Genomic DNA, 57,319 nt, shown 5'->3' with positions numbered 1-57,319 from the left:
GATTCTGTCGTATTGCTTGCCCTTGCACGTAAAGCCTTTCAACTTGGTGATCGTCCGGTGAAACTTCCGTTTCCATTGGTGCATATCGACACAGGGCATAATTATCCTGAAGTGATTGCATTCCGCGATGAGTTTGGTCAATGGGATCCTAAAGCACAACGCCCTGAATTGTGGTCGCTTTACAATGCGAAATTACACAAAGGCGAAAATATGCGCGTATTCCCGATTTCAAACTGGACGGAACTGGATATTTGGCAATACATCGCCCGCGAAAACCTTGAGCTTCCATCCATTTATTACAGCCATAAACGTGAGGTGGTGAATCGCAAAGGCTTGCTTGTTCCCGTCACTCCATTGACACCAAAATTACCAAATGAAGTGAGCGAAGTGCGAGATGTTCGCTTCCGCACCGTGGGTGATATCAGCTGCACTTGCCCTGTGGCAAGCACCGCCTCAACACCATTAGAAATTATCGAAGAAACCGTCATCGCCGACATCTCCGAACGCAGCGCCACCCGCTTAGACGACCAAGCCAGCGAAGCCGCGATGGAGAAACGGAAAAAAGAGGGGTATTTCTAAAATCAAAAGAAAAATTAACCGCACTTTTCCCCTCGCCCGCTTGCGGGAGAAGGTGGAGAAAATCCGTAGGATTTTCGGAGGGAGAGGGGGAATTTATATCGCCCCCTCTCTCTGCCTCCAAGTGCTAAACGCACTTTACGGCTGTCTCTCCCCCGCAAGCGGGCGAGAGGAAGATAACGAATTAAAAGGAAATAAGATATGACTGCACAACAACACAGCACCCCTCTCCGCTTCATCACCGCCGGTAGCGTAGATGACGGCAAAAGCACCTTAATCGGTCGTTTACTTTACGACAGCAAAGCCTTGCTGACAGACCAAATCAAAACCCTAGAAGCAGGCAAAAACAAAGGCACAAAAGAAGCGATTGATTTCTCCATTTTAACCGATGGCTTGGAGGCAGAACGAGAGCAAGGCATTACCATTGATGTGGCGTATCGTTATTTTTCCACGGCAAAACGTAAATTCATTATTGCGGACACACCGGGACACGAGCAATACACTCGAAACATGGTGACCGGTGCGAGTACTGCCTCGGCGGCGATTGTATTGATTGATGCTTCTCAGCTGAATTTTGATGAGCAACCGCTGCAATTATTGCCACAAACCAAACGCCATTCTGCGATTTTACGTCAGCTTAACTGCCCGCATATTTTGGTGGCAGTGAATAAAATGGATTTGTTGGATTACAGCGAAGAAAAATTCAACGCTATTGTGGCGGCTTATCAACAATTAGCTGCAAGATTAGGTTTAAAAGATGTGCATTTTATTCCGGTTTCAGCCTTGCTTGGCGATAACTTGGTTTACCCCAGCGACAGCACGCCTTGGTATAAAGGTGAGCCGCTTTTAACCATTTTAGAAAATTTACCAAGTGTGGACGAAGTGAGTCGCGAAACAGCCGACTTTTATTTCCCAGTGCAATTAGTGATTCGCCAAGATGCCGATAAAGCGGACGATTTCCGTGGTTATCAAGGGCGCATCGATCGCGGTTCGGTGAAAGTTGGGCAAACTTTGCGCATTGAACCCAATGGTTTGAATGCGGTTGTGACGGAAATCATTACGCCAAAAGGCGAGGTGGAACAAGCCTTTGCTGGCGAAGTGATTACATTACGTTTGGATCGCGATATTGATATTTCGCGAGGTAATTTATTTGTGGATGAACATTCTCCACTTACACCACAGAAACCGCTCGTTTCAACAATTTGCTGGTTTGATGAACGCCCATTGAATACTGCCCGTAAATATTTACTCAAACACGGTACGCAAACGGTGTTCACAAAAGTAAGTGAGATTGAAAGCGTATTAAACGTGCATAACCTAGAACAGGAAAATGGTGCAACCGCATTAAATATGAACGACATCGCGAAAGTACGCTTAAGTTTACAAAAGCCGATTGTGGCAACCCGCTATGAAGAAAACATTGCCGGCGGTTCCTTTATTTTGATTGATGAAGCGACGTATAACACGGTCGCAGCTGGAATGATTTTGTAATCACTTCCCCTCACCCATTTCGGGACAAATGCTTGCATTTGAACGTTGGCTTTGCCAACGGCCCCGAAGGGGTGAGCGGAGCGAATATTGGGTGGAGAAATCCGAAGGATTTCGGAGGGAGAGGGGAATTGTAAAATCTTTACGAAAAATGACCGCTCTTTCCCCCCTCTCTCTGCTTTTCGCGACTCAACGTCGCTTCAGGCTGTCTCTCTCCCGCAAGCGGGCGAGAGAAAGATTTTTAGAATTTAGATTTATTGTGGGGAAGATATATGCAAAACATCAATCCTTTACCGCCCGAACTGGCTCAGTTATTGCCGAGTTTAACGGTAAGCCAGTTGGCGTGGTTATCGGGCTATGCTTGGGCGAAGGCAGAAAACGCGAATATCATTGCGGGTGAAAATTTACCGCAAAATTTGACCGTGCTTTCAACCGTTCAAGCTGAGCCATTTAGTGTCACCGTACTTTCCGGTTCGCAAACGGGCAATGCGAAATCTGTTGCGGATAAAATGGCGGAACAACTAAAAGCCGCAGGTGTGGAAGTAAAACGCGCGGCATTAAAAGATTACAAAGCAAAAAATATTGCTGATGAGTCTTATTTGTTGCTGGTCACTTCTACCCAAGGCGACGGCGAACCACCGGAAGAAGCCGTGGTGTTACATAAGCTGTTGAATGGTAAAAAAGCACCAAAATTAGACCGCTTGCAGTTTGCTGTGCTGGGCTTGGGCGACAGTTCTTACCCGAATTTCTGCCAAGCGGGCAAAGATTTTGATCAACGTTTTGCTGAACTTGGGGCAAACCGTCTGTTTGATCGTGTGGATGCGGATTTAGATTTTGCCGCTACTGCGGATAAATGGGTAAAGGATATTGTTAATCTTCTCAAAGAAAAAGCGGCATCGCATACCTCAGTGGCAACGCCACAAGTGGCAGGTAATGCGCCTGTTCAAGCTACAAAAGAGAGCCAATACAACAAGAATAATCCTTTCGCTGCGACATTGCTGACCAATCAAAAAATCACTGCGCGTCAATCCGATAAAGATGTGCGTCATATTGAAATCGATTTGAGCGGTTCGGATCTGCACTACCAAGCCGGTGATGCGTTGGGCGTGTGGTTTGATAACGATCCTGCATTAGTGGATGAAATTTTAGGAGTGCTTGGTATCGATCCACAAACGGCAGTACAAGCGGGTGAAAAAGCACAGCCGATTGCAGCCGCACTTTTATCGCATTTTGAACTCACGCAAAACACACCGGCGTTCATGAAAGGCTATGCGGCGTTGGCGAATAATGAAGAATTGAATGCTATCGTAGCAGATAACGAAAGTTTGCAGAAATTTATCCAAAACACACCGCTTGTGGATGTGTTGCACCGCTTCCCTGCAACTTTAACCGCCAAGCAGTTTATCGGTTTGCTCCGTCCGCTTACGCCTCGCTTGTATTCGATTTCTTCTTCACCGGCTGAAGTAGGCGAGGAAGTGCATTTAACCGTGGGCGTGGTGCGTTTTGAACACGAAGGGCGAAACCGAGCCGGTGGTGCATCCAGTTTCTTGGCGGATCGTGTGGAAGAAGATGGCGAAGTTCGCGTGTTTGTCGAACACAACGATGGCTTCCGTCTGCCGACGGATAACAGCAAGCCGATTATTATGGTGGGTTCCGGCACCGGCGTTGCGCCATTCCGCGCTTTTATGCAACAACGTGCGGCAGATGAAGCGGAAGGTAAAAACTGGCTGATTTTCGGCAATCCGCATTTTGCAACCGATTTCTTATACCAAACGGAATGGCAACAGTTTGCCAAGGATGGCTTCTTGCATAAATATGATTTTGCATGGTCACGGGATCAGGCAGAGAAAATCTATGTGCAAGATAAAATCCGCGAAAATGCGACCGCACTTTGGCAATGGTTACAAGAAGGGGCTTATTTCTACGTGTGCGGTGATGCCGCAAGAATGGCAAAAGATGTAGAAGCCGCGTTGCTTGATGTGATTGCGCAAGAAGGCAAATTAAGTACGGAAGACACCGAAGAGTATTTGAATACGTTGCGTGAAGAAAAACGCTATCAACGCGATGTTTACTAAAGTGGGGTGAAGAAATGACAGAACAGAAAAAACAGAAAGGCTTAGAGTGGCAAGAAAAACCACTTTCCGACAACGAACGCTTAAAAACACAGAGTAACTTTTTACGTGGCACGATTTTAGATGACTTAAAAGATTCGCTGACAGGCGGTTTCCGTGGTGATAACTTCCAACTGATTCGTTTCCACGGTATGTATGAACAAGATGACCGCGATATTCGTGTGGAGCGCGCGGAAGAAAAATTGGAACCGCTCAAATTTATGTTGCTCCGCTGCCGTTTACCGGGCGGGATCATCAAGCCATCCCAATGGATTGAATTGGATAAATCCGCCCGTGAAAACAGCTATTACCGTTCAATTCGTTTGACGAATCGCCAAACTTTCCAATTCCACGGTGTACCTAAAACGCAACTGCAAACTATGCACCGTTTATTACATAGCCTAGGATTAGACTCTATTGCAACCGCAGCAGATATGAACCGTAATGTGCTTTGTACATCCAACCCGATTGAATCGGAATTGCACCAGCAAGCCTACGAATATGCGAAGAAAATTTCCGAGCATTTATTACCGCGTACCCGTGGTTATTTAGATGTGTGGGTGGACGGGAAAAAAGTGCAAAGCTCCGACGATTTCTTGCAAGAAGATGAGCCGATTTTAGGTAAAACCTATTTGCCACGTAAATTCAAAACCGCGGTGGTGATTCCGCCATTAAATGATGTGGATTGCTACGGTAACGATTTGGATTTTGTCGCCATTGCCGATGGCAACGGGCATTTAGCCGGTTTTAATGTATTAGCCGGTGGCGGGCTTTCGATGGAGCACGGCAATACCAAAACTTACCCGAATATTTCCCTTGAGCTGGGTTATGTGCCACTGGAACATACCTTAAAAGCGGCGGAAGCGGTGGTGACTACGCAACGTGATTTTGGTAACCGCAGCGATCGTAAAAATGCGCGCACCCGTTACACCATTCAAAATATGGGTTTAGACGGTTTCCGTGCGGAAGTAGAACGCCGTATGGGAATGCCATTCGAGCCGATTCGTCCATTTAAATTTACCGAGCGTGGCGACCGTATCGGTTGGGTAAAAGGCATTGATAAAAACTGGCATTTAACTCTCTTTATTGAAAGTGGACGCTTGGTGGATAATGATGAAACGCAACTTCTCACCGGTGTGTTAGAAATTGCTAAAATTCACAAAGGCGATTTCCGCATTACCGCAAACCAAAATCTGATCGTGGCGAATGTGGCAGAAAAAGATAAGGCTAAAATTGAGAAGATCGCACGAAAATATGGCTTGATTCGCGATAATGTGACGAAATTACGTGAAAACTCCATGTCTTGTGTGTCGTTCCCAACTTGCCCGTTGGCAATGGCGGAGGCAGAGCGTGTATTACCCGGTTTTATTGATGAACTGGATCAAGTGATGGCAAAACACAAGGTAGCAGATGATTATATTGTGACGCGAATTACCGGTTGCCCGAACGGTTGTGGACGTGCGATGCTAGCGGAAATTGGTTTGGTCGGTAAAGCAGTAGGGCGTTACAATCTTCACATCGGCGGAGATCGTGAGGGCGTACGTATTCCACGTCTTTATAAAGAAAACATCACCTTACCTGAAATCGTGGCTGAGTTAGACAGCTTAATCGGCAAATGGGCAACAGAACGCAATGCGAATGAAAGCTTTGGCGATTTTGTGATTCGTGTCGGTATTATTAAACCGGTTGTGAATGCGCCTGTGGATTTTTGGGATGATTCGAAGGTGATTTGGAAAGAGGCTGCGTAGGTTTTAGCACTTCTTTTCGAACCTTTCTTCAAGCGGTTGAATTTGTAAAATATTCTACAAATTTAACCGCTTTTTATTTCACTGGCGACAAAAACCGCTATAATGGCACGAATTTTTAACATTCATTTGATACTCAAAAAGGAACATAATCAATGTTATATCCAAGCGAAGAATTTTTATACGCACCTGTTGAATGGGTTGATCACAGCGAAGGTTACACAGACATTCGTTACCACAAATCAACAGATGGGATTGCGAAAATTACCATCAATCGCCCAGAAGTGCGTAATGCGTTCCGTCCGCAAACGGTAAAAGAGATGATTCACGCATTCGCCGATGCGCGTTTTGATGAAAAAATCGGCGTAATCGTGCTAACAGGTGAAGGCGAATATGCATTCTGTGCAGGTGGCGACCAAAAAATTCGTGGCGACTACGGCGGCTATAAAGATGACAGCGGTGTGCACCACTTAAACGTTTTACAATTCCAACGCGATATCCGCACTTGCCCAAAACCAGTTGTAGCAATGGTAGCGGGTTACGCAGTGGGCGGTGGTCACGTGTTACATATGATGTGCGACTTAACTATCGCAGCGGATAACGCAAAATTTGGTCAAACAGGCCCGAAAGTAGGTTCATTTGATGGCGGTTGGGGTGCAAGCTATATGGCTCGCATCGTAGGTCAGAAAAAAGCTCGCGAAATCTGGTTCTTATGCCGTATGTACGATGCGAAACAAGCACTAGATATGGGCTTAGTAAACACCGTTGTACCTTACGCAGATTTAGAAAAAGAAACTGTGCGTTGGTGTCGTGAAATGTTACAAAACAGCCCAATCGCATTACGTTGCTTGAAAGCGGCGTTAAATGCAGATTGCGATGGTCAAGCAGGTCTTCAAGAATTAGCGGGCAACGCGACAATGTTGTTTTATATGACAGAAGAAGGTCAAGAAGGTCGCAACGCGTTCAACGAAAAACGTGAACCTGATTTCAGCAAATTTAAACGTAATCCGTAATTAAATTTCCTTTCTACAAGCGGTGATATTGAGCCAAAATTTACGATATATTTGTAGGGGAGGGGTTTATCCCCTCCCAATAAACATTACTGATTCAGGGCGGGGATAAACCCCGCCCCTACGATATATATTGAGTAAACCTTTTGCAAAATATCACCGCTTTTTCCTTTTGGTTTGAACTATGTCCACGCGTGAAAAAAAGCAAAAAAATAAACGCTCTCTCTGTTCTCGGCTGCTTACAACGAGCCTCAAATTAGGTGTGGTTGGGGCGAGCTTTATGGCGGTTTATGCCGTGTATTTAGACGGTAAAATTCGCACTAAAATGAACGGGCAAGTTTGGCAATTGCCAGCTGAAGTTTATGCTCGCATTGAAAGCATCAAAATTGAGGAAAATCTTACGCTGGAGCAAACCAAAACCGCTTTGTTAGATAATGGTTATCGTCAAGTATCGCAAATCGTTGCTCCTGGCGATTTCAAACTCGAAGGCAATAATATTGTGGTGTTGCGCCGTGCCTTTCCATTTCCTGAAAGTCCTGAAGCACAACGTGTTTTGCGTTTACGTTTTCAAAACAACAAACTGACTTATATTGAAGATTTGGGGGCTCAGCGTTTAGTGGAAGAGTTTAGGCTGGATCCCAAATTGATTGCAATGTTACATTCAGAAAGCGATGAAGAACGCCAAGCGTTAAAATTGCAACAATATCCGTATTTCCTCATCCAAGCCCTACTTTTAACCGAAGATAAACGCTTTTACCAGCACGATGGTATCAGCCCAATGGGGATTGCCCGTGCGTTGGTCGCGAACTATCAAGCAGGTAGAACAGTGCAGGGGGCGAGTACGCTCACGCAACAGTTGGTTAAAAACCTCTTTTTGAGCAGCGAAAAATCACTAAGCCGTAAGATTAACGAAGCACTGATGTCGCTGATTTTAGATGCTCGTTACGATAAAAACCGTATTCTTGAAACGTATCTAAACGAAATTTATTTAGGTCAGAACGGTAGTTATCAAGTGCATGGTTTTGCGTTGGCAAGTCAATTTTATTTTGGTCGCCCAATCCAAGAAATCACTCCGTCACAAATGGCACTGTTAGTTGGAATGGTGAAAGGTCCATCACTTTACAATCCGTGGCGACACCCAGAGGCAGCACTTGAACGCCGAAATGTGGTGCTCAAATTGCTCCAAGAAAACCACGCAATTAGCCAAAGTGACTACGAATTTCTAGTCAAACAACCGCTAGGCGTGAAAGAGAAAGGTGCGATTTATCGCCAACAACCTGCCTTTATGCAAGCGTTGAATATGGACTTGAAAAATGAGTTTGGTGAAAACCGCTCAGCCTTGCTTTCTGGGGCAAAAATTTTTACCACGCTTGATCGTAAACAACAGCGTTCTGCGGAACAAGCGGTAATTAATGGCTTGGAAGATTTGGAAAATTCGGATAAGAAAATCAAAGACTTACAATCTGCGATTGTGGTGTCGGAATATCGTACAGGTAAAGTGCGGGCGATTGTAGGTGACCGTTTAACTCAATATGCAGGTTTTAACCGTGCGATTCAAACTAAGCGTCAGATCGGTTCGTTAGTGAAGCCTTCGATTTATGCAATTGCGTTGTCAGATCCGAAAAATTTCCGCCTCAATACACCCATTGACAACAAACCGATCACTATTCACGTGAAAGGTTCTGCCCCATGGTCGCCAAAAAACTATGACAGACGTTTTAGTGGCTCGGTAATGTTGATGGATGCACTGGTTCGCTCGCTGAATATTCCAACAGTGAATATCGGGATGAAATTTGGCTTGCGAAAAGTAATCGCTAAACAAAAAGAGATGGGTTGGGATAAAGCGGATATTCCAGTTTACCCGTCAATGTTACTCGGTTCTTACTCCATTTCACCTTATGATGTGACGAAATCCTACCAAGTGTTGGCGAATAATGGCTTGAAAGTGCCGCTCACGACCATTGAGTCTATCACAGGCTTTGATGGCAAGCCGCTTTATCAACGCAATATTGAGGAAGTAAGCAAGCAAGTACTACCTGAAGAAGCAACGACGCAAACGCTTTATGCGATGCAACAGGTGGTTGAACGGGGTACGGCACGTAGCCTGCAAAGTGAATTTGCGGATTTACGCTTGGCAGGTAAAACGGGGACAACCAACAACGCACGTGATACGTGGTTCGTCGGGATTGATGGCGAAAACGTGGCGACCGTGTGGCTTGGGAAAGATAACAATGCTGATACCCATTTAACGGGTTCAAGTGGGGCGTTGTATGTTTATAAAGAGTACATCCGCCGTGCCTTACCGCCGAAATTTAGCTTGCCGAAAGTGAAAGATATTCAATGGGTGGGCATTAATAGCTACGGCAGTATTACTTGTGAAAGCGGACGCCAAATTCCAATGTGGCGTGACCGTGGACAAACTTATTGTTCTTCTGGTGGCTTAGTTGTAGAAACCCAGAAACCAACGGTGTTAGAAGCTCTTTCACTTGGAAAATCGAAAACAGAGAATACCAAAGCAGAGGTTTCAGAAGAGCAGCAAACTATCCCTACAGAAGAAATTGCCCCAACGAGTGAATAGTTTAATATAAAGAAAGCGGTTGATTTTAGTAAGGAATTTGTTAATTTTCTTATAAAATTAACCGACTTTGTTTGTTTAGTAAGCAACTAAATACGAAAAGGTTGCAAGCTTGCTCAAAATCTTTATAATTTGTCGTCGTTGTTTTGGCAACATTCTTTTAAACATTTCTATGCCGACTTAGCTCAGTAGGTAGAGCAACTGACTTGTAATCAGTAGGTCACCAGTTCGATTCCGGTAGTCGGCACCATTTATTCTCCAATTTTTAATAAGCCTTTCAAACTTGCCTTCATTTTCTCAACTTGCTCTAAATACAGCTCTTTATTTTCTAATTCATCAATGAGCTGCAATACAGCTTGTGAAAGCGTTACTCCTTGAGCATTCGCATACTTAGAAAGCTGCAACCAGCTGGCGTATTCTAAATCAATTGATTTCTTTTTGGTTGTGATTTTTTCGGCATTGAAAAAACGTTTACGGCGAGCACGAATAGACTGGCGCATTTTTTTGCGTTGCTCAGCGGTCATTTCCGTTTTTACCCATTTTTCGATTTCATCGGGCGAGTTTTGTAGTGTAGTTAGCAGCTGGATTTTTAGCTCAATCATACTGCTTTCGGTATATTTAGTAATATTTTCGCCCTCGCGGTGTTTCTTGAGTAAGTATTTCCACTTCCAATTCGCTTCTTGGGATTCTAGCTTTTGATATCTCATTGTTTCTCTTGATTTATTCGCAAATTTTAGGCAAGTATAACGGAATTTTGTATAATAAACCAAATTTCTATTATGAGGCATTTTTGTGAATTTATCTCCTTTATCGTGGCAGTCGCTTTCTTTATCTCACACCTTCCAATTAACGGGCGAACAAGTCAATTTCTTCGATTTTCAGCCGAAGGCACAGCAAGCCCTAAGCCTATTTAAATCGCAAGAAATGGGCTCATTATTGGTGGTGAAAAGCGAAGTATTGCCTGAGTTTTTAGACGAACTCTGCATCCAATTATCTATAGAGAATTCACAGTCTGTGATTGTGAGAACCGAATTTAAAGCCTCGCATTTGTTCGGCTACACACTCTTTTTAGAAAAAGAGAATCGTATCAAGACCATCGAAGGGGCAATTCAGCAAGCACAAAATGGCATTTTAGTGTTGCGTTTAAATACACTATTACACGATTTAAAACAGTGGGATAAACTCAAACAAGCTTTGTTGTTCGGCTTTTATGAACAGAATGCGGTAAACCACGTGTCCGAAGAACTGCCCGTGATTCACAGCCCATTTAAATTGCTGTTAGTTGGCAGCCGTGAAGATATCTCAATGCTTGCTGCCTATGATGGTGATTTGTACCAATTCGCACAATATACCGAAATCGATTCATTCCTGAATGTGAACGAAGAGAGTCTGAATCAATGGGGCGATTATGTGCAAGCCTACGCCCAAAAATTTACGCAACGCAAATTAAGCGAACCCGCACTTCAGCAGCTTTTACAACATTATATCCGTGAAAGCGAAAGCCAAACGATGATTTCTATTTCACCCACTAAGCTCAAAAATCAGTTGCTCGGCTTTGCAAAATTCTACCCAAATTCAACCGCTTTCACGGAGGTCAATGGCTACTTTGCAGCCCAAGAGAAGCAGGCTTCTAGCCTAAATGAATATGCCTTGCAGGATATTTTGAATAACCAAGTTTATATCGAAACCGATGACGAAGAGATTGGGCAGATCAACGGCTTGTCAGTCATTGAATTTGAAGGCGTGCCCTATGCCTTTGGCGAGCCGCTTCGTATCAGTTGCAACGTGCAATATGGTGATGGAGAAATTACCGACATTGAACGCAAAGTGGAGCTTGGCGGGAACATTCACTCGAAAGGGATTTTAATTGCCCAATCCTGCTTGGCGAATTTGCTAGAATTACCAACCCAATTGCCGTTTTCCGCATCGCTTGCCTTTGAGCAGTCTTACGGTGAAGTGGATGGTGACAGCTCATCATTAGCGATTTTATGCGTGTTAGTCAGCAGCTTAGCGAAGGTTGCACTACCGCAAGCTATTGCGGTGACAGGCTCTATCGACCAATTTGGTAATGTGCTAAGCGTGGGCGGTGTAAACCAAAAGATCGAGGGCTTTTTCGAAGTGTGTGATGCTCGTGGGCTTACAGGGAAACAGGGTGTGATTATTCCTGCAAGCTGTGTGTCACATTTAAGCCTGAAACCTAGCGTATTGGCTGCCGTTAAAGCAGAGAAATTCCAGATCTGGGCGGTTGAAAGCGTGTTTGAAGCGGTCGAAATTTTACTGAAAAATGCATTTTATGCAGAAGATCGACGAGAAAAATCCGACAAACCTGCCTTGTTTGACCTGATTCATCAAGGCATTGAGCAAAGCCCAAATCACGATGTAGAACATAAATTGTGGCATAAAATTTTCCCTTGGTGGAAATCTCACTGATCCGACAAGTCAGCTAACAGTTGTTAGCTAAAATAAAAGACTGTACTATCTGCTTTCACAAACAAAATTAGGAAAGCAAGAGAATACAGGCTTTCTTTTTAGTAATACAGGATTAAAAAGATGAACAGTTGTACACCAAATATTAAATCTAACTACACTTATGAAGATTTATTAGCATCAGGACGTGGCGAATTATTTGGCAGTGAAGGTCCTCAATTACCCGCACCGCCAATGTTAATGATGGATCGAGTGAACTTGATGACCGAAAACGGTGGCTTGTTCGATAAAGGCTATATTGAAGCAGAATTAGATATTCGCCCAGATTTATTCTTCTTTGATTGTCATTTCATCAACGATCCTGTGATGCCTGGTTGTTTAGGTTTAGATGCAATGTGGCAACTAGTCGGTTTCTTCTTAGGCTGGATGGGCGGAAAAGGCAAAGGTCGTGCTTTAGGTGTTGGAGAAGTGAAATTCACAGGACAAATCTTACCGACCGCGAAAAAAGTAACTTATCGCATTCATATGAAACGAGTGATCAACCGCAAGCTCGTGATGGGATTAGCGGATGGCAAAGTGGAAGTAGATGGACGCGTGATTTACACGGCAACGGATCTCAAAGTAGGTTTATTCCAGGATACTTCTTCATTCTAGTTATTTAAATTTTCGAGCATGCTCGAAAATTTAAATATTCCAAATTTACATTTCTTGCAAACTCGTCCATAGTGTTCTCTCTTTTGAGGAAAGATTATGTGGCGAGCTTTTACTTTAATTGAAATTTTAATTACCTTAACGCTTCTTACTATTTCTATTTTATTTATTCCTCCTATTCTTTTTTCTTTGCAAGATAAATGGGTGTTAGAAAGTGAAATAGAAAATCTCTCTTCTTTTATTTATCAAATTCAAACTAAAGCTCGTTTTCAAAAAAAGAATTATTCACTTACTATTGCACAGAATAATAATGAAAAGAAATGGTGCATTATTGCGATTCAAAAAGAGAGTAGTAAACAAGTAACCTGTAATTGCTTAAATATGAAAAGTTGTGTGCTAACTGAGGAATATCATCTTTACGAAAACCAACATAAAAATATTATCTTACGCAATAAGAGTCTTTTTCCGAAATCTTTTATTAGTATTGATGGTAATGCAGGACGGCTAGAATCTAAATGTATCAATATCAGTCTAAATAATACTAGTGAAATTCTACAATTCGATCAGTGGGGAAGAATTTATGTTAGCCCGAAAAATAAGCGAAGCACCTGTAAAGATTAGCCGGTTGAAAGCCTTTAGCTTAGTTGAGCTCCTGATCTCATTAGCATTAGGTTCAATGTTGTTACTCTCTTTCACCTATTATTACTCTAACTATTATGTTGTTTGGCAAAAACAAAAAGAGCAATTTTTCTTACAAAAAGAAGCCCATCAATTAGCGCATTATTTGCAACAACATATTCAACATTTAGGTTATCAAGGCAATAATAAAGAAGAGAGTAATTTTGAACTGTTTGAAAAAGATAACCAACGTTTTGCATTAAATAGCCAATGTTTAATTTTCTTTTATGATCTCAATGGCGATGGTTGTTTAGGCAAACGTGCTACGAAAAAAGCATTGTGCAGAAATGGGCAATTAAATAATACCAAAGATTTAGCAAAAGAAGTTTTTGGCTTTAAATTAGAGGAAAAAGAGATCCATCTTTATGCCGATAACCGTTTTGAAAATTGCTTGGGCGAACAATGTAAAACACTATTAGATAGCTGCGGAAATAAATGGACGAAATTTACTTCTAAAGAGGAATATTTAGTCGATAAACTTCAATTTAATTGGAAAAAACAGAATGAATTGATGCAAATTGATTTAACGCTTTCTTCAATTAAAGATAAAAAGATAAGTTATCACTTAACGGCTTATGTTTATTTGTTAAATGGATTTACTCAATGAAGAAATTAGAAGCCAGTAGTTTATTAAGTTCATTACTGATTTTAGCTGCGGTTCTCACGTTGCTATTTTTAACTAAAGAAAATTGGTTAAGGCAAGAAAGTGTGACAAATGGCTATTACCAACAATATTTATCATCTAAATTATCCCTGTTGAAAAAGATAAACCAAGATCAATGTGCTACAGAGAAAAAAGAGAGAGTTGAAGAAAAAATAGGTGAGCTTATTTATTCTTACCAATGCGAAATGAGAAGTTTATTTATTAAACCAAAACCGACAAAAGATAAATATATTGCAGTGGATAATATTGAAAATTGGCTGGATTTAGATTCTTATGCTTCCCAAATAATTTATATTAATTCATTATCTGAATTACCTAAAAATAGTGAAGATGATCCGAAAATTGTCGTAGCAAAAAAGGCGATTGAAGAGAGATTAGATGAACATTTTTACGGTATTATTATTACTGACTACCATTTTGATATTACAGGATCTAAAAAAGTATATGGCGTGCTTTATTCTACCTTTGATAATGAACGAGAAGAGCGGAATCTAACCTTTAGAAAAGCTGTAGTTGATAATTTAGAGCAGAAATATTCAAAGTGGTATCTCGTACCAAATTCAAAAAATATCTTAAATAATAAATAGTATGGTTAAACAATTAAGAGCGGAAAGCTTGGGTTCATTGTTGGTCGCATTAACGCTATTTGCAATTTTGGCATTAAATTTCACCGCTTGGCAGAAAACTCAGCTTGAACGTGGTGCAAGAAATTACCAGCAACAGCAGGCATTGCAAATTGCAGAAAACCAGATTGCGTTAAGAATGGCAGGGCGAAGTTGCGAGGCACAAGCGGTCGAAAATGATGTGAGATTTACCATCCAATGCAATGAGGAGTTAATAAAGATCAGTTATCCGATGGGGAAGGTTGAAATTAAAACAAAGTAATCGGTTAAAAGCGTTGAATATTCTAGCCAATTCAAGCAAAATGGCTCGTTCTATGAGGGCTTTAGTATGTTCACCGTTTATTATTCCAATGATCTCAACGCCTTAGCGTCAATGCTTATTCAGCACCAAAAAATTTCCCCAAATCCCGATCCTTTTGCCGAAGAAACTATTTTGGTTCAAAGTATTGGAATGGCTCAATGGCTACAAATGGAAATTGCTGAACAAACAGGCATTGCGGGCAATTACAATTTCCCATTCCCGACCAGTTTTATTTGGCAGCAATATCGCCTTGTCTTCCCTTACCTGCCGAAAGAGAATATTTTTGAACGCACTGTAATGGCGTGGCGATTGATGAGAATTATCCCAAACGTACTTGAGCAAGAAGGCTTTAGTGCCTTACGAGTTTATCTTAAATCTGAAAAAGAGGGTTCGGATTTACGCCTTTATCAATTAGCCAATAAAATTGCTGATCTTTTTGACCAATATTTAGTTTATCGTCCACACTGGTTAGTTTCTTGGGAAAAGAATAATCAACAATTAGTTATTGATGAAATTAAACATCATTTTTCTAATAAAATCAAAAATGAAGAAGATATTGCCGAAAATGTGCTTTGGCAAAGTATTCTATGGAATTTATTGATTGAAGATACTAAGAAAGATTACGATGAGCTTTTATTTACTACTTCACATCGTGCCTATTTACAAAATTCATATTTTGAAAAATTAGATAATTTGACTGAAGAAGAACAACAAAAATTGCCTAAACGTATTTTTGTTTTTGGTATTTCTTCGCTTCCACCGTCTCAGCTTGCTGTATTAAGAAAATTAAGTGAGCATTGTGATATTCATTTATTCTTTTTAAACCCCAGTGAAAAATATTGGGGTGATAGTATTGAAGATAGCGTATTAGAAAAACTTGCATTAAAACAACAACTCTCTCAAGAAGATATTAATGCATTATTAGCACAACAAGGTAATCAACTACTCGCAATTTGGGGTAAACAAGGGCGAGATTTTTTAGCACAATTAGTGGAAGAAGAACACGATGTGATAGAGGGTTTTATTCCATCTTTTGAAGCCCATAATTTAAGCCAAATTAAGCAAGCGATTTTAGAGTATCATAACGAACCTGATTTAGATTTCAAACAAGATCATTCGATTCAAATTCATTCAGTACATAGTATCTTACGAGAAGTTGAAATTTTACATAATCAATTGCTTCATATTTTTGAACAAAATAAAACACTCTCGGCAAAAGATATTATTGTAATGTCACCGAATATTGAGCAATATGCCCCTTATATTCAAGCTGTATTTTCTCGTTATGATAAAAAAGATGAAAAAGGCGGGAAAGATAAACGTTATATTCCATTTACAATTTCAGACCAAAAAATCAGTGAAGTTGATCCTATTCTTTCTAGCTTTATTTCTCTGCTTTCAATGAAAGAAAGCCGTTTTAGTGCAGAAGAAATATTAGATCTATTAGACGTTAAAGCAATAGGTGAGAAATTTAATTTACGTGAAAACGATATTGTTTTATTAAGAAATTGGATTAAAGCAAGCGGTATTCGTGCAGAACTCACAATTCAAAAAGATGAACAATGGGATAATTATAATTCTTGGGAAAATGGTTTAAGTCGTTTATTGCTTGGCACAAGCTTAAAAGAAGAGAGCGGTATTTGGCAGAATACTATTGCTTTTAATGAGAGTTATGGCTTGATTTCAGAACGAGTGGGTTATTTAGCAGATTTTATTGAAAAATTAACCGATTGGGCGAATTTTTTACAGGAAAATCATACTGCTTTTGAATGGAAAGAAATGCTGGAATATGTGCTCAATCATTTCTATCAAGAAAATGAAACGACGACTAACGCATTATTATTGATTTCCGAAGAAATTGAAAAATGCTATTCGTTAATTGAACAAACAAAATATAATCAGCCTATTTCGATTGATATTATTGGCTCAATTTTTAAAGAGAAATTAAATTATCAAAAAAGCCATCTGCAATTTTTAGCAGGAAAAGTAAATTTCTGTACTTTATTACCAATGCGAGCTATTCCATTTAAAGTAGTTTGTTTATTGGGAATGAATGAAGCAGATTTTCCAAGACAGCAACAAATCAATAGTTTTGATTTAATGCAATATCATCCACAAAAAGGTGATCGTGCAAGACGAGATGATGACCGTTACTTATTCTTAGAAGCATTGCTCTCTGCTCAAGATATTTTCTATATGAGTTATATTGGTCAATCATTAGTCAATAATAAAGAGTATTTTCCATCAGTATTAGTTTCTCAATTAATGGACTATTTAATTGAGCACTCTGATTTAGAAGAAAAAGCACAATTTATTCAAAACCATCCTATTACGGTATTTAGTCCAAATAATTTTAAAGAAAATTATCTTTCTTATGATAAAGAGTGGTTGCCATTAGTACAGAATAGTAATGGAGTTAAAGAGTTTATCTCAGAACAAATTATTAATGAAGTAGAGTTGCCAAAATATATTGAATTAGACGATCTGATTAGCTTTATTCAATCACCTGCTCGTTATTTTTTTACTCATCGATTAGGCGTGAATTTTAGCTTAAGCGAAGAGAGTATTGAAGAAACCGAACATTTTTCACTTTCTCGTTTAGATGAATACGCTCTATTAGATGAGTTATTGAATATCAAAAATGAAGAAATAGAGAATTTCTTTGCAAAAGAGTACTTGAAAGGAAATTTGTTAGCACTGAATTTTGGTAAATTAAAACAAGAAGAATTAAATTCTCGGATTGAGAATATGCGTTCAGGTTTGGCTGGTTATTTAAATCAAGATAGTCAAGTGCTTGAAATCAATTTAACGCTTGATCAAACCGAACTTATCGGCAATATTCCGCATCTATTTGGTAATAGTATAGTGCTATGGCGAACGGGTAGTTTACGAGATAAAGATGTAATTAAACTTTGGATTTATTATATTGTCTCAATTTTATCAGGAAAAGAAAACTCACCTATTTTCTATTATTTAAATAACGAAGCGTTAGCTAAACTCAGTTTTAATAAAATAGAAAAAGAACATGCGAAGCAACAGCTTGAAAGTTATGTTTCTGCCTATTTACGTAGTTTTGTTACATTTGAGTTGGCAATTACCTCAAGTTTAGATAATTACTTTGACAACATTTCTGAAAATATCGAAAAAGATTGTGAAAATAAACTGATTGAAATTGCAGAAAGTTATAATGATGAGAATATCTATCTACGACGTATTCTTAATCAAAGTGAAAAATTAGATTATGCTCATATTCACCAAACGACATTAGATTGGTTTGATTTAATGCAAAAATCTAAAAATAAAGGATAATAAAAATAAATATGAAGAAAACACAATTAAATCACACTATTCGTTATGCCATTCTTTCCACATTTTTGGCACTGAATGTGACACCTACTGCATTTGCAGAAAATAATCAAAATCAGACCGCTATTATTCAAGAACAGACTGACACTAATTTAGGCTTTAAATTGATTAAAACACAAATCAATAAAAGCCTGAATGATAAAGCCATTTATCAAGGCATTAAATTAGATAATGGAATGACGGTATTATTGATTTCGGATGAAAAGGCGAATAAGTCCTTAATATCGATGGCAATTCCCATTGGCTCGATGGAAGATCCGATTTCTCAACAAGGTTTAGCACATTATTTAGAACATATGATCTTGATGGGATCAAGAAACTTCCCAGAAACCAATAGTTTAGATAAATTTTTAAACAAAAATGGAGGCTATAATAATGCTTCTACTACGGCTTATCGTACCGCTTATTATTTGGAAGTAAATAACGATGCATTCGATGAAGCAGTTACTCGCTTTGCTGATACGCTCGCATTTCCACTGCTTTCTAAGGAAAATGCGGAAAAAGAAGTGAATGCAGTGAATGCTGAAATGGTGCGTGCAAAATCAAGTGATGGACATTTATTAAATAGCGTTAATTTAGCTACTTCTAACCCTGCACATCCAATTACAAAATTCACTGTGGGAAATAAAGAAACACTTTCAGATAAACCAAATAGTTTATTACAAACAGAATTAGAGAATTTTTATCATAAATATTATTCTGCAAATTTGATGAAAGTGGTTTTATATTCTAATCAACCGATTGAGAAATTAACAAAATTAGCAAATAAAACATTGGGTAAAGTGGAAAATAAACATTTAATTGCCCCGAAAATAGATATTCCACTTTTTAGAGATAAAGATAAGAGTGTACTTATCTCTTATAAACCTATTCAACCAATGAAAATGTTAGCTATTTCATTTGATATGCAAAATGATGAAGACAAATTTGCAAATAAAACAGGAGAATATTTAGCCTATATTTTCAATAATAATACTGATGGCACTTTATCAGATTATTTAATTAAGCAAGGTTTATCAGATAGTGGAATTTCTGCTCAAGCAACAGCAAATGTAAGTCGTAATCGTGGTAGTTTTACCTTTTATGTTACATTAACTGAAAAAGGATTAAAAGAAAAAGAAAATATTATTTCGCTTATTTTCCAACAAATAGATAAAGTAAAAAAACAAGGTATTCAAGAAAATTATTTTAATGAAGTACGTGAGAGCCTAAAACAAGAATTTACTCATTTACAAGTCGAAAAAAACGGGAATTATATTGAATCTCTCGCAGAACAAATGCTGTTTTATCCTTTAGAACATATTTTAGATGCAGATTATCTGGTTAAAAATATGGATAAAAAAGCGATTGAAGAAAAATTATCTGAAATGAATATCGATAATGCACGTATTTTATTGGTTAGCGATGATGTAAAAACTGATAAGAAATCGCCCTATTTTGAAGCGGGTTTCTCTATTGAAAAAATAAGTGATGAACAGAAAAAAGCATGGCTAGATTTCAGTAAAAACCCTGAAATCAAATTACCTGAATTAAATCCTTATTTCACTACTGACTTTTCTTTAATTAAAGAGGATAAAAGAACTTTGCCGAAATTGATTGAGGAAGAAAAAGGGACACAACTTTATGCAATGTCAAGCCAATATTTTTCTCACGATCCGAAGGCTCGTATTGCTGTTAATTTCTCAATTACGCCAAGAACAGATAGCTTAAAAGAAAGCATCAGTGCGACCATTTTGAGTTATATGAATGAATTAGCTCAAGCAAAAGTGGATTTCCAATCTTCTGTAGCAGGGATGGAGGCTGGGTTATCGTTAATTGAAAATGGTTTTTCATTGCGGGCAGAAGGCTATACACAGCATTTGGCTCAATTAATGCAAGATAAAATGCAACAATTTAGCCAATTTGAATTAAATGAAAAATATTTAGTGCAAGCGAAACAGCGTTTAATTGAAGCCTTAGATGGAAAACGTAAAGCGAATAGCTTAAATCAAGCAAATGAAATCTTTGTGAATTTCTCTAGTTATCCTTATTTTGAAGAGGATAAACAGCGTGAGATGATCGACAAAATTACGTTAAAAGATATTCAATCTATTCGAGAGAAATTATTATCAAAAGCCACAAGTGTGCGAGCTTTATCTGTAGGTAATTTTACTGATAATCAAGTTAAAAATATTATATCTGAGTTAGAAAAAACAGCTAAAAATAATAATAGTGAATTAGCTAAATATCGCTATTTAGATATTAACCAAAGCACAAAAAAATTAAATGCCATTAAATTTGTACCAAATGAAGATAATGCACTCTCGATTGCTTATATGGCAAAAGACTATGATGAGTTGGCAGGCGAAGTGCGAGCAATGTTGCTGAAAGATATTATTTCTCGCTGGTATTTTGATGATTTACGCACTAATAAACAATTAGGCTATGTAGTGTATGCAACTCAAGCGAAAGTAGGCAAAACATCAGGTATTCGTTTTATGGTGCAAAGTCCAAATACGAGCCCGAAAGGGATTATGCAACATAATGAACGCTTTTTTGCAGAAAGTTTGCAAAAATTGACCGCTTTAAGTGAGTCTGAATTTGATCAGTTCAAAGAGAGTTTATTAAATAAATTGGAAAGAAAGCCTGAGTCGCTTTCACAAGAATTTGAAAACTTTAGTTTTGATTATGCACGAGGTAATCAACAATTCGATCGTAAAGAGAAGCTGATGCAAGCGGTGAAAAATCTGACGAAAAATGACATTCTGGCATTCTATCAAAACGCGGTGATTGAGCAACAAGGTTTGGTATTCATCAGCCAAGCATTGGGCACGAAGACAAAAGCAGAAGATGCGATTTCACCACAGGGGTTTGAGAAAGTGGAGAATGTTGAAGAACTTCAGAAAGCATTTGAAGTGAAGTTTTATTAAGATACTAAAGGCACAAGCATCTAGACTTGTGCCTTTTAATACAAAAGATCGTTATTTTCACTCTTCTTCATTTACGCTATGATAGCTACCTTTCTATTTTCCTAAGAATAATTATGCTCAAAAAATCCAAATTGATCCTGGTTGGTATTACCTTGGTCACACTCTTTGCTTGTACTACAATGCCTAACAAGCAACAGCCCAAAAAATCTGCACAAGCAAGATTTCTAAAAGAAGATATTACACAGTCAGAATTGAATAATCTAAAAGATTACAAACGCTATTACTATGTTTGTAAGAATGTCATGACAGGTGAACGGGCATCGCTGACCACTTATTTCCCGCTTTCACGAGAGAGTCGAAAAAAAGAAAATTTTGGTATCTATTTTCAGCTAAACGGTGGAAAAGCTGTGCCGTTCGATCATATTCAAAATAGGGAATTGAATGCTCGAGGTACGCGTTTTGAGGTCATTTATCATTCATATTACCCAATTGAAGGGGGCTCAGTTGAGCTTGTAGCTCGTCAACACGGTTCCACTTACTACAAAATCTATCAAGGGCAACGAACAGCTTGGTTGAATTGTAAGGAAGTCTGATTAGAGCTTGTAGATGTATTATAAACATCTACAAGTATTGATTTTATTACATCGCTACAATCACGCATTCTGCTACACTTCTTGCATTAGATTGGGCAGTTGCAGCTGCTGCACGGTTTCCGACAGGACCGACAAACACACGGTTCCAATCTGCCCCGCTAACAATGCGGGCGTTGAAACCTGCCATAGCAAGGCGGGCTTGCATATTTTCAGCTTGTGCTTTGTTTTTGAATGCTCCGCATTGAAGCCCGAAACTACCAGGTTTTGGCTGAGAAGCGGTCGGTTTTTCTTCCGATTTTGCAGCTGTCACTTTAGCTTGCTCTGTTTTTGTTTGTTCTGCTTTCGCTTTTGCTTTTTCTGCTTCCGCTTTCTTCGCAGCTAATTCTTGCTGTTTTTTTAATTCTGCTTGTTTACGTTTTTCTTCAGCAAGTTTTTGCTCACGTGCTTTTTGAGCTGCGATTTCAGCATCGGATGGTACTGTTGGTTGCTCTCTTGCGACTTCTGGCTCTATGGGTTCTGCTGCAAGGCGAGCAGCTTCTTCCTGTTTACGCTTTTCTTCTAATTGTGCCAGTTGCTCTTTCGAAAGCTGAGCTGATTTTGGCTGCCCTTTGTTTGGATCGGTAACTACCTCACGGGTTTCTAAATCGCGAATGTAGCTATACACTTCCTCAGGGCGACTAGGCAAGGTTGTGCCTTGTGGCAAGGGCTGTGCAGTTTGTGGAATCGGAGAGTTAGGGGCTGGAGCATTTTCTTTCATTAACCATAAACCTAGTCCAAGTGCTAACAAAATAATGATAGCCAGCGATAATATGGTGGAAACGCTCATTCCTTTTGATCTTCTTGAGCGAGCCATAGACTGTCGAGACATTTTTGCTTAACCTTAAAATAAAAAATAATAATGGGTAAATTCTACTGAAAAATAGCCCGCTTGCCTATCAATTGGGCGAGTTCAGTTTTAAAAGTTTTGTAAATTTTTGTTACATTTGCTGAATTTTCCGTTTAAATATGAAGCAAATGTGACAAATACACATCAAATCGGTGATTTTTGGTCATTTGACTAAAATCAGGTTTTTGTTCAGCAATAAACGGAGCATAATCAGGGCGTTTGACTACCACTCGTTTGCGAGCCACTTGTTTCGCTGGTTGGAAAAAATCATCCGAATCTAAATCCGCACCCACTAAATGTTGGAATACGCGCATTTCTTTTTTGACCAACGCACTTTTTTGTTTATGTGGAAACATCGGATCGAAATAGACTACATCAACTGGTGCTTCATTCACAGTAGCATATTCACTAATGGTATGAAATGGCAATAAAACCATCCTTGATTGCATAAATTCGCCAATTTCAGGATCTTGATAAGCCCGCTTTAAGCCATCTTCCAGTAAAGCGGAAACCACGGGGTTGCGCTCAATCAATTGCACTTTACAGCCAATGGCAGCGAGCACGAATGCATCGCGCCCAAGCCCTGCGGTTGCATCAATTACAGTGGGTAAGTAGCTACCTTTAATGCCGACTGCTTTCGCTACTGCTTCGCCTCGTCCACCGCCAAACTTACGGCGATGTGCCATTGTGCCATCCACAAAATTCACCGCAATTGCCCCGAGCTTCGGTTCGTCTAATTTGCGTAATTCCAAGCGTTCGGGTGTTTGTACTAGAGCTAAAATAGCATCTGGATTGTGGCGTAGTTGCCATTTTTCACAAATGGTTTGGAAGGCGTTTTCATCGCCATTTTCGTTAATTAATTGAATTGTCATTACAAAATATAATCTTTAAAAAGCGTGTCAAAATGGGCGATAAGTGCTTCTTTACCTGCAACCTCTTCCGTTTCCCAGGCTTGTGTTAGGTGGTTTGTAGCAAATTGTTGTTGATAAAGCTCCGCAATAGGGAAATAACTGATATGCCAAGGCTCAACGCCAATAAGCTTACCTTCGTTGTTTTCAGGCATAAAGGGGAAGTAAAAACCAAACGTTTCAGCATTTGCCAACAACCAGTTGGTTAAACGCTGGAAGTAACCGCCTGTCTGGTATTCCCAAGGTTCAAGCATCAATTTTTTGCCTGCAGGCAGCACATCAGGATCGAAGAAATCGATCTCTGTTCCCCAGTGATGGCGACTCGCACCTGGTACAGCAGACCAGCGTAAAATAGCTTGGCATTTTTGCCAATCGCTCAAGCCCTCCAGCTCAATCGCATTGCCTTTATCATCGTGCACTTTACGCTCGCCATTAAATTTGGCGTTCCAAATCAGTTTCTGACGTTCAAAATCACGAAACGTGCTGGCAGGTTGTAAATTAAAGCCTGCATTTTTGGCAGCTTGCTGTAATGCTAAAAAAGCTTTTACCGCTTCTGGTTGCAAGGCGTGTTTGTCCGATAGTGCATTCGGCAATGCAATTAAATGCTCACGGTCTTTGCCCGTGAGAATATCGGTAAGGTTTGCAAAGTTTGGCATTTTTTTGACCGCTTGTTTAGATAAAATGTAGCAACTATGTTGTTTTTCGAGTAGAGGCGAGTGCAACACGTCCCTACAATTATTTAATCAACAATTTTTCCGCAATCTGGTAATACACCTCACCACATTTGCCCAAGTCGTCCACGTTGACGCATTCGTTGACTTTGTGAATGGTGGCATTGAGAGGGCCGAATTCCACCACTTCGGCACCCATTAAGGCGATAAAACGTCCGTCTGATGTGCCACCACTGGTGTCTAAACGAGGTGTAATCTTGGTTACATTTTTGACCGCTTGTTGGGCGGCTTGCACCAACTTTCCATTGCCTGCAAGAAACGGTTTTCCTGATAAGTTCCAGCTAATTCGATGCTTTAAGCCATATTTTTGCAATATTTCTGCTACTTTAGTTTTGATGATTTCATCGGTCACTTCGGTGCAATAGCGCAAGTTAAATTGCACATAAAGCTCCCCTGGGATCACGTTATTGCTACCTGTGCCAGCTTTAATGTTGGCAATTTGTAGGCTGGTCGGCGGGAAAAATTCGTTTCCGTTATCCCATTGATAAGTCGTGAGTTCCGTCAAGAAACCGAGCGAAGTATGCACAGGGTTTTCGGCAAGATGTGGATAAGCAACGTGTCCTTGCACGCCTTCAATATAAAGTTCAGCAGTGATTGAACCGCGACGACCATTTTTAATTACATCTCCCAGCATTTTACCGCTTGAAGGTTCGCCCACCACGGCATAATGGATTGGTTCATTACGTGCCATTAAGGTTTCAACCACTTTTACTGTGCCATCTTTGGCGGCAGCTTCTTCGTCGGAGGTGATGAGTAAAGCGATTTTGCCAGCGTGGTTTGGGTTATTTTTCACAAAATTTTCTGCGGCAACTACAAGGGCAGCGAGCGAACCTTTCATATCGGCAGCCCCACGTCCATAAAGAATGTTATCCACAATGTTAGCTTCAAACGGTGGGTAAGTCCACGCATTTTTATCGCCCACAGGTACCACATCGGTATGCCCAGCGAAAACAAGGCAAGGTTCGCCTTCACCGTGGGTTGCCCATAAGTTGAGCGTGTCGCCAAATGGTAGCCATTCGATGTTGAATCCGACTGCTTGCAAGCGTTCTGCAATCAGTTGTTGGCAGCCTTCATCATTTGGGCTGATGGAAGGGTGCTGAATTAAATGTTGTGCTAAAGAGAGGATTTGTTGTTTCATTTTTTATTTCCCAAAAGCCACTTTATACTCTGCTTCATTAAACCCAATCAATGCTTTGCCATCTTCTAAGATAATCGGGCGTTTGATAAGCGTTGGTTGCTCGATTAAAACTTGTAATGCAGTTGCACGATCTAAGCTATTTTTAACCGCTTGATCGAGATTACGCCAAGTCGTCGAGCGTTTATTTACAAGCGTTTCCCAACCAAAGGTTTGTTCTGCTTGTTCAAGCCAAGCGGTATCTAAGCCATCAACGCGATAATCGTGTAATTGATGTGGGATCTGGTTATCCGCTAGCCATTTCAACGCTTTTTTGATGGTGTCACAATTTTTAATGCCATATACTTTAATCATTTTTCTTCCTTATTCTACGCTATTCATCGCTTGCCAAATACTCAAAGCTTCAGCCGTTTCGGCAACATCGTGCACGCGGACGATCTTTGCTCCGTTTTGAACGGAGAGCAATGCTCCCGTTACACTACCGATTACACGCTGATCCACAGGTTTGCCCGTAATTGCCCCAATCATTGATTTTCTAGAAAGCCCAGCTAACACAGGGAAACCAGAATCAACAAAGGCTTTGAGATGTTTCAATAATTGGTAATTATGCTCAACTGTTTTGCCAAAGCCAAAGCCAACGTCCAAAATAATATGCTCTTTAGGAATACCTGCAAGCGTACATTCTAAAATTCGGTGGTTTAAAAAATCTGCTACTTCTTCGACGACATCCTCATAATGCGGGGCTTGTTGCATCGTTTGCGGCGAGCCTTGCATATGCATAATGCAGACAGGTAAATCAAGTTCTGCGGCGGTCTCTAGTGCATTTGGTTCTGTTAATGCACGAATATCATTGAGAATATCCGCCCCTGCTTTTGCTGACTCGCGGAATACTTCTGCCTTTGAGCTATCCACTGAAATCAAACAATCAAAGCGACTTCTAATGGCTTCAACAAGCGGTACAACTCTCTCAATTTCTTGAGAAATGGTCACAGTTTCTGCATTCGGACGGGTCGATTCGCCACCAATGTCGATAATGTCTGCCCCATCATTGAGCATTTTTTCCACTTGAAATAGTGCTTTATCAAGCGAAAAAAACTTGCCTGAATCCGAGAACGAATCAGGCGTGAAATTCAAAATGCCCATAATATTCGGGCGAGTTAAATCCAACAAGCGGTCAGATTTTTGTTGGTTTTTGAAATGGATTTGCATTTTGTTCTCCTTTTTCGACCGCTATTTTTCCGCTCGTAACTTTGCCAATACTGCTTTCATTTTTTTATCAAGCGGTGCGGTAATCACGATCTCTTCACCCGTTTTAGGGTGTTCAAAATGGATAGAATAAGCGTGCAAGAATAGGCGATTTAAGCCAATTTGTTGCATTTTTTGGTCGAAATCACGGTCGCCATATTTATCATCACAAGCAATCGGATGCCCAGCGTATTGGGTATGCACGCGAATTTGGTGGGTTCGCCCTGTTACTGGCGAGGCCTTTACCAAGGTAGCAGAGGGGTAACGCTCTTCAATCACAAAACGGGTTTCCGACGGCTTGCCTGCTTCGCTCACTTTTACCATTCTTTCACCGCTTGCAAGTTCATTTTTGAGTAGTGGGGCTTTCACTACTTTAACGTGTGATTGCCATTGCCCTCGTACTAATGCTAAATAATCTTTTTGTACGACTTTTTCACGCAGTTGCTCGTGTAAATTGCGTAATGCCGAGCGTTTTTTGGCCACTAACAGAATGCCGGATGTGTCGCGGTCGATGCGGTGTACCAATTCCAAGAAACGTGCTTGCGGACGTAACGCGCGCAAAGCTTCAATTACGCCAAAACTTAAACCGCTTCCGCCGTGTACGGCAATGCCAGAAGGCTTGTTGATCACCAACATCACTTCATCTTCATACAAAATCTGGCTTTCTAATTCCGCCACTTTGTTGAGTTTGGTCGAAACAGGCGCTTCGTTTTTTTCTGCTACCCGCACAGGCGGTACACGTACGACATCATCTTCTTGAAGTTTATATTCTGGCTTAATTCGCCCTTTATTGACGCGCACCTCTCCCTTACGTACGATGCGATAAATCAAACTTTTCGGCACGCCTTTCAGCTTTGCCAAAAGAAAGTTATCCAAGCGTTGCCCTGCTTCATCATCGGAAATGGTGAAAAATTGCACGCTGGCACTGATTACTTTTTCTGTTGTCATAAAATATGAAATTTAGAGATAATATTGGTCTAAATTCTATCACAAACGCCCTCTTTTTCGGGCAAATTCAACAAAAAGGATCAAAAATGTCAGAAACAGCTCAAACAGCAACGCAAAATATTGATGTGGTGGCGACCACAGAAAAATTACTTCAAAAAGTAGATACAATGAGTATTGATGCGATTTTGCACGATTATTTAATCCCTTACGGCACCAAAATTGTGCTTGCAATTGCAATTTTTGTGATCGGCAAATGGCTGGCTAAGGCGATTAGCAAACTGATGAGTAAGGCAGTGTTAGCCTCAACCAAAGACGAAATGTTACAAAGTTTTGTACGTTCAATTAGTTATTTTTTATTGCTGCTTATTGTTGTGATTGCGTCGCTTTCCCAGCTTGGGATTAACACTAGCTCACTTGTAGCACTGATTGGTGCGGCTGGCTTAGCGATTGGTTTATCGTTACAGAATTCATTACAAAATTTCGCAGCAGGCGTGATGTTATTGATCTTCAAACCCTTTAAAAAAGGCGATTTTATTGAAACTTCAGGTATTAGTGGCACGGTGACCCAGATGGGGCTAGTTGTGCTTGAGCTTCGTACTGGTGATAATAAAACGGTACTTGTACCTAACAGTAATGTGTTTTCAAGCACGATTACTAACTATTCTGCGAATGAAACTCGCCGTGTCGATTTTATTTTTGATATCTCTTACGATGATGATATTGCTCAAGCCAAAGAGATTATTCGAGAAATTTTAGAAAAAGATGACCGCGTGTTAAAAGAACCTAAACCTGTTATTGCCGTTAGCACGTTAGCCTCAAGTAGCGTACAAATCATTGCTCGTCCGTGGGTAAATACGCCGAATTACTATGCGGTTTATTGGCAGGTTACTGAAAATGTGAAAATTGCTTTTGATAAGGCAGGTATTTCAATTCCATTTAACCAATTAGATGTGCATTTGAGCGGTTCTGTACCAGAAAGCTCTGTAAAATAGAGTTAATCCCATTCCATCTTCAATGGGTTAATCCCAATTCTCGAGCTGTTTAACCCCATTCTTAACTGTTCAATTCGTTGGCAGATGCGGCTGGTTACGCTTTCCGCTTCTGCCATTTTTTCAGGTGTAACACCCTCTGGTAGCTTACCAAATAAAATTGCATCTAGTAGGCGTTCGGCGTGCATTCCTTCATGGCAGTAGTGCAATACACCCGCATCTTGGAAACAGGTGGCAACATTGGCAATTTTAGTTGTAGCGATGCCCAATGCACCATCTTCTCCTCCTAATTCACGGAAAAGCTGATGTTGCGGAAAGCCACTGCAAGCAAAGAAAAAAGCTCGGCGGAACACAACGTTCCCACCGCAAGTCATTCGCATATGTTGCCAAGCGTACTCAAATTGCGGATGTGTGGCATATTTTCCCGCAATGCCAACAGGTTTTAAATCAAGGCGAACAAGGCTGACATCAGGGCAGAAATCCATCACGGCTTGAGCCACTTGTAAGGCTTGTGGTTCGTAGGCATCATCGGCATCTAGAAAGGCAATAAATTCCTCTTCACTTTGTAATGCTCCCCAATTTCTGGCTTTTGCTACACCACCGTTTTTCGGCATTTGTTCAATGCAAATTTTTTCAGGGAATTGCTTTTTTAGCGATAACATCAGTTCAAATGTGCCGTCCGTTGAGACGTCGTCCACCAGCCAAATTTTGCCTAATTCCGCCTGATTTAACGCACTTTGTACTGCTCGCACTAAGGTTTGCTCGGCGTTGTAACAAGGAATAATTACATCAATCATATAAATTTTGCTCCTGTTTCATCGACCACTAAGATAGAGGCATAATTGTCTCTCCAATCACCTAAGACAATACGAGTAAAGCCGTTTTCTTGATGAATATGTTCTCGGTGTGTATGCCCATGAATAAGTAATTTTGCTCTAAATTCTGCTACTTTTTCAGCAGTAAATTGTGCATTTACATCCATAATCGCTAAAGATTTTGATTGCTTATCTTGCTGACTTTTAGTTCGAATTTTATTGGCAATCTTCAAGCGGATAAAAAGGGGCAGGCAGAGGAAGAGTTTTTGTCGCCATTTTTGATGTACTTTTCGGCGGAATTGCTGATATTTGACATCGTCAATGCAAAGTGTATCGCCGTGGCAAAGTAATATCTTTTTGCCGTATAAATCAAGTACTTGATAATCAGGTAAAATCTCCATTCCTGTTTCTTGAGCAAAGCGTTGGCCAATTAAAAAATCACGGTTTCCGCAAATAAAATAACATTTCACACCGCTTGCGGTAAGTGTTTTAATAGCCTGTTTGATTTGAACGGTGAGTGAGGATTGCTCATCATCACCAATCCAAAAGTCAAACAAATCACCTAAAATATAAACATTTTCCGCAAGCGGTGCTTTTGTTTGCATAAATTGCAAAAATAGCTCTGTTAATTTAGGAGTAGATTCGCTTAAATGCAAATCAGACATAAAGTAGATCATAGTGTTAAATCAAATTGTTAAAATTAGCAGTAATGTAACGAAAAATAGTAGGCACTGCAAAGAGTAAATTTTGTGATTTAGATCATATTTGTGTGTTTGATTAAGAGGATAGCTAAAGTAAATGTAATATTAAAATAAATGTCTGTGATGAGGCGATAAAATTCATCGCCTTATGCTGAACGTGAAAGATTAACTTTTTAAATTTGCTTCTGTAATATGTTTAATATTTTCTAATACAGCTTGATAATCTATCGTTGGCATTCCCGTACCACCTAAAAAGTGCATTTGCACATTTTCAATACCACAGAAGTTAAATAAGCCGTTACCAAGCGTGTGGTCGAGTGATTGCAAAAAGCCTTTTTGTTCATATTTCTCATTAGTGTTACCCATTGTAACGAATTGTTGAATTTTCTTACCCTTGAGCAAACCAATGCTTGCCCCTTTGCCTGTTTGATACGCAAAGCCGTGGGTTAATATGCGGTCAATATAGCCTTTTAAAATCGCAGGGAAGCCCATCCACCAAAGTGGGTAAACGAAGGTAATCAAATCTGCTTCTTTCCAGAGTGCTTGCTCTGCCTGTACATCTTCTTCGTATTGTTTGCTGAAAGTGTTGATGCACTCTTGCCATTTCAACACGGGCGGGAAATTTTCGGCATTGAGGTCTCGAATAATCACCTTATGCCCTTCAGAAGCTTCTACCACTTTTTGTAAAACGGCTTGGTTAAAACTCTCTGGATTGGGGTGAGCGTAAATAATAAGATGTGTGTGGTTGTGTACCATATTGCGTCCCTGTTTTTGTTGTAAGAAATAATGTGCCATTTTACCCGCATAACGAAATTTTCTCTATCGTTCTTTGATTCGCATCAAGGAAAGGCTGATTAACCTTTCAAATACCCCTTTCAGGTAATAAGGGAAAAATTGGAAAAATTGGATAATACGCACTCAATATTTTGTAAGAGAAAAATCTGTTTTGAGTGATTTAACCAATCAATCTTTGCCGCGGCGTGCTTTTTTACGTGGGCAATTTTTAAATGCACTGAAAACGGAGCAAACCCAGCTACAAGGCTATTCAGCAGTTCGTCCACCTTGGGCGGATTTGGCAAATTTCTTAGAAAAATGCACCGCTTGCGGGCAGTGTGTGACAGCTTGTGAAACCAAGATTATCAAGCAAGGTGCAGGCGGTTTTCCAGAGGTGGATTTTACCCTTGGCGACAAGGAGTGCACCTTCTGCGAAAAATGCGTAAAAGTGTGTCCAGAGCCTGTTTTTTTGTTAACCAGCGAAGCGGCTTGGTCACATAAGGTGGAAATTTCTGAGCAATGTTTATTGCAACGAAAAATTGAGTGTCGTTCTTGTGGTGATTATTGCCCTGAGCGAGCGATTCGGTTCCGTCCAAGTTTAGGCGGAATTGCAATATTATCTTTAGATTTAACCGTTTGTAACGGCTGTGGGGCCTGTTTAAGTGTTTGTCCTGTTAAGGCAATTAGCCTTGTGGATAATTAATATTTTAGTGATTTCTGATGAGTCAATTTAGCGAAAACGAAAATTGGTATGTATGTAGCATTGTAGTGCAAGCCAGACCAGAAAAATTAGAGCAGGTGAAAGCTGAGATTTTAGCCATCCCAACGGCAGAAATTCATGGTGAGAAACCTGAGGAGGGAAAATTGGTGGTGACTCTTGAAAGTAACCGTCAATTAGCCCTTGCTGATTTAATGGATGAAATTAAAGACATTTCAGGTGTAATTGTAGTGTCATTAATTTCAAATTATTTAGATGAAAAATAATAGCGTGGGAAAAATTATGGAACTCAATCGTAGAGATTTTATGAAAGCCAATGCAGCGATGGCGGCAGCGGCGGCAGCGGGAATGACTATTCCTGTTAAAAACGTCTATGCGGAAGATATAGGCATTAAGTGGGATAAAGCACCTTGTCGCTTCTGCGGAACAGGTTGTAGCGTATTGGTAGGAACCAAAGATGGTCGTGTGGTGGCAACCCAAGGTGACCCAGATGCAGAAGTAAACCGTGGTTTAAACTGTATCAAAGGCTACTTCCTTTCAAAAATTATGTACGGTGCAGACCGTGTGCAAACGCCTTTATTGCGTATGAAAGATGGCAAATTCCACAAAGAAGGTGACTTCACACCTGTGACTTGGGATCAGGCTTTCACTATTATGGCGGAAAAAATCAAAGCTATCTTGAAGAAAAAAGAACCGAATGCAGTCGGTATGTTCTCTTCAGGTCAAACCACGATTTTCGAAGGTTATGCGAAAGTAAAACTGTGGAAAGCAGGTTTACGTTCTAATACCATCGACCCGAACGCCCGTCACTGTATGGCATCGGCAGCGGTGGCGTTTATGCGTACCTTTGGCATGGATGAACCAATGGGTTGCTATAATGACATCGAAAAAACCGATGCATTTGTGCTTTGGGGTTCGAATATGGCGGAAATGCACCCAATTTTGTGGAGCCGTATTTCTGATCGTCGTCTTTCCAATGATAATGTGCGTGTTGTGGTGATGTCTACCTTCGAACATCGTTCATTTGAATTAGCGGATACTCCAATCATCTTCAAACCGCATTCAGACTTAGCGATCCTCAACTATATCGCCAACTACATTATTCAAAACGATAAAGTGAACTGGGATTTCGTCAACAAACACACTAAGTTCAAACGTGGTGAAACCGACATTGGTTATGGCTTGCGCCCTGAACATCCATTAGAGGTAGCAGCGAAAAATCGTAAAACAGCAGGTAAGATGCACGATTCAGACTTTGAAGAGTTCAAAAAAATTGTAGAACCTTACACGCTTGAAAAAGCACACGAAATATCTGGCGTGCCGAAAGATCAGCTTGAAACACTTGCAAAAATGTATGCAGATCCAGAGAAAAATATTGTTTCTTACTGGACGATGGGCTTTAACCAACACACTCGCGGTGTATGGGTAAACCAAATGATGTATAACGTGCATTTATTGACAGGTAAAATCTCAAAACCAGGTTGTGGACCATTCTCTCTAACAGGTCAGCCATCAGCTTGTGGTACGGCTCGTGAAGTAGGGACTTTCGTACACCGTTTACCAGCGGATATGGTGGTAACCAATCCAAAACATGTGGCAACTGCAGAAAAAATCTGGAAATTACCTACAGGAGTTATTCCAACTGTACCTGGTTACCCAGCTGTACAGCAAAGCCGTGCATTAAAAGATGGCAAAATGAATTTCCTATGGCAGATGTGTACCAACAATATGCAAGGTGGTCCAAATATTAATGAAGAAATTTTCCCAGGCTGGCGTAACCCTGAGAACTTTATTGTGGTTTCTGACCCATATCCTTCAGCTTCAGCGGTTTCTGCTGACTTAATTCTTCCGACTTGTATGTGGGTAGAAAAAGAAGGGGGGTATGGTAATGCGGAACGCCGCACACAATTATGGCGTCAGCAAGTAAAAGGTCCAGGTGATGCACGCTCTGACTTATGGCAAATTGTTGAGTTTTCTAAATATTTCAAAACAGATGAAGTATGGCCCGAAGAAGTTTTAGCTAAAAATCCAGAATATCGTGGTAAAACGCTTTATGAAGTGCTTTACCTTAACGATCAGGTTAATCAATATCAAATTCCAACAGATATTCCTGGCTATTTAAATGATGAAGCAGAACACTTTGGCTTCTATCTCCAAAAAGGTTTGTTTGAAGAATATGCTTCATTCGGGCGCGGACATGGACACGACTTAGCACCATTTGATACTTATCATAAAGTGCGTGGTTTACGTTGGCCAGTAGTAGATGGTAAAGAAACGCTCTGGCGTTATCGTGAAGGGTTCGACCCATACGTTAAAGCAGGCGAAGAAGTTGCATTCTATGGTTATCCAGATAAAAGAGCGATTATTCTTGGCGTTCCTTATGAACCACCTGCAGAATCACCAAACGAAGAATATCCGTTATGGCTTTGTACAGGTCGTGTGCTTGAACACTGGCATACGGGTACGATGACGCGCCGTGTACCAGAATTACACCGTGCGTTCCCAAATAACTTAGTGTGGATGCACCCAACGGATGCTAAAAAATATAATTTACGTCATGGGGATAAAGTGAAGTTAACGACTCGTCGTGGTGAAATGATTTCATATTTAGACACACGCGGTCGAAACAAATGTCCTCCTGGTTTAATTTTTACAACATTCTTCGATGCAGGACAATTGACGAATAAATTAACCTTAGATGCAACCGACCCAATTTCTGGCGAAACCGACTACAAAAAATGTGCGGTAAGAGTGGAGAAAGCCTAAGCCAGAATAAGATTAAGCGGGCAAATAGCAAATTTTTGCAAAATTTGACCGCTTACAAAGGAAAACAAGATGAAACTGGATCCAAACCGCCGTCAATTTTTGAAAAATGTAACACGAATTGCGGCAGGGGTATGTGGAGCAGGCGTTATTCTTGGATTGCAACAACAGCAAGCTAAGGCGAAAGAAGGCGTGGCTCTGCGTCCACCTGGTGCGTTACCAGAAAACGAATTCTTAGCCGCTTGTACTCGTTGTGGGCAGTGTGTGCAGGCGTGTCCTTACGATATGTTGCACTTAGCTTCGCTGATTGCTCCGATGGAAGCAGGAACGCCGTATTTCGTGGCACGCGATAAGCCTTGCGAAATGTGTCCCGATATTCCTTGTATGAACGCTTGTCCGAGTGGTGCATTAAGCGAAGAGCTTAAAAATATCAACGATGCCCGTATGGGCTTGGCGGTGTTACTTGACCACGAAACCTGCCTCAACTGGCAAGGTTTGCGTTGCGACGTGTGCTACCGAGTTTGTCCGCTGATTGACAAGGCGATTACGCTTGAGAATGTCCATAACGATCGCACAGGCATTCATGCTAAACTGATTCCAACCGTGCATTCTGATGCTTGCACAGGCTGCGGTAAATGTGAACAAGCGTGTGTGTTGGAAGAAGCGGCGATTAAAGTGTTGCCTATGGATCTCGCCAAAGGCTTACTCGGTCGTCATTACCGCCTTGGCTGGAAAGAGAAACAGAATGCGGGTAAATCTTTAATTGAGGAAAAACATCCTGATGGATTGCGTCCGCAGTTTGAGGCAAGAATGCCCGAGGGGATGAGTGAAGCAAGCTATAAACCAATGCAAGTGAAGCCAAATCAGAAAGTGGCAACGCCAAACCGAGCTTCTATGGATTATGTGCCAAGTTCAACCACTGTGCCAGAAGCGGAACATTTTCCAAATTTAGACTTAAACATTAAGGGGGTGAAATAGTGGCAGTTGCTCCAAAATATACCCCAAATAAACCCAAAGATGCGGGCTTAGAAGCTCGGCAAAAATTGGGTTGGTGGCGAGCTTATCGTTTCCTGTTTTTAAGACGGCTCAGCCAATTGAGTATCATTTTGATGTTTTTAAGCGGGCCGATGTGGAATGTCTGGATCTTAAAAGGCAATTATAGCTCAAGTATGTTATTCGGCACCGTGCCGCTGACTGATCCGCTGATTACCGCAGAAAGTTTAGCCACAGGTTACTTGCCTGAAATGACTACGCTTATCGGTGCGTTCATCATTGTGCTGTTTTATGCGGTGGTGGCAAGCAAAGCATTTTGCAGTTGGGTTTGCCCAATGAATATAGTGACTGATGCCGCTGCGTGGTTCAGACGCAAACTCGGCATTCGTCAATCGCTAAAAATCTCCCGCGAATTACGTTATGTGATTCTAGGTGTGATTTTAGTCGGCAGTGCTTTCACAGGCTCGCTGCTGTGGGAGTGGATTAACCCCGTCGCTGCTCTTGGACGTGTTTTTGTTTATGGCTTAGGGGCAACCCTCTGGCTAGTTGCAGTTATTTTCCTGTTCGACTTGCTGGTTGCCGAACACGGTTGGTGCGGTCATCTCTGCCCGATTGGGGCAATGTATGGCGTGATTGGTGTAAAAAGTTTAGTGAAAGTGAATGTGGTGGATCGTAGCCGTTGCGACCGCTGTATGGACTGCTACAACGTCTGCCCAGAGCCACAAGTGCTACGTATTCCCTTGCATGGCAAGCCTGAAGATAGCCCGATTGTGTTGGCAAAAGATTGTATTACTTGCGGACGTTGTATTGACGTTTGTGCTGAAAATGTTTTTGCATTTGGTTCTCGGTTTGAGAAGCAAATTAACATTAAAAATTTGTAAAATTGTAATGGAGTGATTTATGAAAAAATTCCTTGCTGTAATGCTTGTCACCCTTTCGGGTGTGGCTTTAGCAGATGCCCCAAAAGTGGCAAATAATATTGAAGGTGCGGCAGAAAGCATTGCCCCAGCCTTTACCACCCCTCCTAAAGATGTGGGTAATATTCCGATTACTTTCCCACACCAACCGCCACTCGTGCCACATAGCATTCGTGGTTTACAAGTAACTAAAAATGCCAACCAATGTTTGGGCTGCCACTCACCTGATGTTGCTCCAACTACAGGTGCTCCACGTGTGCCAGAAAGCCATTTCTTAGATCGCGATGGCAAACGCACGGAAGGTACATCACCGCGCCGTTACTTCTGCTTACAATGCCATGTGCAGCAAGCAAATGTAAACCCAATTATTCAAAATAAATTTGACACTATTCGCCAGGCACAAAGCAAATAAGGAGCAACGAAATGATTAAAAAAATTTGTACTTGGTTTCGTACGCCGAGTAAATTAGCAATTGGTACATTGATTATTATCATCGGCGTTGGCACTTTAATTGCCTCAGCTGGCTTTAACAAAGGGATGGAAATGACCAACACCGAGCAGTTCTGTTCTGACTGCCATATGAACGATGTTGTGCCTGAATATCAAGCCTCGATTCACTTCAGCAACCGTTCTGGCGTGAAAGCGGTTTGTTCAGACTGCCACGTACCACACGAATTTGTACCGAAAATGATCCGTAAAATGCAGGCTTCTACTGAAGTTTTGGCACACATCACAGGTAAAGTGGACACCAAAGAGAAATTCGAAGCACACCGTCTAGAAATGGCAGAACGCGAATGGGCACGTATGAAAGCCAATAATTCAAAAGAGTGCCGTAACTGCCACAACTTTGATGATATGGACTTCACCCAACAAAAAACCGTGGCACAGCAAATGCACGCTTTGGCACAAGAGCAAAACAAAACTTGTATCGACTGCCACAAAGGGATTGCTCACCATCTTCCACATATGGAAAAAGTCCAAAAATCTTTCATTCCTGAAGATATGATTAAGGAAGAGAAAAAATAGGCCTAAACGCTTAAAACAACAAGCGGTTCAATTTGGTAAAAGTTTTACCATTTTGAACCGCTTTTTGTTAAAGTGAACAAAAACAGAATGAGAATAACACTATGCCACAACTTCGTCTCCAAAATGCCACCTTTCCACTCGCCCAACGAAAAAAACTGAACATTGAAAATCTAACGATTCAAGCCAATGATTTCTGGGCAATTGTGGGCGGCAATGGTTCGGGAAAATCTGCCTTGGCTCAGGCATTATGCGGGAAAATTCCTTGCTCGGTTGACGAGCTGCAAAATGATTTTCAACGCATTGCGATGCTCTCTTTTGAGCAGCAACAGAAAATAATGGAAGCGATTTTTAATGATCGCAATAACGATACCGTAAGCCCTGATGATTTTGGGCTAACCGCTTGCCAAGTGATTTTAGCGGATGCAAAAAATGAAAACCTATGTCAAGAATATGCAGCAAAATTAGGGATTACTTCGCTGCTTGAACGCCCATTTATGCGACTTTCTACGGGTGAGAGTCGCAAAGTACTGTTTTGCCAAATGTTGGTTAGTGAGCCTGATTTATTGATTTTGGATGAGCCCTTTGAAGGGTTAGATCAAGCCTCTCAACGTTATTGGCAGCAATTAATGATGGAAATTCGCAAGAAAATGACGGTAGTACTGATTGTTAATCGTTTTGGAGATATTCCTACTTGTGCAACTCATATTGCTCTGTTGGATAGTCTGCAGCTGATTTTGCAGGGTAAAAGGGCGGACGTTGAGCAACAAGCGGTCTATTCTCAGCTAAAATTTGCAGAAGAAAATGTGTGCGCACCGCTGCCAGAAAGCCTCTCGACAAAAGAGAAAATAGAGGGGAATCCGTTTGAGCTAGAAAATGTGACCATTCAATATGGCGAACAGAAGATTATTGATCGTTTAACTTGGACGGTAAAACCGCAGCAGCATTGGTGGATTAAAGGCCCGAACGGTGCAGGGAAATCGACCTTGCTTTCGATTATCACGGGCGATCATCCGCAAGCCTACGCAAATAAAGTTAAATTGTTCGGTCGTCAGCGCGGAACAGGCGAAACCATTTGGGATATCAAAAAGCATATTGGCTACGTGAGCAGCCAATTGCATATGGATTACCGCGTGAATTGCTCTGCGTTGGAAGTGATTGTCTCGGGCTTTTTTGACTCCATCGGCGTTTATCAACGTATTCCCGAAAGTGTGCGAATGAAAGCGATGGAGTGGCTTACTCGATTAAACTTACAAAGCCTTGCCAAAACACCATTCCGTTCCCTCTCTTGGGGACAACAACGGTTGTTGCTGATTACACGGGCGATGATCAAACACCCGCCCATTCTGATTTTAGATGAACCACTGCAAGGTTTAGATGGGTTAAATCGCCAACTCGTGAAGCAATTTATCGAACAGCTGGTACAAAATAGTGAAACACAGTTGCTATTTGTTTCTCACCAAGATGCTGATGCACCAAACTGCTTAACCCATTTACTGGAGTTTGTGCCGAGTGAAGCGGGCTATGTTTATAGACAGGCAGAATTGGGTTAATTTTTTCAGGTTGAATTTCTTATCATTGAAGGGCAGAGATGCCCTTTATTATTTCTACTTCTCTTCTTAGTATCTTTTTTACCTTTCCTTCATATAACTTTATGGAATATTATGGCTAGATAAATTATTAGATTGGTATAAAAAAGATTTATAGAATCAAGCCATTCCAAAATTTATTTAGTAAAGGTAAAACAAAATGGCTGCTCACGTAATTGATTTTCTAACCCTTGGTAATAACTTTGGTACGCCTGAAATGCGTGCTGTTTGGTCGGAAGAAAATCGCTTACGTCAACAAATTGAAGTTGAAGTCGCACTAGCAAAAGCGGAAGGCGAACTGGGTGTTATTCCTGTAGAAGCGGCAGAGAAAATCGCAAAATCTGTAGATGCTAATGCGCTCGATTTTAATCAACTTGCAGATGAAGCTGTCAAGTTAAAGCATACCTTTATGGCAACCATCAATGCGTTGCAACGCCAATCTGGTGAAGCGGGTGAATATATTCATTATGGTGCAACCACCCAAGATATTGTGGATACCGCAACCGCTATTCAATTAAAACAAGCCTTTGATATTGTGCAACGTGATAGCCGTTTAGTGGCACAAGCCTTAAAACAACTGGCAAAAAAATATCAATATTTACCAATGGTGGGGCGCACGCACGGAATGCAAGCATTACCGACAACTTTTGGTTTTAAACTGGCGGTGTGGCTAGATGAGTTTGTTCGCCATTTACAGCGCTTAAATGAAATTCGTGAACGTGTTTTAGTGGGCAATATTAGCGGCGCAATTTGTACATACGCTTCTTTTGGTGAAAAAGGCCCAGAAGTGGAGGAGCGAGCGTTAACGCTACTTGGCTTAAATACACCGAATATTGGCTGGCAAGCAGCACGCGATCGTTTCTCTGAATATGCTTCAGTCGTGGCGTTAATTAGCGGTACTTTAGGTAAAATCGCTAATGAGTTTTACAACTTAATGCGTACCGAAATTAACGAAATCGAAGAGCCGTTTTCAGCAGGAAAAATTGGTTCTTCCACAATGCCACACAAGCGTAATCCTGCGGCACTAGAGGGAATGGCTAGTTTAACCTCACCGATTTTTAAAAGCGTTGCCCTTATTCACGAATCTATGCGTGTAGAGCACGAGCGTGATGCGATGAGCTGGCGCGCAGAATGGATTGCTTTGCCAGAAATGAATATTTATCTCTCTGTGCAATTACAAATTGCCCTTGCGGTTTTGAAGGGAATGAAAGTGAATGCCGCTCAAATGATGAAGAATTTAGAGTTACAAAACGGTTTACTTCTTTCCGAAAAAATTATGTTTGAATTGGGAAAAAAATTAGGAAAACAGACCGCTCATCACCTTGTTTATGAATGTTCAATGCAGGCTTTTGAACACGAGCAATCATTTAAAAAAGTACTTTTGGAAAATGAAGCAATTAAAGCGGAATTTAGTGAAAAAGAAATTTCTGAGTGGCTCATTTCACAAAATTATTTAGGGAGTGCACCTGAAAAAGTGGATGTCGTTATTCGTTATGCAGAGCAGTCTGGCTTGTTAGAGGAATAATTGCGATATGGAAATTCGAGCACTAGAGAGAGAAAATGCGGAAGTCTACCAAAAGTTACTGCATCAGGCTTATCGCCCCGTTTTAGATTTAGGTATTCATTTTGCGGCTGCAACGGCAGATTTAGCCACGATTTCACAACATTTACACACAAATTTGGTTTTTGGCGGTTTTATTCAAGGTAAGCTGGTTTGCTCGATAAGTTTGCGTTTGCCTTGGGGTAATAATCCTGGCCCTTTTGGTGTGCCGCATATCGGCTGGCTTGCTACTCATCCTGACTATAAAAAACGGGGCTTAGCCATACAGCTATTAAACTGGGTGGAAAAGCACATTTTATTACAGCAGCTTAAAGTGCCTTTTGTAACCTTAGGTACTGCAGAAAATCATCCTTGGCTTTCTCAGTTTTATTTAAGCCAAGGTTTTGAAGAAGTAGGGCGTGCAGACTTAATTGCAGATCATACAACGATTTATTATCGCAAAATTCTAAACCAAACTTTATTTGAAGATTATCAACAACATCATACCCAAAAAAATTAGGAGATCATTATGTCTTTTAAAACTACCGCAATCACTACTTTAGTTGCAGCCACTTTTATTCTTGCAGGTTGTGATGAAAAGCAAGCAGAAACTGCAAAAGCTGAAGCCACTAATAAAGTACTTAAAGTTGGCTCTACAGGACAAAGTTATCCAAATGGCTTCAAACAAGAAGGAAAATTAGTCGGCTTTGATGTCGAAACGACCGAAGCAATTGCTAAAGAGCTGGGTTATACAGTGGAGTGGACGACGGCAGAATTTTCGGGCCTAATGGGGCAGCTTGATTCAGGTCGTTTAGATACGGTGGCGAATGCCGTGGCAATTACAGATGCACGCAAAGCAAAATATCACTTTACCCAGCCTTATAGCTACTACGGTAGCCAAATTGTGACCCATAAAGATAATGCAGACATCAATACTTATGAAGATCTTAAAGGCAAAACGATTTCAGGTGTGTTGGGCTCAAACCATTTAAAAAACCTTCAAAAACAATTCCCAAATGACGAAGTCAACGTAAAAACATACGAAACTCGAGATGGCGCAATGTATGACCTTGTTTATCAACGTGTAGATGGCTACGTAAACTCTAAACCTATTTTATTAGCAGAAATTAAACGCGGTAATTTGCCTTTTAAATTAGTGGGCGAGCCGCTTGTGATTGAAGAAGTAGGTTTCCCATTTGAGAAAAATGAGAAAGGTGAAAAATTAAGCCAAGAGTTTAACCAAGCAATTCAAAAACTAAAAGAAAATGGCACATTAAAATCACTTTCCATTAAATATTATGGCGAAGATATTACTGAACCAAGTAAATAAAATACTCTCCCTTTATTTTTAAAAGGGTGAGTGCAAGCGGTTATTTTAGACGAAATTTTTACAAGGTAAACCTAATGAATTTTGATTTTAGCTATTTTGTTTCTGTGTTTCCAGAGATTATTACTTATCTACCTACTACACTCTTTATTACAATTATTTCGATTGTTATTGCTATTATTGTTGGTTTATTTATTGCGTTAATTCGAGTGCAAAAAGTGTTGGTTGTAGATAGTTTACTTGCGTTATATATTTCATTATTTCGCGGTATGCCAACGGTAGTGTTACTTTTTATTATTTATTATGGTTTACCTCAATTATTTCCAAGCCTGAAAGGGATTTCAGCGATGGCTGCGGCATTATTATGCTTTAGCCTGAAATATTCTGCTTATCTTGCTGAGATTTTCCGTGCGGGTTTGGAGTCTGTCGATAATGGTCAGCGTGAGGCAGGGATGGCAATGGGTTTATCGCTTACCAATATTTATCGCCATATCGTTCTGCCACAAGCCTTTGTAAATGCTTTGCCAAGCACAGGGAATATGTTTATCTCGCTATTAAAAGATTCATCTGTAGCCTTCTTTGTCGGCGTGCCAGAATTATTGTCGGCAGGTAAATTGATTACGGCAGAATCTTATAAATTCTTTGAAACCTATTTAGCCGTTGGCATTATTTATTGGTTGATAGTAGTGCTTTATTCTTGGGCACAAAAATGGTTAGAAAGCATTCTCTCTTCCCCTTATAAACGTTAAGGAATTAAGATGACTACAATGATTTCAGTTGAAAAACTTACCAAATCTTTTGGTAAAAATACTGTGTTAGATAATATTGATTTATCTATTCAAGAAGGGGAAGTGGTTACTATTATTGGTCCATCTGGTTCGGGTAAATCTACGTTATTACGTTGTTTGAATTTATTAGAAAAACCAGATAATGGAATAATAAAAATTGCAGAAACAGAATTAGATGTAAAACATCATTCTAAAAAAGAAGAGTTGGCTTTACGCAATCAATCTGCAATGGTTTTTCAAAGTTATAATTTATTTAAAAATAAAACAGCATTGGAAAATATTACACTTGCACCTTTAGTAAACCAAAAATTAAATAAAGCCAAAGCAACGGAGCTTGGTTTAAGTTTACTAAAACAAGTTGGGCTTTCAGAACAAGCCAATCAATATCCCGTTACCCTTTCAGGCGGGCAGCAACAACGCATTGCGATTGCACGTGCACTTGCGGTAAAACCAAAAGTATTGTTGTTTGATGAGCCAACCTCAGCGCTTGATCCAGAACGCGTGAATGAAGTTTTACAAGTTATTCAGCAGTTGGCAAAACAAAAGATCACAATGGTGATCGTGACCCACGAAATGGATTTTGCGAAACACGTTGCCGATCGGATCATTTTTATGGCAGATGGGCATATTGTTGAGCAAGGGCCGGCAAAACAAGTGATCGATTTTCCACAGCAAGAACAAACCAAACGTTTTGTTCGTCAATTTGCAGATCCAGTCGAGTTTTATATTTAATGAATGCTTTTGATTTTGCCGAGCAGATTTTATCCATCCCGCTGATTACCGACTCTGCGACATTAAAAAAAGCACAGCAAGGCATAATGGATTATTTTGCAGCAAGCCTTCAAGCTCGCAATCACAAAAAATTGCAAGATTTTAAAGCGTGGATAAATCAAGAAGGCGGTAATCCACAAGCTTGGCTTATTGGGCAAAAGCAAAAAGCAACCGCGCGCCAAGCTGCACTATTTAACGGTTTTCAAGCCCATTTATTAGATTATGACGATGTGCATTCTGATGTTCGAGGGCATCCTTCAGCAGTTATTTTAAGTGCATTGTTTGCCTCGCTTTCTTCTGAAAAATCGTCTTTGGTAAATAGCCAGCGTTTTTTGACCGCTTACATTATTGGCGTTGAAGTGATGGCACGTTTAGGAAAAGCGGTAAATCCTGCCCATTACTTAAAAGGCTGGCACAGCACAGCAACCCTTGGCGGAATTGCGGCAACCTGTGCGATATGTTACTTGCATAAAAAGGATTTTTTGGCTCAAGCCATTGCATTAGCTGCTACTCAAGCATCAGGTATGCGAATGGTTTTTGGCTCTCCCATTAAAGCGTTGCACGCAGGAATGGCAGCACAATCTGCGATTCAAGCGGTGGAGTGGATAGAGGCAGGATTATCGCTTGAGCAAAATGCTTTTGATGAAAATATTGGTTTTTTTGCTCTTTTTACAGAGAAACGTTCTCCTCAAGCCTTGCTTGAAAAATGGGGCGAAAATTGGCAAATCGCTCAGCTCTGGTTTAAAACTTATCCTTATTGCTCAGCAGCAGCGGGCATTGCGGATTCATCCTATCAGCTTAGCGAAGAATTGGATGATCCTAATGAGATTGAGAAGATTGAGCTCTTTTTTCATCCAAATGCAGATGCTGCATTGATTTATCGAAGGGTTCAAAAACCAAGTGAAGGGCGTTTTTCTGCGGAATATCTGGTGGCAGCCATTTTGTTCGGTAAAACGCTCGATTTTCAGCACTTTGAACAAGCAGAATGCGAGCCTGATATTTGCAAATTGATGACAAAAATCGATCGCTTGTATCAAGCAACGCCCGAGAATAAAAGAGCAGTTATCATTGTGATACGGTTAAAAAACGGTGCAATTTTACAAGCACAATCTGATTATCCTAAAGGCAGCCCAATGAAGCCTTATTCTGATGAAGAACTCAGCCAGAAATTGGCTCAAGCAATAAATAACGAAGCCATTTATCGCGATTTCTCTCAATCCCTTTCTGCTTTACCAGAAGGCGTTGAAATGAACGCATTTATTCAAGCCTACCAATCTATTTTGTGAGAAGCAGTATGGAAAAATTACACCAGTTAACCCAACAATACCAAGAGCTTGATGAGTTCTTACGCCAATTTCGTCAAGAATGTCACCGTTTTCCTGAGCTTTCAAATGAAGAGTTTGAAACGACTGCAAAAATTAAAAGTGAGTTAGAAAAACATCACATCACGATTTTAGATTTACCATTGAAAACGGGGTTAGTTGCCGAAATCAAAGGCGCAAAAGTGGGTAAAACAGTGATGTTACGTTCAGATATTGATGCCTTGCCTATTTGGGAAGAATCGGGCGTGCCTTTTAGCTCTGAGCGAGAAGGCGTAATGCACGCTTGCGGTCACGATTTCCATCTTTCAGCAGCATTAGGGGCGGCTATTTTGCTTAAACAGCACGAAAATAAGCTAGAAGGCACCGTTCGAATTCTTTTCCAAGCGGCAGAAGAAACAGGATTGGGCGCACTGAATGTGTTAAAAGCAGGGGCATTAAAAGGTGTAGATGCGATTTTCGGCTTGCATAATGATCCTACCTTACCTGTTGGTATGCTTGGCACAAAGTCGCACGCACTCACTGCGGGTGTGGATCGTTTTGAAGTTCATATTCACGCGAAAGGTGCGCACGCTGCTCGCCCGCAAGATGGAAAAGATCCGATTATTGTATTAGCTCAGGTTATCAGCAGCGTACAAACTATTATTAGCCGTAATGTGGCGACCCACGAAAATGCGGTAGTTTCCATTACCCACGTGCAAAGTGGTAACACTTGGAATGTGATTCCTGATAGTGCTTATTTAGAAGGGACGGTGCGAACCTTTAATGCTGAAATTCGCACGCAAATTGAGCAACGTTTCCGCACCCTTTTAGCCGGGATCTCTGCGGCTTTTGAAGTTTCCATTGAACTAGAATGGCACGCTGGCCCACCATCGGTGAATAATGCCGAACAATGGGTTCCACTTACGCTAGAGGTTGCACAAGCGGTCGGTTTTGAAGCAAAAATTGTCGAAGCTAGCCCAATTGGTGAGGATTTTGCCTTTTATCAACAAGAAGTACCAGGTGTATTTGTGATGGTTGGCTCTGGAGGTCCTTATGCATTGCATCACCCTAAATTCCGTGTTGACGATGATGTTTTATTTCCAACGGCTTATTATTTGGCGGAATTAGCCATTCAATTTCTCAATCAATTTATGATGAATGCCACCAAAAGCACCGTTGCTCATCACTAAAATATGATCGCCCGATTTTGCTTCTTGAGCGATCATTTTAACAAGTTCATCAATACTTGCCGACCATTTAGCTGGCTGAGTTAATGTATCGGTAATTTGGCTCACTTTCCAAGGAATGGTATCGGGCTGATAAATAAAGACCGCTTGCGCATCGTGCAAACTTGGGGCGATGTCATCTTTATGCACTCCCATTTTCATTGTGTTGGAACGAGGCTCTAATACCGCGATAATGCGGGCATTTTTGCCGATCTTGCCGCGAAGTGCATCAATTGTGGCTTCAATTGCGGTTGGGTGATGGGCAAAATCATCGTAAACGGTAATGCCGTTTACCTCGCCTTTCACTTCCAAACGGCGATTGGCATTGATAAATGTTCTTAGCGCTTTGCAAGCCCCTTCAACACTTACGCCTGCGTGTTGTGAGGCAGCAATTGCCATTAATGCGTTGTGCATATTATGGCGACCGATGATATTCCAATGCACTTCACCCGCTTTCTCACCAAAATGATAAACCTCAAATTGTGAGCAATCTGCATTCAATGGTTTGGCAAACCACTCTTTGCCTTTGCCAATCGCTTGCACTTCGCTATATGTGCCCATTTTGAGGGTATCTTGCGCGTTTTTGTCATCATTTGCAGCTAAAATGCGTCCTTCGCTTGGAATGGTGCGAATAAGGTGGTGGAACTGGCGTTGAATCGCGTGTAAGTCCTCGAAAATATCGGCGTGATCGAACTCGATATTATTGATAATCAAGGTTCTTGGCGAATAATGTACGAATTTCGACCGCTTGTCGAAAAAGGCAGAATCGTATTCGTCCGCTTCAATCACGAAGAATTTGCTTGAACCTACGCGTGCTGAAATGCCGAAATTGCCGGCAACGCCACCGATTAAAAAGCCTGTGTCGATTTGGTTTTGATCTAAGATCCATGCAAGCATTCCCGTGGTGGTTGTTTTTCCGTGTGTGCCAGAAACAGCAAGCACCCAACGATCTTTAAGCAGATGATCGTGTAGCCATTGCGGGCCTGAAGTGTAATGAAGTTGATTATTTAGCACGTATTCCACGCAAGGATTACCACGGCTCATTGCATTACCAATCACGACGAGATCCGGTGCGGGTTGGAGTTGATCCTCATCATAGTTAGGGATAATTTCAATGCCGTGTGTTTCTAAAAAGGTGCTCATTGGCGGGTAAACATTGGTGTCTGAGCCAGTGACTTTGTAGCCCAGCTCGCGTGCGATCATCGCCACACCGCCCATAAATGTGCCACAAATGCCGAGAATATGGATGTGTTTTTGGTTCATTGGGGTCTCTTTTAATCGAACAAATAATGCTAACAGTCCCTCTCTTTGCTAAAGAGGGGGGATTAGATGGAGTATAACAAAAAAGGCTAAATTCCCGAAGAATTTAGCCTTTTCGCTATAAAGCTATTTCAATTATTTTACATCGAAATATGCTTGTAAATCGTCGCTACCGCCAATGTGTTTACCACCGATGAATACTTGTGGAACAGAAGTACGACCAGTAATTGCACGTACAGAAGTGGTTGATGCGTCTTTACCTAATACGATTTCTTCGTATGGTAAGCCTTTCACTTCTAATAACGCTTTCGCTTTTGAACAGAATGGGCAGCCAGGTTTAGTGATGATTGACACTGATGGTTTTGCTTCCCAAGATGGGTTTAAGTATTTGATCATTGTGTCTGCATCAGATACTTTGAACGGGTCGCCTGGTTCTTGTGGTTCGATGAACATTTTTTCAACTACGCCGTTGTTCACGAACATAGAATAACGCCATGAACGGTCGCCGAAGCCTAAGTCGTTTTTGCTTACTAACATACCCATACCACGAGTGAAATCACCGTTGCCATCTGGAAGTACAGTAACGTTTTGACACTCTTGGTCTGCTTTCCACGCGTTCATTACAAAAGTGTCGTTTACTGATAAACAAACGATTTCATCTACACCTAATGCATAGAATTCTTTTGCTAATTCGTTGTAACGTGGTAAGTGAGTTGATGAACAAGTTGGGGTAAATGCACCTGGTAATGAGAAAACAACTACTTTTTTGTTGTTGAAGATTTCATCTGTAGTCACATCAACCCACGCATCGCCTTGACGCGTGTGGAATGTTACTGAAGGAACTTTTTGACCTGTCATATCTTTTAAAGACATATTTTTTCTCCAAAAAAATAAATAAGAATTAAAAATCGCACGCATTTTACAGATAAATATGCCATAATTCATCTTATTCTATTGATAGGTAAGATTTATAAATAAGTAAGGAAAAGGTTATCGTGAACATTCGAGATCTGGAATATTTAATTTCATTAGCAGAGTACAAACATTTCCGCCGTGCTGCCGATGCGTGTAATGTGAGCCAGCCGACATTAAGCGGTCAAATTCGCAAATTAGAAGACGAATTAGGCACGATTTTACTTGAACGTACTAGCCGCAAAGTGCTTTTCACCCAAGCAGGTTTAGCATTGGTGGATCAAGCCAAATCTGTATTACGTGAAGTGAAGGTGTTAAAAGAGATGGCAAGTAATCAGGGCAAAGAGATGTCGGGGCCGCTTCACGTAGGCATTTTACCTACACTTGGTCCATACCTTTCACCCATTATTGTGCCCGCAATGAAAGAAGCCTTCCCAGAGCTTGAGCTTTATTTATACGAATTGCAAACCTCTCAAATGGTAGACCAACTCTCTGCAGGTCAGCTCGATTGTGGTATTTTAGCTTTTGTTAAAGAAAGCGAGCCTTTTATCGAAGTGCCACTTTTTAACGAAGAGATTTTGCTTGCTGTATCAGATAAGCACGAATGGGCGAAAGAAAAACAACTGCCGATTTCGGTTTTAAAAGATAAAGAACTACTTTTCTTAGATGATGGGCATTGCCTACGCACGCAAACGCTAGATTACTGCTTATCGGTTGGTGCGAAAGAGAGTGCCCATTTTAAAGCGACCAACTTGGAAACACTCCGCAATATGGTGGCAGCCAATGTGGGCATTTCACTGATTCCAAAATTTGCTGCAAAAGACACAAGCGGTGTGAAATATATCTCATTTTGCAATCCAACACCATTCCGCGCGGTTGGCTTAATTTATCGCCCAGGTTCACCACTTCGCACCCGTTATGAACGCCTTGCCAAAGGTATCGAAGAAGTGATGAAAAAACAAGATGTTGAATAATCGACACAGAGATAAAAAATGAGTCATGTAGGCATTCGAGCACAACAAAAAGAGAAAACCCGCCGTGCCCTTGTAGATGCGGCGTTCAACCAATTGAGTGCCGAAAAAAGTTTCAGCAACTTAAGTTTGCGGGAAGTCGCACGAGAGGCAGGCATTGCCCCAACCTCGTTTTACCGCCACTTCAAAGATATGGACGAATTGGGATTGGCAATGGTAGATGAATCAGGCCTAGTACTCCGTCAGTTAATGCGTCAAGCTCGTAAACGTATTGAGAAAGGCGGCAGCGTGGTTGCCCTTTCGGTTGAAACTTTCTTTGAACTGATTAACGACCGTCCAAACGTTTTCCGCTTATTATTGCGTGAAAGTTCAGGTACATCACAAGCCTTTCGTACCGCAGCTTCGCGTGAAATTCAGCATTTTATTGCAGAACTTACTGACTACATCTTAATGAAAAGCCCTGAATTAGGGCGTGAAATCGCTCATATTCAAGCAGAAGGTTTGGTCACTCTTGTTTTTACTGCAGGCTCACACGCTTTAGATATGAGCAACCAACAGCGCGATGAACTTAAAAAACGGGTGATGATCCAACTCCGAATGCTGATGCACGGTGCATCCGCTTATGTCAGAAAATAGGGTGTTATTTATACACCCTGTCTGGCTTAATTTCGTGCTGAATAAACCTTAAACTTGGTCGATTTCTCTACCACTTCGTGCTTGCCGAATGCACTGTCTAGTAAGGCTGGATAAGGCAAAAAGGCATTCGCTACAATGCGTAATTCTCCACCTTTGGTTAAATGGTTTTTCGCTTGTAAGATCAAATTTTCGACCGCTTGATAAGCTGTATCCACGCCATCGTGGAACGGTGGGTTGGAAACAATCAGGTCAAATCGCCCTTCAATATGCGAGAACACATCGCTTGCCAACACTTCGCCTTCCAATGCATTTTCCGCCAAAGTACGTTTACTTGACGCAATTGCCATTGCGTGAATATCGCTCATCGTCAGCTTAATTTTCGGGAACTGTTTTTTCAAACTCGCCCCAATTACGCCAGCCCCACAACCTAAATCCAACACTTTGCCTTTTAATCCATCAGCTTTATGGAAGGTGGAAAGTAACAGCTTTGTGCCGCCATCCAATTCTGCCGAGCTAAACACCGCGGGCAAAGCAGAAATCGTTAAATCGTTGAGTACGTAGCTTTTCCAGAATTTTTTTGCATTGAAAGTCGGCACGTTTTGTAGCTCAAAATGGTACAAACCACAGCGACGAGCCGAATCAATTTTGGCAATATTGCCGAACGGTTCGAGCATTTTTTCCACCGAACGCACGCCTGCACGGTTTTCGCCAATAATCAACAGTTCTTGCCCAACTTCTGCTTGAGCCAGCCATTCTAACAATTGATATTGGCATTCCTGCTTGTTCTTTGCCCAATAATACACAGCCAAATCTGCTTTTTTGGTATTTTCTATGCCAAATTCGACCTCTTGTCGTGAATAGGCATAATCAAAATAGCTACTAAACACAGTAATATTTTTGGTATCTTTTAAACTTTGGGCAAAATCGTCACGTACATAACCGAAAAATAGTACCGATTTTTCAGCAAACAGAGGCAAATGGCGAGCTAATACCTCGCTTTCAAGAGAGAACATAATTTCCTTTCCTTTAAAAATAATTTCCGCATTTTACCCAGTTTTGCTACTATTCCCTATCAATTTTTTGCGAGAACAAGATGAATAGACGAGATTTATTATTGCAAGCAATGGGCGTGACACAATGGCAGTTGGTTAAGCCCCAAGTACTTAAAGGCGATGCTCAAATTCGGTTAGATCAAGCGGTCAAATTAGTAGTGATTTGTGAAGAAGAACAACAAAAAAGCAGGCTTTTTCAAGACTTGCTTTTTGCACTTTCATTGCAATCGAATGAATTTTACTGGGTAAATTACGAGCAATTTCATCGAATCCGTTTCGAACATAAGCCATTTTTCTTGGTGGTAGAAGCCGAAGAGCAAGCGGTCAGAATTCAGGAAAAATATGCGAATCAGCTGCAGTTACATGTCGAAAATTGGGCAGAATTGTTGAAGCCTGAAAGTAAAAGGAAGTTGTGGAAAGGATTGGATATGGCGTTTAAACACCAATAACTTTTGACTTGCTCAAGAGTTCGTTGTATGAATTCTCTTTTATTTTACCATTGAATCTTAGTTCACATTGATTTTATGAAATTTGCTCAGTTAAGAGTTGCCAGCCTTGTTGACGATATTGCTTGTAACGCTCACGGGCTTGAGCTTTTTCAGTTTCGTCTACAGGTACAAATTCAATCACTTGATTAAAACTTGTCACAAATTCAGGAATTTGTGTTTGCAAGCTAATCAACAAATCTCGGCGTTGAGCGTTTCGTTTACCTTTCCAGCTAATTTCAATAGGCGTTGGATATTGTGTCGCTTCGCCCGAAAGATTGTGCGGTACAAAAGAATCAGGCTCCCTTGCCCACAGTAGTTCATCAATTTCAAAGGCTTGTTGCTCAGTTTCACATGTAATCAATACACGCTTGCCAAGTCTCCATGCTTTTGCTGCTAAATCACACGCTTGTTCGTGAATATTATCTTTGTTTAAAACGTAAAATTGAGCCTGTTTCACTACTATTTCCTACTTAAAAATCCCCTAACCCACCCTTCCAATTCAATCAATACGTGGTAGTACAAAGTACGCAATCACAATAAAAAGTCACTTGTACGGGGCTACACGGTATGAAGTGAAACTGCCCACGGTTTCTGCTTTTATTAATTGCTATGCCTTAAGCGAGGTTGTATTCGCTTTGAATTGGAATGCCTGATTTTATCTAAATCTCACTCAACCAATTCGCCTGTTGAATTTGAGTATCTAACTGGCGGTGTTGTTTCGCGATTTCATCAATTTGCTTGCGGATATTTTTCACGTCAATTGCCGCAAGGGTTTTGATTTCGCTACGACTGTAGCGGTCAAAGGTTTGAGTAGCAGCATCCGCAAGATTAATTAGCGTGTTATGTTCGGCTTTCAAACGATCACGTTTTGCCAATGCTTCAACCATCAATTGTCCGCTTTCAAGTTGAATACGGTTGTTGGCTAAATTGATTTTAACGATAAGCTGCTCAAGTTTTGTTGCCGCTTGGCGATATTCTGCTAATAATGCTTCTGGTGATTCTGCAGGTTCTTCGCCCTCTTGATATTGGGCATTTTGGTTTAAACGTTGTTTTAGTTGTTCTAAACGGCATTGTAAATCGGCACGTTCAATTAAGGCTTCTGCTAATTTCATAGTGTGTCCTTGAACTAAATAAATTTACAATACTCTAACACAACACTTACACTATTTCGATAAAAATAGTGGTAAGATCGCATCACTTTTATTTATTTTAAGGAGTTATTATGGGTTTATTTGATTTTGTTGGCGACATTGGTCGTAAATTATTTAATAAAGAAGAAGACGCATCAAAAGCGGTTACTGAACATTTAGCAGAAGACAATCCTGGTATTGAAAACGTGCAAGTGACAGTTGAAAATGGTGTGGCAACTGTATCTGGTGCAGCAACGACAGCCGCAGCGATTGAGAAAGCGGTGTTAATGGCGGGTAATGTAGCAGGGATTACTTCTGTCAATATTGATAATGTTCAGCTTGCAAGCGGTGAAAAAATTGGTGCGGATGACGAATTTTATGTGATCCAAAAAGGCGATAGCTTATGGAAAATTGCAGAAAAGGCTTATGGCAACGGAGCAAAATATACGGCTATTTTTGAAGCAAACCGTGAAGTGATTAAAGATGCGGATAAGATCTTCCCAGGTCAAAAAATCCGTATTCCAAAAGGTTTATAATTTCATTTAATATAGAAAAACGGAGAAAATTTTATTCCTCTCCGTTTTTTTATTTTATGTATTAAATCCCCTTGCATTGTTAGTGCTTGCAAGATATGGCTTTGAACGTTACAATGCCTGTCTATTTATCTATCTTTTATATGCTCACCATTGAGGTTTAAGAATGTCAATTTCTATCGAAACTTTAGAAGGCTTACAACGCCGTGTAACAATTACCGTAGCTGCAGATAAAATCGAAGCAGCTTACAAAGAACAGTTAAAAGGCTATGCGAAAAACGCTCGCGTAGACGGTTTCCGTAAAGGTAAAGTACCTCACTCAATTATTGAACAACGTTTTGGCGTGGCAGCTCGTCAAGAAGTGTTATCTGATGAAATGCAACGTGCATTCTTTGATGCCGTTATCGCAGAAAAAATCAACCTTGCAGGTCGTCCAACTTTCACCCCAAACAACTACCAACCAGGTCAAGAGTTCTCTTTCTCTGTTACTTTTGAAGTGTTCCCAGAAGTAGAATTAACAGGCTTAGAAAACATTGAAGTTGAAAAACCAGTGGTTGAAATCTCAGACGCAGATTTAGACAAAATGGTTGATGTTTTACGCAAACAACAAGCAACTTGGACAGAAAGCCAAGAAGCAGTGAAAGCAGAAGATCGCGTAACAATTGATTTCGTAGGCTCTGTAGATGGCGAAGAATTCGAAGGTGGTAAAGCAACTGACTTCGTACTTGCAATGGGTCAAGGTCGTATGATCCCTGGTTTTGAAGAAGGTATTGTAGGCCACAAAGCGGGCGAGCAATTCGATATTGATGTGACTTTCCCGGCAGAATACCATGCTGAAAACTTAAAAGGTAAAGCAGCGAAATTTGCGATTACCTTGAAAAAAGTAGAAAACATCGTATTACCTGAATTAACTGAAGAGTTCGTGAAAAAATTCGGTAACGCAAAATCAGTAGAAGATTTACGTGCAGAAATTAAGAAAAATATGCAACGTGAATTAAACAACGCAGTCACTGCACGTGTGAAAAACCAAGTAATCAATGGTTTAATTGCACAAAACGATATCGAAGTGCCTGCAGCAGCAGTAGCGGAAGAAGTGGATGTATTACGTCAACAAGCGGTTCAACGTTTCGGCGGTAAACCAGAAATGGCAGCACAACTACCTGCTGAATTATTCGAAGCAGAAGCAAAACGTCGAGTTCAAGTAGGCTTATTACTTTCAACGGTAATTGGTGCTAACGAATTAAAAGTGGACGAAGCACGCGTTGAAGCGATGATTGCAGATATTGCATCAGCTTACGAACAACCTGCTGAAGTGGTGGAATACTACGCGAAAAACCGTCAATTAACTGAAAATATCCGTAACGTGGTATTAGAAGAGCAAGCGGTTGACGCAGTATTAGCGAAAGCGAAAGTGACTGAAAAAGCGATGTCATTTGACGAGTTAATGCAATCACAAGTTCAAGCCTAATCTTTAAAGCCGCTCCGCTGTGAGCGGTTTTCGTGTACAAGCGGTTTGTTTTCGCAAAACTTTTGCAAAATCTGACCGCTTGATTTGCATTATTTGCAACCAAAGAGAGGATTTATGGACTTAACGTTTACTCAACAACTTCAACAATTTATCGGAAATCATCCTTTGCTGATTGCAGCGTGGGTGGCAGTATTTGTGATTACCCTTTATACTTTATTCAAAGGGGCAACCAGCAAATTCAAAGTGATTGAAAATGCTGAAGCTGTTCAGTTGGTGAATAATAAAGAAGGCGTGTTCTTAGATGTGCGTACTGATGATGAATTTCGTAAAGGACACATTGTAGAAAGTCACTTAATTCACCCAAGCGATATCAAAGAGGGAAAAACCACTGCAATTGATAAATTTAAAGCTCGTCCAGTAATCGTGATAGATGGTAACGGTTTTGGTGCAACTAAAATTGCAGAACAGCTTGTTAAGCACGGTTTCGAGAAAGTTTATGCACTGAAAGAAGGTATGATGGGCTGGAAAGCAGCAAATCTGCCAACAGTAAAAAAATAAGGAAATATTATGGCTGAAGAAAACAAAGTTGCTGAAGCAACAGAACAAGAAGCACAACAGTTTGAATTCCAAATTCAACGTATCTATGTAAAAGATGTTTCTTTTGAAGCACCTAACCTACCAAATATCTTTAACCAAGAGTGGGCACCAAAATTAGATTTTGAACTGGATACTGAAACGCGTGAATTAGGCGAAAATCTTTACGAGGTAGTATTACATATTAATGTTTCAACTACATTAGAAGGCAGTGGCGACACCGCATTCATTTGTGAAGTAAAACAAGCGGGTGTATTTACCATCAAAGGCTTAGAAGGATTACAATTAGCACATTGCTTATCTGCACAATGCCCAGAAATCCTCTACCCTTACGCTCGTGAATTAATCGCAAGCCTAGTAAACCGAGGTACATTCCCAGCATTAAATCTTTCTCCAGTAAACTTTAATGCATTGTTTGCGGACTACCTTGAACGTTTAGAAGCAGAGTCTGAAGAAACTACTACAAATTAGTATTGTAAAAGCCATTTAACTTTCATGTTAAATGGCTTTGATTTATTGGAAAGGCTAAGCAACAGCAGCTGTTACCACAATCTCTACTTTCCAATTTGGATCGGCAAGTCTTGCTTCAATTGCTGCACGAGGTGGGGCATTATTCTCAGCAACCCATTCATCCCACGCTCGGTTCATTTCCGCATAATCGCCCATATTTGCCAGATAAACGGTTGCCATTAGAATTTGGCTTTTATCTGTACCCGCTTTCGCAAGAAATTTATCAATCTCGCCCAATACTTGTTTAGTTTGCTCGTAGGCATTTTTGCTTGCGTCGGTTGGTACTTGTCCTGCTAAATACGCGACACCATTGTAAATCGCTACTTCTGAAAAACGATGGCTGACATCAATTCGTTTAATCATATTTTCCCTATTTTGCTTTTAACAACTCAATAATCTCTTTTAATGCCACAATTTCCGCATCTTTTTGAGCTAATAACGTATCTTTCATTGTCAGTAAACTATTTAATTTTTCATTTTCAGCAGTTAATACTTCATTAGTACCGAAATGACTGTTAGTTAAGTTATAAGAATTATCGCCACCTACCGCAAAGAAAATCGATCTATCCTTACAAGTAATCAATTCACCCATATCAATATTAAACACATTCGCAATTTGCTGTAATTTATCTAAATTAATACTGCTTTGTCCACGCTCAATTTTGGCATATCCATTCGGTGACATTGAAAGTTTCTCCGCCATTTCTTCTTGCGACCATTGATTGATTTCTCTCATTACGCGAATTTTATCGTGGACTTCCATTTTATTTCCTTAAAGTGTGGTTTTTATACCTTGAAGGATAGTTTTCAACTGTATTGGTTGGTGGTTAAAGTGTTAGCAACAGTATAGCATGTGCCACTACTTTTACAAATTATAATAGGAGTTGAACAATGCGTATAAGTCGTACAAATTATGCAATACTAACAGTTTTAAATACAGGCTTATTTGTAATAATAGGCAACTTGGCGTATGCACCATTTATTTTTTTAGCTTTACTATTATTTGCTCAATTTTACCTGGTTATAGGTAGGTTAAAAGATATGAATGCTAGTCCTTTTTGGTCCATATTAACATTATTACCTTTTGTTAGTTTTGTTTTGATGTTTCCAAAAGGTACTCAAGGCATTAACCAATATGGTGAAGATCCACGAGTAAAGGGGAATTAAATAATGCATAGCGATAGTATTTATCAGGCTGTTATCATAGGTTTTGCTACAGTATTTATGGCGGGGGCTATTTATATAGCCAGTAAAATTGGAAAAGGAATAAATAAGGTTAAAGAAATTAAATACCAACTAGATAATGAAATTGGTAAGGTAGATTATGTTGTGGAGAAAATTTCTTATATAGATATTAATTCTAAAGTAGGTAAAGTAGAATTTATTGAATTCTATTTAGACCCAAATTATGAAAGTGCTTTTTATTCTATTTCACCTGAAAAGTTAAAGTATCTGTGCCCCAAATTAGAGAACTTAATAAATAAGTTTGAGCAAAGTGAATCTAGTTATGGACATAAATATGCAGAAAGAAGTTTTTTCATTGGAGACAAATTGATCTTTAGTTGGAAAAATGAAGCTAAAATTTAACCATTTTGATTTTAGTAAAACGACAGCAGTCTAGTTTGTAAAAGATTTTACAAATTAGACCGCTTTAGAGTAATAGATTATTCTACTTTCACAATCCAGCCTTTAGGTGCTTCGACATCACCGAATTGGATGCCTGTTAATTCGTTGTAAAGTTTACGTGTTGTAGGGCCTACTTCAGTTTCTGAATAGAATACGTGGAAGTTGCCTTTGTGTTGGATACCGCCAACAGGGGTGATCACTGCTGCGGTACCGCACGCACCTGCTTCTGCGAATTGGTCAAGTTGATCGATATAAACATCGCCTTCGATTGTTTCCATGCCTAAACGCTCTTTTGCGATATGTAAAAGAGAGTATTTGGTAATACTTGGTAAAA

At 40.5% G+C, this 57,319-nt stretch carries 59 protein-coding genes and 1 tRNA gene (1 of these 60 cut by a window edge); 41 read left to right on the top strand and 19 right to left on the bottom strand.

What is annotated here, in order from left to right; all coding sequences use genetic code 11:
• From cysD to QMF79_RS07230, 7 genes are all read left to right on the top strand, one after another.
• Nucleotides 1-579, top strand: the 3' portion of a protein-coding gene (gene cysD / locus QMF79_RS07260; protein WP_281773307.1) for a sulfate adenylyltransferase subunit CysD. 120 nt of this gene lie to the left of the window's left edge; the window shows 579 of its 699 coding nt (coding positions 121-699); its start codon lies off the left edge, out of view; it ends in the stop codon at nt 577-579.
• A gap of 198 nt (nt 580-777) precedes the next feature.
• Entirely contained in the window at nt 778-2,067 is a 1,290-nt protein-coding gene (locus tag QMF79_RS07255; protein ID WP_281773306.1) for a sulfate adenylyltransferase subunit 1, read from the top strand.
• Nucleotides 2,068-2,336: 269 nt separating this feature from the next.
• Nucleotides 2,337-4,139 (top strand): assimilatory sulfite reductase (NADPH) flavoprotein subunit, encoded by a 1,803-nt coding sequence (locus QMF79_RS07250; RefSeq protein ID WP_281773305.1) that lies wholly within the window; start codon nt 2,337-2,339, stop codon nt 4,137-4,139.
• 14 nt (nt 4,140-4,153) lie between these two features.
• Nucleotides 4,154-5,923 (top strand): assimilatory sulfite reductase (NADPH) hemoprotein subunit, encoded by a 1,770-nt coding sequence (cysI, locus tag QMF79_RS07245; protein WP_281773304.1) that lies wholly within the window; start codon nt 4,154-4,156, stop codon nt 5,921-5,923.
• A 152-nt stretch (nt 5,924-6,075) separates the two neighbouring features.
• Nucleotides 6,076-6,933 carry a 1,4-dihydroxy-2-naphthoyl-CoA synthase gene (menB, locus tag QMF79_RS07240; RefSeq protein ID WP_281773303.1) on the top strand — a complete coding sequence of 286 codons (858 nt, stop codon included), beginning with the start codon at nt 6,076-6,078 and terminating at the stop codon, nt 6,931-6,933.
• 181 nt (nt 6,934-7,114) lie between these two features.
• On the top strand, nt 7,115-9,508 hold the full coding sequence (gene mrcB / locus QMF79_RS07235) for a penicillin-binding protein 1B (protein WP_281773302.1): 2,394 nt from the start codon (nt 7,115-7,117) through the stop codon (nt 9,506-9,508).
• Between the two features lie 171 nt (nt 9,509-9,679).
• Nucleotides 9,680-9,755: transfer RNA gene (locus tag QMF79_RS07230), tRNA-Thr, on the top strand.
• Nucleotide 9,756: 1 nt separating this feature from the next.
• On the opposite strand, the gene matP is transcribed toward QMF79_RS07230, so the two are convergent.
• On the bottom strand, nt 9,757-10,212 hold the full coding sequence (gene matP, locus QMF79_RS07225; RefSeq protein ID WP_111427834.1) for a macrodomain Ter protein MatP: 456 nt from the start codon (nt 10,210-10,212) through the stop codon (nt 9,757-9,759).
• A gap of 85 nt (nt 10,213-10,297) precedes the next feature.
• Here matP and QMF79_RS07220 point away from each other — a divergent pair, with 85 nt between their 5' ends.
• From QMF79_RS07220 to QMF79_RS07180, 9 genes are all read left to right on the top strand, one after another.
• The gene (locus QMF79_RS07220; protein WP_281773301.1) at nt 10,298-11,935 is read left to right on the top strand and encodes an AAA family ATPase; all 1,638 of its coding nucleotides are present in this window, start codon (nt 10,298-10,300) and stop codon (nt 11,933-11,935) included.
• Between the two features lie 120 nt (nt 11,936-12,055).
• Entirely contained in the window at nt 12,056-12,586 is a 531-nt protein-coding gene (gene fabA / locus QMF79_RS07215) for a bifunctional 3-hydroxydecanoyl-ACP dehydratase/trans-2-decenoyl-ACP isomerase (protein ID WP_040218344.1), read from the top strand.
• A gap of 96 nt (nt 12,587-12,682) precedes the next feature.
• A complete protein-coding gene (locus QMF79_RS07210; RefSeq protein WP_281773300.1) occupies nt 12,683-13,204 on the top strand; it encodes a Type II secretory pathway, pseudopilin PulG in 522 nt (173 codons plus the stop codon).
• Nucleotides 13,164-13,868: a prepilin-type N-terminal cleavage/methylation domain-containing protein gene (locus QMF79_RS07205; protein ID WP_040218340.1), complete on the top strand. Its 705-nt coding sequence runs from the start codon at nt 13,164-13,166 to the stop codon at nt 13,866-13,868. Before QMF79_RS07210 ends, QMF79_RS07205 begins: the two co-directional genes overlap by 41 nt.
• Nucleotides 13,865-14,512, top strand: coding sequence for a DUF2572 family protein (locus QMF79_RS07200; protein ID WP_281773299.1), 648 nt, complete (start codon nt 13,865-13,867; stop codon nt 14,510-14,512). Before QMF79_RS07205 ends, QMF79_RS07200 begins: the two co-directional genes overlap by 4 nt.
• Before the next feature lies 1 nt (nt 14,513).
• Nucleotides 14,514-14,810 carry a DUF5374 domain-containing protein gene (locus QMF79_RS07195; protein ID WP_281773298.1) on the top strand — a complete coding sequence of 99 codons (297 nt, stop codon included), beginning with the start codon at nt 14,514-14,516 and terminating at the stop codon, nt 14,808-14,810.
• 66 nt (nt 14,811-14,876) lie between these two features.
• A complete protein-coding gene (recC, locus tag QMF79_RS07190; RefSeq protein ID WP_281773297.1) occupies nt 14,877-18,158 on the top strand; it encodes an exodeoxyribonuclease V subunit gamma in 3,282 nt (1,093 codons plus the stop codon).
• An 11-nt stretch (nt 18,159-18,169) separates the two neighbouring features.
• On the top strand, nt 18,170-21,124 hold the full coding sequence (gene ptrA / locus QMF79_RS07185) for a pitrilysin (protein WP_281773296.1): 2,955 nt from the start codon (nt 18,170-18,172) through the stop codon (nt 21,122-21,124).
• A gap of 113 nt (nt 21,125-21,237) precedes the next feature.
• Nucleotides 21,238-21,717 (top strand): hypothetical protein, encoded by a 480-nt coding sequence (locus QMF79_RS07180; protein WP_281773295.1) that lies wholly within the window; start codon nt 21,238-21,240, stop codon nt 21,715-21,717.
• A 46-nt stretch (nt 21,718-21,763) separates the two neighbouring features.
• Here QMF79_RS07180 and ftsN read toward each other — a convergent pair whose 3' ends face one another.
• From ftsN to rluC, 7 genes are all read right to left on the bottom strand, one after another.
• Nucleotides 21,764-22,585 carry a cell division protein FtsN gene (ftsN, locus tag QMF79_RS07175; RefSeq protein WP_425591888.1) on the bottom strand — a complete coding sequence of 274 codons (822 nt, stop codon included), beginning with the start codon at nt 22,583-22,585 and terminating at the stop codon, nt 21,764-21,766.
• Nucleotides 22,586-22,716: 131 nt separating this feature from the next.
• Complete coding sequence (locus QMF79_RS07170) at nt 22,717-23,475, bottom strand: class I SAM-dependent methyltransferase (RefSeq protein ID WP_281773294.1); 759 nt, start codon at nt 23,473-23,475, stop codon at nt 22,717-22,719.
• The gene (locus QMF79_RS07165; RefSeq protein ID WP_281773293.1) at nt 23,475-24,167 is read right to left on the bottom strand and encodes a M15 family metallopeptidase; all 693 of its coding nucleotides are present in this window, start codon (nt 24,165-24,167) and stop codon (nt 23,475-23,477) included. Before QMF79_RS07165 ends, QMF79_RS07170 begins: the two co-directional genes overlap by 1 nt.
• 79 nt (nt 24,168-24,246) lie before the next feature.
• A complete protein-coding gene (dapE, locus tag QMF79_RS07160; RefSeq protein WP_281773292.1) occupies nt 24,247-25,380 on the bottom strand; it encodes a succinyl-diaminopimelate desuccinylase in 1,134 nt (377 codons plus the stop codon).
• 3 nt (nt 25,381-25,383) lie between these two features.
• Nucleotides 25,384-25,731, bottom strand: a complete 348-nt coding sequence (locus tag QMF79_RS07155; protein ID WP_281773291.1) for an ArsC family reductase — start codon at nt 25,729-25,731, stop codon at nt 25,384-25,386.
• 9 nt (nt 25,732-25,740) lie between these two features.
• The gene (gene folP / locus QMF79_RS07150) at nt 25,741-26,586 is read right to left on the bottom strand and encodes a dihydropteroate synthase (RefSeq protein ID WP_281773290.1); all 846 of its coding nucleotides are present in this window, start codon (nt 26,584-26,586) and stop codon (nt 25,741-25,743) included.
• 21 nt (nt 26,587-26,607) lie between these two features.
• Entirely contained in the window at nt 26,608-27,570 is a 963-nt protein-coding gene (gene rluC, locus QMF79_RS07145) for a 23S rRNA pseudouridine(955/2504/2580) synthase RluC (RefSeq protein WP_281773289.1), read from the bottom strand.
• A gap of 86 nt (nt 27,571-27,656) precedes the next feature.
• Between rluC and QMF79_RS07140 the strand changes: the two genes are divergently transcribed.
• On the top strand, nt 27,657-28,562 hold the full coding sequence (locus QMF79_RS07140) for a mechanosensitive ion channel family protein (protein WP_281773288.1): 906 nt from the start codon (nt 27,657-27,659) through the stop codon (nt 28,560-28,562).
• 2 nt (nt 28,563-28,564) lie between these two features.
• On the opposite strand, the gene QMF79_RS07135 is transcribed toward QMF79_RS07140, so the two are convergent.
• The 3 genes from QMF79_RS07135 to QMF79_RS07125 all read right to left on the bottom strand — a co-directional run bounded on the left by QMF79_RS07135 (nt 28,565) and on the right by QMF79_RS07125 (nt 30,870).
• Complete coding sequence (locus tag QMF79_RS07135) at nt 28,565-29,356, bottom strand: glycosyltransferase family 2 protein (protein ID WP_281773287.1); 792 nt, start codon at nt 29,354-29,356, stop codon at nt 28,565-28,567.
• On the bottom strand, nt 29,353-30,051 hold the full coding sequence (gene lpxH / locus QMF79_RS07130) for a UDP-2,3-diacylglucosamine diphosphatase (protein ID WP_281773286.1): 699 nt from the start codon (nt 30,049-30,051) through the stop codon (nt 29,353-29,355). The genes QMF79_RS07135 and lpxH overlap by 4 nt, the downstream gene beginning before the upstream one ends.
• 189 nt (nt 30,052-30,240) lie before the next feature.
• Nucleotides 30,241-30,870: an NAD(P)H-dependent oxidoreductase gene (locus QMF79_RS07125; RefSeq protein ID WP_281773285.1), complete on the bottom strand. Its 630-nt coding sequence runs from the start codon at nt 30,868-30,870 to the stop codon at nt 30,241-30,243.
• A 151-nt stretch (nt 30,871-31,021) separates the two neighbouring features.
• Here QMF79_RS07125 and napF point away from each other — a divergent pair, with 151 nt between their 5' ends.
• From napF to QMF79_RS07050, 15 genes are all read left to right on the top strand, one after another.
• On the top strand, nt 31,022-31,552 hold the full coding sequence (gene napF / locus QMF79_RS07120; protein ID WP_281773284.1) for a ferredoxin-type protein NapF: 531 nt from the start codon (nt 31,022-31,024) through the stop codon (nt 31,550-31,552).
• Nucleotides 31,553-31,569: 17 nt separating this feature from the next.
• Nucleotides 31,570-31,833, top strand: coding sequence for a chaperone NapD (locus tag QMF79_RS07115; protein ID WP_040218310.1), 264 nt, complete (start codon nt 31,570-31,572; stop codon nt 31,831-31,833).
• 16 nt (nt 31,834-31,849) lie between these two features.
• Nucleotides 31,850-34,333, top strand: coding sequence for a nitrate reductase catalytic subunit NapA (napA, locus tag QMF79_RS07110; protein WP_281773283.1), 2,484 nt, complete (start codon nt 31,850-31,852; stop codon nt 34,331-34,333).
• A 69-nt stretch (nt 34,334-34,402) separates the two neighbouring features.
• Nucleotides 34,403-35,308: a ferredoxin-type protein NapG gene (gene napG / locus QMF79_RS07105; RefSeq protein WP_111312921.1), complete on the top strand. Its 906-nt coding sequence runs from the start codon at nt 34,403-34,405 to the stop codon at nt 35,306-35,308.
• A complete protein-coding gene (napH, locus tag QMF79_RS07100) occupies nt 35,308-36,204 on the top strand; it encodes a quinol dehydrogenase ferredoxin subunit NapH (RefSeq protein WP_281773282.1) in 897 nt (298 codons plus the stop codon). The genes napG and napH overlap by 1 nt, the downstream gene beginning before the upstream one ends.
• Before the next feature lie 19 nt (nt 36,205-36,223).
• The gene (locus tag QMF79_RS07095; RefSeq protein ID WP_281773281.1) at nt 36,224-36,652 is read left to right on the top strand and encodes a nitrate reductase cytochrome c-type subunit; all 429 of its coding nucleotides are present in this window, start codon (nt 36,224-36,226) and stop codon (nt 36,650-36,652) included.
• Nucleotides 36,653-36,663: 11 nt separating this feature from the next.
• Nucleotides 36,664-37,266 carry a NapC/NirT family cytochrome c gene (locus QMF79_RS07090; RefSeq protein WP_281773280.1) on the top strand — a complete coding sequence of 201 codons (603 nt, stop codon included), beginning with the start codon at nt 36,664-36,666 and terminating at the stop codon, nt 37,264-37,266.
• A gap of 101 nt (nt 37,267-37,367) precedes the next feature.
• Nucleotides 37,368-38,816 (top strand): molybdate ABC transporter ATP-binding protein ModF, encoded by a 1,449-nt coding sequence (modF, locus tag QMF79_RS07085; RefSeq protein WP_281773279.1) that lies wholly within the window; start codon nt 37,368-37,370, stop codon nt 38,814-38,816.
• Between the two features lie 196 nt (nt 38,817-39,012).
• Nucleotides 39,013-40,377, top strand: a complete 1,365-nt coding sequence (gene purB / locus QMF79_RS07080; RefSeq protein WP_281773278.1) for an adenylosuccinate lyase — start codon at nt 39,013-39,015, stop codon at nt 40,375-40,377.
• Nucleotides 40,378-40,384: 7 nt separating this feature from the next.
• Entirely contained in the window at nt 40,385-40,912 is a 528-nt protein-coding gene (locus tag QMF79_RS07075; RefSeq protein ID WP_281773277.1) for a GNAT family N-acetyltransferase, read from the top strand.
• Nucleotides 40,913-40,921: 9 nt separating this feature from the next.
• Nucleotides 40,922-41,722 carry an amino acid ABC transporter substrate-binding protein gene (locus QMF79_RS07070; RefSeq protein ID WP_281773276.1) on the top strand — a complete coding sequence of 267 codons (801 nt, stop codon included), beginning with the start codon at nt 40,922-40,924 and terminating at the stop codon, nt 41,720-41,722.
• 74 nt (nt 41,723-41,796) lie between these two features.
• Nucleotides 41,797-42,468, top strand: coding sequence for an amino acid ABC transporter permease (locus tag QMF79_RS07065; RefSeq protein WP_281773275.1), 672 nt, complete (start codon nt 41,797-41,799; stop codon nt 42,466-42,468).
• 18 nt (nt 42,469-42,486) lie between these two features.
• Complete coding sequence (locus QMF79_RS07060) at nt 42,487-43,239, top strand: amino acid ABC transporter ATP-binding protein (protein ID WP_281773316.1); 753 nt, start codon at nt 42,487-42,489, stop codon at nt 43,237-43,239.
• Nucleotides 43,239-44,564, top strand: a complete 1,326-nt coding sequence (locus QMF79_RS07055) for an MmgE/PrpD family protein (protein WP_281773274.1) — start codon at nt 43,239-43,241, stop codon at nt 44,562-44,564. Before QMF79_RS07060 ends, QMF79_RS07055 begins: the two co-directional genes overlap by 1 nt.
• An 8-nt stretch (nt 44,565-44,572) precedes the next feature.
• Nucleotides 44,573-45,769 carry an amidohydrolase gene (locus tag QMF79_RS07050; protein WP_281773273.1) on the top strand — a complete coding sequence of 399 codons (1,197 nt, stop codon included), beginning with the start codon at nt 44,573-44,575 and terminating at the stop codon, nt 45,767-45,769.
• Here the strand turns inward: QMF79_RS07050 and mpl are convergent.
• Both mpl and QMF79_RS07040 read right to left on the bottom strand, forming a co-directional pair.
• Nucleotides 45,704-47,068 carry a UDP-N-acetylmuramate:L-alanyl-gamma-D-glutamyl-meso-diaminopimelate ligase gene (mpl, locus tag QMF79_RS07045; protein ID WP_281773272.1) on the bottom strand — a complete coding sequence of 455 codons (1,365 nt, stop codon included), beginning with the start codon at nt 47,066-47,068 and terminating at the stop codon, nt 45,704-45,706. The genes QMF79_RS07050 and mpl overlap by 66 nt on opposite strands.
• Before the next feature lie 132 nt (nt 47,069-47,200).
• Nucleotides 47,201-47,938 carry a glutathione peroxidase gene (locus tag QMF79_RS07040; protein ID WP_281773271.1) on the bottom strand — a complete coding sequence of 246 codons (738 nt, stop codon included), beginning with the start codon at nt 47,936-47,938 and terminating at the stop codon, nt 47,201-47,203.
• Between the two features lie 122 nt (nt 47,939-48,060).
• Between QMF79_RS07040 and oxyR the strand changes: the two genes are divergently transcribed.
• On the top strand, nt 48,061-48,951 hold the full coding sequence (gene oxyR, locus QMF79_RS07035; RefSeq protein ID WP_281773270.1) for a DNA-binding transcriptional regulator OxyR: 891 nt from the start codon (nt 48,061-48,063) through the stop codon (nt 48,949-48,951).
• 18 nt (nt 48,952-48,969) lie between these two features.
• Nucleotides 48,970-49,584 (top strand): HTH-type transcriptional repressor FabR, encoded by a 615-nt coding sequence (fabR, locus tag QMF79_RS07030; protein WP_281773269.1) that lies wholly within the window; start codon nt 48,970-48,972, stop codon nt 49,582-49,584.
• Between the two features lie 26 nt (nt 49,585-49,610).
• Here the strand turns inward: fabR and rsmC are convergent, their stop codons facing one another.
• Nucleotides 49,611-50,597, bottom strand: a complete 987-nt coding sequence (gene rsmC / locus QMF79_RS07025) for a 16S rRNA (guanine(1207)-N(2))-methyltransferase RsmC (RefSeq protein WP_281773268.1) — start codon at nt 50,595-50,597, stop codon at nt 49,611-49,613.
• A gap of 80 nt (nt 50,598-50,677) precedes the next feature.
• On the opposite strand from rsmC, the gene QMF79_RS07020 reads away from it, so the two are divergent.
• Nucleotides 50,678-51,085: a DNA polymerase III subunit psi gene (locus tag QMF79_RS07020; protein ID WP_281773267.1), complete on the top strand. Its 408-nt coding sequence runs from the start codon at nt 50,678-50,680 to the stop codon at nt 51,083-51,085.
• Between the two features lie 73 nt (nt 51,086-51,158).
• Here the strand turns inward: QMF79_RS07020 and QMF79_RS07015 are convergent, their stop codons facing one another.
• Together QMF79_RS07015 and QMF79_RS07010 are read right to left on the bottom strand one after the other, a co-directional pair.
• Nucleotides 51,159-51,581, bottom strand: a complete 423-nt coding sequence (locus tag QMF79_RS07015; protein WP_111312907.1) for a DNA polymerase III subunit chi — start codon at nt 51,579-51,581, stop codon at nt 51,159-51,161.
• Nucleotides 51,582-51,783: 202 nt separating this feature from the next.
• Nucleotides 51,784-52,236: a DIP1984 family protein gene (locus QMF79_RS07010; RefSeq protein WP_111312906.1), complete on the bottom strand. Its 453-nt coding sequence runs from the start codon at nt 52,234-52,236 to the stop codon at nt 51,784-51,786.
• A 110-nt stretch (nt 52,237-52,346) separates the two neighbouring features.
• On the opposite strand from QMF79_RS07010, the gene lysM reads away from it, so the two are divergent.
• The 4 genes from lysM (at nt 52,347) to secB (ending at nt 55,320) form a co-directional block, all read left to right on the top strand.
• Nucleotides 52,347-52,790, top strand: a complete 444-nt coding sequence (gene lysM, locus QMF79_RS07005) for a peptidoglycan-binding protein LysM (protein ID WP_111312905.1) — start codon at nt 52,347-52,349, stop codon at nt 52,788-52,790.
• 163 nt (nt 52,791-52,953) lie between these two features.
• Nucleotides 52,954-54,255, top strand: a complete 1,302-nt coding sequence (tig, locus tag QMF79_RS07000; protein WP_281773266.1) for a trigger factor — start codon at nt 52,954-52,956, stop codon at nt 54,253-54,255.
• Between the two features lie 114 nt (nt 54,256-54,369).
• Entirely contained in the window at nt 54,370-54,813 is a 444-nt protein-coding gene (locus QMF79_RS06995) for a rhodanese-like domain-containing protein (RefSeq protein ID WP_119222166.1), read from the top strand.
• Nucleotides 54,814-54,822: 9 nt separating this feature from the next.
• A complete protein-coding gene (gene secB / locus QMF79_RS06990) occupies nt 54,823-55,320 on the top strand; it encodes a protein-export chaperone SecB (RefSeq protein ID WP_040218284.1) in 498 nt (165 codons plus the stop codon).
• A 54-nt stretch (nt 55,321-55,374) separates the two neighbouring features.
• On the opposite strand, the gene QMF79_RS06985 is transcribed toward secB, so the two are convergent.
• A complete protein-coding gene (locus tag QMF79_RS06985) occupies nt 55,375-55,722 on the bottom strand; it encodes a RidA family protein (protein WP_005707078.1) in 348 nt (115 codons plus the stop codon).
• 7 nt (nt 55,723-55,729) lie between these two features.
• The gene (locus QMF79_RS06980; RefSeq protein ID WP_111427722.1) at nt 55,730-56,122 is read right to left on the bottom strand and encodes a helix-turn-helix domain-containing protein; all 393 of its coding nucleotides are present in this window, start codon (nt 56,120-56,122) and stop codon (nt 55,730-55,732) included.
• 128 nt (nt 56,123-56,250) lie between these two features.
• Between QMF79_RS06980 and QMF79_RS06975 the strand changes: the two genes are divergently transcribed.
• Together QMF79_RS06975 and QMF79_RS06970 are read left to right on the top strand one after the other, a co-directional pair.
• Nucleotides 56,251-56,526: a DUF805 domain-containing protein gene (locus tag QMF79_RS06975; protein WP_119222161.1), complete on the top strand. Its 276-nt coding sequence runs from the start codon at nt 56,251-56,253 to the stop codon at nt 56,524-56,526.
• A 3-nt stretch (nt 56,527-56,529) separates the two neighbouring features.
• Nucleotides 56,530-56,946, top strand: coding sequence for a hypothetical protein (locus tag QMF79_RS06970; protein ID WP_281773265.1), 417 nt, complete (start codon nt 56,530-56,532; stop codon nt 56,944-56,946).
• Nucleotides 56,947-57,023: 77 nt separating this feature from the next.
• Here QMF79_RS06970 and QMF79_RS06965 read toward each other — a convergent pair.
• A partial coding sequence (locus QMF79_RS06965; protein WP_281773264.1) for an aminotransferase class IV occupies nt 57,024-57,319 on the bottom strand: 296 nt, incomplete at its 5' end.

Source organism: Pseudohaemophilus parahaemolyticus, assembly GCF_938021905.1.
GTDB classification, from domain to species: Bacteria; Pseudomonadota; Gammaproteobacteria; order Enterobacterales; family Pasteurellaceae; genus Haemophilus_A; species Haemophilus_A parahaemolyticus_B.
Note: the sequence above shows the minus strand (reverse complement) of the source record. Positions and strands in the feature narration are given on the sequence as shown.

What these genes read in the sequence shown, in the direction of transcription:
- tig (WP_281773266.1), top strand. Translation starts at nt 52,954, where the DNA reads ATGTCAATTTCTATCGAAACTTTAGAAGGCTTACAACGCCGTGTAACA.
- QMF79_RS07195 (WP_281773298.1), top strand. Translation starts at nt 14,514, where the DNA reads ATGGTTAAACAATTAAGAGCGGAAAGCTTGGGTTCATTGTTGGTCGCA.
- rluC (WP_281773289.1), bottom strand. Translation starts at nt 27,570, where the DNA reads ATGACAACAGAAAAAGTAATCAGTGCCAGCGTGCAATTTTTCACCATT.
- QMF79_RS07020 (WP_281773267.1), top strand. Translation starts at nt 50,678, where the DNA reads ATGAATAGACGAGATTTATTATTGCAAGCAATGGGCGTGACACAATGG.
- dapE (WP_281773292.1), bottom strand. Translation starts at nt 25,380, where the DNA reads ATGAAACAACAAATCCTCTCTTTAGCACAACATTTAATTCAGCACCCT.
- lpxH (WP_281773286.1), bottom strand. Translation starts at nt 30,051, where the DNA reads ATGATCTACTTTATGTCTGATTTGCATTTAAGCGAATCTACTCCTAAA.
- QMF79_RS07125 (WP_281773285.1), bottom strand. Translation starts at nt 30,870, where the DNA reads ATGGCACATTATTTCTTACAACAAAAACAGGGACGCAATATGGTACAC.
- QMF79_RS07155 (WP_281773291.1), bottom strand. Translation starts at nt 25,731, where the DNA reads ATGATTAAAGTATATGGCATTAAAAATTGTGACACCATCAAAAAAGCG.
- QMF79_RS07170 (WP_281773294.1), bottom strand. Translation starts at nt 23,475, where the DNA reads ATGACAATTCAATTAATTAACGAAAATGGCGATGAAAACGCCTTCCAA.
- QMF79_RS07065 (WP_281773275.1), top strand. Translation starts at nt 41,797, where the DNA reads ATGAATTTTGATTTTAGCTATTTTGTTTCTGTGTTTCCAGAGATTATT.
- QMF79_RS07070 (WP_281773276.1), top strand. Translation starts at nt 40,922, where the DNA reads ATGTCTTTTAAAACTACCGCAATCACTACTTTAGTTGCAGCCACTTTT.
- QMF79_RS07165 (WP_281773293.1), bottom strand. Translation starts at nt 24,167, where the DNA reads ATGCCAAACTTTGCAAACCTTACCGATATTCTCACGGGCAAAGACCGT.
- QMF79_RS07075 (WP_281773277.1), top strand. Translation starts at nt 40,385, where the DNA reads ATGGAAATTCGAGCACTAGAGAGAGAAAATGCGGAAGTCTACCAAAAG.
- fabA (WP_040218344.1), top strand. Translation starts at nt 12,056, where the DNA reads ATGAACAGTTGTACACCAAATATTAAATCTAACTACACTTATGAAGAT.
- napA (WP_281773283.1), top strand. Translation starts at nt 31,850, where the DNA reads ATGGAACTCAATCGTAGAGATTTTATGAAAGCCAATGCAGCGATGGCG.
- folP (WP_281773290.1), bottom strand. Translation starts at nt 26,586, where the DNA reads ATGCAAATCCATTTCAAAAACCAACAAAAATCTGACCGCTTGTTGGAT.
- QMF79_RS07055 (WP_281773274.1), top strand. Translation starts at nt 43,239, where the DNA reads ATGAATGCTTTTGATTTTGCCGAGCAGATTTTATCCATCCCGCTGATT.
- QMF79_RS07090 (WP_281773280.1), top strand. Translation starts at nt 36,664, where the DNA reads ATGATTAAAAAAATTTGTACTTGGTTTCGTACGCCGAGTAAATTAGCA.
- rsmC (WP_281773268.1), bottom strand. Translation starts at nt 50,597, where the DNA reads ATGTTCTCTCTTGAAAGCGAGGTATTAGCTCGCCATTTGCCTCTGTTT.
- recC (WP_281773297.1), top strand. Translation starts at nt 14,877, where the DNA reads ATGTTCACCGTTTATTATTCCAATGATCTCAACGCCTTAGCGTCAATG.
- matP (WP_111427834.1), bottom strand. Translation starts at nt 10,212, where the DNA reads ATGAGATATCAAAAGCTAGAATCCCAAGAAGCGAATTGGAAGTGGAAA.
- mpl (WP_281773272.1), bottom strand. Translation starts at nt 47,068, where the DNA reads ATGAACCAAAAACACATCCATATTCTCGGCATTTGTGGCACATTTATG.
- QMF79_RS07095 (WP_281773281.1), top strand. Translation starts at nt 36,224, where the DNA reads ATGAAAAAATTCCTTGCTGTAATGCTTGTCACCCTTTCGGGTGTGGCT.
- QMF79_RS07050 (WP_281773273.1), top strand. Translation starts at nt 44,573, where the DNA reads ATGGAAAAATTACACCAGTTAACCCAACAATACCAAGAGCTTGATGAG.
- QMF79_RS07255 (WP_281773306.1), top strand. Translation starts at nt 778, where the DNA reads ATGACTGCACAACAACACAGCACCCCTCTCCGCTTCATCACCGCCGGT.
- QMF79_RS06980 (WP_111427722.1), bottom strand. Translation starts at nt 56,122, where the DNA reads ATGGAAGTCCACGATAAAATTCGCGTAATGAGAGAAATCAATCAATGG.
- QMF79_RS06970 (WP_281773265.1), top strand. Translation starts at nt 56,530, where the DNA reads ATGCATAGCGATAGTATTTATCAGGCTGTTATCATAGGTTTTGCTACA.
- QMF79_RS07115 (WP_040218310.1), top strand. Translation starts at nt 31,570, where the DNA reads ATGAGTCAATTTAGCGAAAACGAAAATTGGTATGTATGTAGCATTGTA.
- mrcB (WP_281773302.1), top strand. Translation starts at nt 7,115, where the DNA reads ATGTCCACGCGTGAAAAAAAGCAAAAAAATAAACGCTCTCTCTGTTCT.
- QMF79_RS07250 (WP_281773305.1), top strand. Translation starts at nt 2,337, where the DNA reads ATGCAAAACATCAATCCTTTACCGCCCGAACTGGCTCAGTTATTGCCG.
- QMF79_RS07060 (WP_281773316.1), top strand. Translation starts at nt 42,487, where the DNA reads ATGATTTCAGTTGAAAAACTTACCAAATCTTTTGGTAAAAATACTGTG.
- ptrA (WP_281773296.1), top strand. Translation starts at nt 18,170, where the DNA reads ATGAAGAAAACACAATTAAATCACACTATTCGTTATGCCATTCTTTCC.
- QMF79_RS06995 (WP_119222166.1), top strand. Translation starts at nt 54,370, where the DNA reads ATGGACTTAACGTTTACTCAACAACTTCAACAATTTATCGGAAATCAT.
- QMF79_RS07010 (WP_111312906.1), bottom strand. Translation starts at nt 52,236, where the DNA reads ATGAAATTAGCAGAAGCCTTAATTGAACGTGCCGATTTACAATGCCGT.
- QMF79_RS07210 (WP_281773300.1), top strand. Translation starts at nt 12,683, where the DNA reads ATGTGGCGAGCTTTTACTTTAATTGAAATTTTAATTACCTTAACGCTT.
- secB (WP_040218284.1), top strand. Translation starts at nt 54,823, where the DNA reads ATGGCTGAAGAAAACAAAGTTGCTGAAGCAACAGAACAAGAAGCACAA.
- QMF79_RS07180 (WP_281773295.1), top strand. Translation starts at nt 21,238, where the DNA reads ATGCTCAAAAAATCCAAATTGATCCTGGTTGGTATTACCTTGGTCACA.
- napG (WP_111312921.1), top strand. Translation starts at nt 34,403, where the DNA reads ATGAAACTGGATCCAAACCGCCGTCAATTTTTGAAAAATGTAACACGA.
- cysI (WP_281773304.1), top strand. Translation starts at nt 4,154, where the DNA reads ATGACAGAACAGAAAAAACAGAAAGGCTTAGAGTGGCAAGAAAAACCA.
- QMF79_RS06985 (WP_005707078.1), bottom strand. Translation starts at nt 55,722, where the DNA reads ATGATTAAACGAATTGATGTCAGCCATCGTTTTTCAGAAGTAGCGATT.
- modF (WP_281773279.1), top strand. Translation starts at nt 37,368, where the DNA reads ATGCCACAACTTCGTCTCCAAAATGCCACCTTTCCACTCGCCCAACGA.
- lysM (WP_111312905.1), top strand. Translation starts at nt 52,347, where the DNA reads ATGGGTTTATTTGATTTTGTTGGCGACATTGGTCGTAAATTATTTAAT.
- fabR (WP_281773269.1), top strand. Translation starts at nt 48,970, where the DNA reads ATGAGTCATGTAGGCATTCGAGCACAACAAAAAGAGAAAACCCGCCGT.
- menB (WP_281773303.1), top strand. Translation starts at nt 6,076, where the DNA reads ATGTTATATCCAAGCGAAGAATTTTTATACGCACCTGTTGAATGGGTT.
- QMF79_RS07200 (WP_281773299.1), top strand. Translation starts at nt 13,865, where the DNA reads ATGAAGAAATTAGAAGCCAGTAGTTTATTAAGTTCATTACTGATTTTA.
- ftsN (WP_425591888.1), bottom strand. Translation starts at nt 22,585, where the DNA reads ATGTCTCGACAGTCTATGGCTCGCTCAAGAAGATCAAAAGGAATGAGC.
- QMF79_RS07135 (WP_281773287.1), bottom strand. Translation starts at nt 29,356, where the DNA reads ATGATTGATGTAATTATTCCTTGTTACAACGCCGAGCAAACCTTAGTG.
- QMF79_RS07205 (WP_040218340.1), top strand. Translation starts at nt 13,164, where the DNA reads ATGTTAGCCCGAAAAATAAGCGAAGCACCTGTAAAGATTAGCCGGTTG.
- QMF79_RS07040 (WP_281773271.1), bottom strand. Translation starts at nt 47,938, where the DNA reads ATGTCTTTAAAAGATATGACAGGTCAAAAAGTTCCTTCAGTAACATTC.
- QMF79_RS07140 (WP_281773288.1), top strand. Translation starts at nt 27,657, where the DNA reads ATGTCAGAAACAGCTCAAACAGCAACGCAAAATATTGATGTGGTGGCG.
- QMF79_RS06975 (WP_119222161.1), top strand. Translation starts at nt 56,251, where the DNA reads ATGCGTATAAGTCGTACAAATTATGCAATACTAACAGTTTTAAATACA.
- purB (WP_281773278.1), top strand. Translation starts at nt 39,013, where the DNA reads ATGGCTGCTCACGTAATTGATTTTCTAACCCTTGGTAATAACTTTGGT.